This window comes from Kitasatospora sp. NPDC059646 (genome assembly GCF_042734615.1).
Lineage (GTDB): Bacteria > Actinomycetota > Actinomycetes > Streptomycetales > Streptomycetaceae > Kitasatospora.
Genome location: NZ_JBHWDS010000061.1, coordinates 1 through 46,966, shown reverse-complemented (window position 1 = coordinate 46,966; position 46,966 = coordinate 1). Strand labels below are relative to the sequence as shown.

The 46,966-nt window shown below is 75.1% G+C and carries 44 protein-coding genes; 22 read left to right on the top strand and 22 right to left on the bottom strand.

Going from position 1 to position 46,966, the window contains the following annotated elements; genetic code table 11:
* The first annotated feature begins 190 nt into the window (after window positions 1-190).
* From ACFV1L_RS31405 to ACFV1L_RS31385, 5 genes are all read left to right on the top strand, one after another.
* Window positions 191-616, top strand: a complete 426-nt coding sequence (locus ACFV1L_RS31405) for a hypothetical protein (protein ID WP_380372350.1) — start codon at window positions 191-193, stop codon at window positions 614-616.
* Window positions 617-1,108: 492 nt separating this feature from the next.
* On the top strand, window positions 1,109-2,869 hold the full coding sequence (ctaD, locus tag ACFV1L_RS31400; protein ID WP_380372347.1) for a cytochrome c oxidase subunit I: 1,761 nt from the start codon (window positions 1,109-1,111) through the stop codon (window positions 2,867-2,869).
* 123 nt (window positions 2,870-2,992) lie between these two features.
* Entirely contained in the window at window positions 2,993-3,520 is a 528-nt protein-coding gene (locus ACFV1L_RS31395) for a hypothetical protein (RefSeq protein WP_380372345.1), read from the top strand.
* 39 nt (window positions 3,521-3,559) lie between these two features.
* A complete protein-coding gene (locus ACFV1L_RS31390; protein ID WP_380372343.1) occupies window positions 3,560-4,279 on the top strand; it encodes a sigma 54 modulation/S30EA ribosomal C-terminal domain-containing protein in 720 nt (239 codons plus the stop codon).
* Between the two features lie 58 nt (window positions 4,280-4,337).
* Complete coding sequence (locus ACFV1L_RS31385) at window positions 4,338-4,988, top strand: hypothetical protein (protein WP_380372341.1); 651 nt, start codon at window positions 4,338-4,340, stop codon at window positions 4,986-4,988.
* Window positions 4,989-5,153: 165 nt separating this feature from the next.
* Here the strand turns inward: ACFV1L_RS31385 and ACFV1L_RS31380 are convergent, their stop codons facing one another.
* From ACFV1L_RS31380 to ACFV1L_RS31360, 5 genes are all read right to left on the bottom strand, one after another.
* Window positions 5,154-5,462, bottom strand: coding sequence for a hypothetical protein (locus tag ACFV1L_RS31380; protein WP_380372339.1), 309 nt, complete (start codon window positions 5,460-5,462; stop codon window positions 5,154-5,156).
* Window positions 5,463-5,540: 78 nt separating this feature from the next.
* Window positions 5,541-5,840 (bottom strand): hypothetical protein, encoded by a 300-nt coding sequence (locus ACFV1L_RS31375; protein WP_380372336.1) that lies wholly within the window; start codon window positions 5,838-5,840, stop codon window positions 5,541-5,543.
* 245 nt (window positions 5,841-6,085) lie between these two features.
* Window positions 6,086-7,258, bottom strand: a complete 1,173-nt coding sequence (locus tag ACFV1L_RS31370) for a magnesium and cobalt transport protein CorA (protein WP_380372334.1) — start codon at window positions 7,256-7,258, stop codon at window positions 6,086-6,088.
* A 302-nt stretch (window positions 7,259-7,560) separates the two neighbouring features.
* A complete protein-coding gene (locus tag ACFV1L_RS31365; RefSeq protein ID WP_380372331.1) occupies window positions 7,561-7,791 on the bottom strand; it encodes a hypothetical protein in 231 nt (76 codons plus the stop codon).
* The gene (locus ACFV1L_RS31360) at window positions 7,791-8,321 is read right to left on the bottom strand and encodes a hypothetical protein (protein ID WP_380372328.1); all 531 of its coding nucleotides are present in this window, start codon (window positions 8,319-8,321) and stop codon (window positions 7,791-7,793) included. The genes ACFV1L_RS31365 and ACFV1L_RS31360 overlap by 1 nt, the downstream gene beginning before the upstream one ends.
* Before the next feature lie 176 nt (window positions 8,322-8,497).
* On the opposite strand from ACFV1L_RS31360, the gene ACFV1L_RS31355 reads away from it, so the two are divergent.
* The gene (locus tag ACFV1L_RS31355; protein WP_380372326.1) at window positions 8,498-9,409 is read left to right on the top strand and encodes an N-acetyltransferase; all 912 of its coding nucleotides are present in this window, start codon (window positions 8,498-8,500) and stop codon (window positions 9,407-9,409) included.
* 73 nt (window positions 9,410-9,482) lie between these two features.
* Here ACFV1L_RS31355 and ACFV1L_RS31350 read toward each other — a convergent pair whose 3' ends face one another.
* The gene (locus ACFV1L_RS31350; RefSeq protein ID WP_380372323.1) at window positions 9,483-10,895 is read right to left on the bottom strand and encodes an MFS transporter; all 1,413 of its coding nucleotides are present in this window, start codon (window positions 10,893-10,895) and stop codon (window positions 9,483-9,485) included.
* 181 nt (window positions 10,896-11,076) lie between these two features.
* Here ACFV1L_RS31350 and ACFV1L_RS31345 point away from each other — a divergent pair, with 181 nt between their 5' ends.
* The 3 genes from ACFV1L_RS31345 (at window position 11,077) to ACFV1L_RS31335 (ending at window position 20,400) form a co-directional block, all read left to right on the top strand.
* Window positions 11,077-11,928, top strand: coding sequence for a helix-turn-helix domain-containing protein (locus ACFV1L_RS31345; RefSeq protein ID WP_380372320.1), 852 nt, complete (start codon window positions 11,077-11,079; stop codon window positions 11,926-11,928).
* Between the two features lie 106 nt (window positions 11,929-12,034).
* Entirely contained in the window at window positions 12,035-15,574 is a 3,540-nt protein-coding gene (locus ACFV1L_RS31340) for a right-handed parallel beta-helix repeat-containing protein (protein WP_380372318.1), read from the top strand.
* Window positions 15,571-20,400: a CHAT domain-containing protein gene (locus tag ACFV1L_RS31335; protein ID WP_380372315.1), complete on the top strand. Its 4,830-nt coding sequence runs from the start codon at window positions 15,571-15,573 to the stop codon at window positions 20,398-20,400. The genes ACFV1L_RS31340 and ACFV1L_RS31335 overlap by 4 nt, the downstream gene beginning before the upstream one ends.
* A 12-nt stretch (window positions 20,401-20,412) precedes the next feature.
* Here ACFV1L_RS31335 and ACFV1L_RS31330 read toward each other — a convergent pair whose 3' ends face one another.
* The 3 genes from ACFV1L_RS31330 to ACFV1L_RS31320 all read right to left on the bottom strand — a co-directional run bounded on the left by ACFV1L_RS31330 (window position 20,413) and on the right by ACFV1L_RS31320 (window position 22,391).
* Entirely contained in the window at window positions 20,413-20,574 is a 162-nt protein-coding gene (locus tag ACFV1L_RS31330; protein WP_380372312.1) for a hypothetical protein, read from the bottom strand.
* Between the two features lie 10 nt (window positions 20,575-20,584).
* Entirely contained in the window at window positions 20,585-21,292 is a 708-nt protein-coding gene (locus tag ACFV1L_RS31325; RefSeq protein WP_380372310.1) for a DUF6338 family protein, read from the bottom strand.
* A 106-nt stretch (window positions 21,293-21,398) separates the two neighbouring features.
* Window positions 21,399-22,391, bottom strand: coding sequence for a helix-turn-helix transcriptional regulator (locus ACFV1L_RS31320; RefSeq protein WP_380372307.1), 993 nt, complete (start codon window positions 22,389-22,391; stop codon window positions 21,399-21,401).
* 63 nt (window positions 22,392-22,454) lie between these two features.
* Here ACFV1L_RS31320 and ACFV1L_RS31315 point away from each other — a divergent pair, with 63 nt between their 5' ends.
* Window positions 22,455-22,841 (top strand): VOC family protein, encoded by a 387-nt coding sequence (locus ACFV1L_RS31315; RefSeq protein ID WP_380372305.1) that lies wholly within the window; start codon window positions 22,455-22,457, stop codon window positions 22,839-22,841.
* A gap of 111 nt (window positions 22,842-22,952) precedes the next feature.
* Here ACFV1L_RS31315 and ACFV1L_RS31310 read toward each other — a convergent pair whose 3' ends face one another.
* Window positions 22,953-23,273: a hypothetical protein gene (locus tag ACFV1L_RS31310; protein ID WP_380372302.1), complete on the bottom strand. Its 321-nt coding sequence runs from the start codon at window positions 23,271-23,273 to the stop codon at window positions 22,953-22,955.
* A 104-nt stretch (window positions 23,274-23,377) separates the two neighbouring features.
* Window positions 23,378-24,064: an aspartate/glutamate racemase family protein gene (locus ACFV1L_RS31305; protein WP_380372300.1), complete on the bottom strand. Its 687-nt coding sequence runs from the start codon at window positions 24,062-24,064 to the stop codon at window positions 23,378-23,380.
* A 151-nt stretch (window positions 24,065-24,215) separates the two neighbouring features.
* Here ACFV1L_RS31305 and ACFV1L_RS31300 point away from each other — a divergent pair, with 151 nt between their 5' ends.
* Window positions 24,216-25,004 (top strand): beta-glucanase, encoded by a 789-nt coding sequence (locus ACFV1L_RS31300; protein WP_380372298.1) that lies wholly within the window; start codon window positions 24,216-24,218, stop codon window positions 25,002-25,004.
* Between the two features lie 19 nt (window positions 25,005-25,023).
* On the opposite strand, the gene ACFV1L_RS31295 is transcribed toward ACFV1L_RS31300, so the two are convergent.
* The 4 genes from ACFV1L_RS31295 to ACFV1L_RS31280 all read right to left on the bottom strand — a co-directional run bounded on the left by ACFV1L_RS31295 (window position 25,024) and on the right by ACFV1L_RS31280 (window position 31,905).
* The gene (locus ACFV1L_RS31295) at window positions 25,024-25,518 is read right to left on the bottom strand and encodes a hypothetical protein (RefSeq protein ID WP_380372296.1); all 495 of its coding nucleotides are present in this window, start codon (window positions 25,516-25,518) and stop codon (window positions 25,024-25,026) included.
* Between the two features lie 5 nt (window positions 25,519-25,523).
* Entirely contained in the window at window positions 25,524-29,387 is a 3,864-nt protein-coding gene (locus ACFV1L_RS31290; protein ID WP_380372294.1) for an RHS repeat-associated core domain-containing protein, read from the bottom strand.
* The gene (locus tag ACFV1L_RS31285) at window positions 29,384-30,112 is read right to left on the bottom strand and encodes a WXG100 family type VII secretion target (RefSeq protein WP_380372291.1); all 729 of its coding nucleotides are present in this window, start codon (window positions 30,110-30,112) and stop codon (window positions 29,384-29,386) included. Before ACFV1L_RS31285 ends, ACFV1L_RS31290 begins: the two co-directional genes overlap by 4 nt.
* 161 nt (window positions 30,113-30,273) lie before the next feature.
* Window positions 30,274-31,905 carry a phytoene desaturase family protein gene (locus ACFV1L_RS31280; protein WP_380372288.1) on the bottom strand — a complete coding sequence of 544 codons (1,632 nt, stop codon included), beginning with the start codon at window positions 31,903-31,905 and terminating at the stop codon, window positions 30,274-30,276.
* A gap of 160 nt (window positions 31,906-32,065) precedes the next feature.
* On the opposite strand from ACFV1L_RS31280, the gene ACFV1L_RS31275 reads away from it, so the two are divergent.
* Window positions 32,066-32,272 (top strand): DUF6011 domain-containing protein, encoded by a 207-nt coding sequence (locus tag ACFV1L_RS31275; RefSeq protein ID WP_380372286.1) that lies wholly within the window; start codon window positions 32,066-32,068, stop codon window positions 32,270-32,272.
* Window positions 32,273-32,286: 14 nt separating this feature from the next.
* Here ACFV1L_RS31275 and ACFV1L_RS31270 read toward each other — a convergent pair whose 3' ends face one another.
* Window positions 32,287-33,030, bottom strand: a complete 744-nt coding sequence (locus ACFV1L_RS31270; RefSeq protein WP_380372283.1) for an adenosylcobinamide amidohydrolase — start codon at window positions 33,028-33,030, stop codon at window positions 32,287-32,289.
* A gap of 136 nt (window positions 33,031-33,166) precedes the next feature.
* On the opposite strand from ACFV1L_RS31270, the gene ACFV1L_RS31265 reads away from it, so the two are divergent.
* The 3 genes from ACFV1L_RS31265 to ACFV1L_RS31255 all read left to right on the top strand — a co-directional run bounded on the left by ACFV1L_RS31265 (window position 33,167) and on the right by ACFV1L_RS31255 (window position 34,934).
* Window positions 33,167-33,838: a TetR family transcriptional regulator gene (locus ACFV1L_RS31265; protein WP_380372280.1), complete on the top strand. Its 672-nt coding sequence runs from the start codon at window positions 33,167-33,169 to the stop codon at window positions 33,836-33,838.
* Between the two features lie 163 nt (window positions 33,839-34,001).
* Complete coding sequence (locus ACFV1L_RS31260) at window positions 34,002-34,202, top strand: DUF1918 domain-containing protein (protein ID WP_380372277.1); 201 nt, start codon at window positions 34,002-34,004, stop codon at window positions 34,200-34,202.
* 36 nt (window positions 34,203-34,238) lie between these two features.
* Window positions 34,239-34,934 carry a DedA family protein gene (locus ACFV1L_RS31255; protein ID WP_380372274.1) on the top strand — a complete coding sequence of 232 codons (696 nt, stop codon included), beginning with the start codon at window positions 34,239-34,241 and terminating at the stop codon, window positions 34,932-34,934.
* A 55-nt stretch (window positions 34,935-34,989) separates the two neighbouring features.
* Here the strand turns inward: ACFV1L_RS31255 and ACFV1L_RS31250 are convergent, their stop codons facing one another.
* The 6 genes from ACFV1L_RS31250 to ACFV1L_RS31225 form a co-directional block, all read right to left on the bottom strand.
* Window positions 34,990-35,739 carry a PIG-L deacetylase family protein gene (locus ACFV1L_RS31250; protein ID WP_380372271.1) on the bottom strand — a complete coding sequence of 250 codons (750 nt, stop codon included), beginning with the start codon at window positions 35,737-35,739 and terminating at the stop codon, window positions 34,990-34,992.
* Between the two features lie 67 nt (window positions 35,740-35,806).
* A complete protein-coding gene (locus tag ACFV1L_RS31245) occupies window positions 35,807-36,463 on the bottom strand; it encodes an NADPH-dependent F420 reductase (protein WP_380372269.1) in 657 nt (218 codons plus the stop codon).
* A 198-nt stretch (window positions 36,464-36,661) separates the two neighbouring features.
* On the bottom strand, window positions 36,662-37,084 hold the full coding sequence (locus ACFV1L_RS31240) for a hypothetical protein (RefSeq protein WP_380372266.1): 423 nt from the start codon (window positions 37,082-37,084) through the stop codon (window positions 36,662-36,664).
* A gap of 143 nt (window positions 37,085-37,227) precedes the next feature.
* The gene (locus ACFV1L_RS31235; RefSeq protein WP_380372263.1) at window positions 37,228-37,818 is read right to left on the bottom strand and encodes a GNAT family N-acetyltransferase; all 591 of its coding nucleotides are present in this window, start codon (window positions 37,816-37,818) and stop codon (window positions 37,228-37,230) included.
* 123 nt (window positions 37,819-37,941) lie between these two features.
* Window positions 37,942-38,298, bottom strand: a complete 357-nt coding sequence (locus ACFV1L_RS31230) for a zinc ribbon domain-containing protein YjdM (RefSeq protein WP_380372261.1) — start codon at window positions 38,296-38,298, stop codon at window positions 37,942-37,944.
* Between the two features lie 67 nt (window positions 38,299-38,365).
* The gene (locus tag ACFV1L_RS31225) at window positions 38,366-38,701 is read right to left on the bottom strand and encodes an STAS domain-containing protein (RefSeq protein WP_380372355.1); all 336 of its coding nucleotides are present in this window, start codon (window positions 38,699-38,701) and stop codon (window positions 38,366-38,368) included.
* A gap of 1,585 nt (window positions 38,702-40,286) precedes the next feature.
* On the opposite strand from ACFV1L_RS31225, the gene ACFV1L_RS31220 reads away from it, so the two are divergent.
* The 7 genes from ACFV1L_RS31220 to ACFV1L_RS31190 all read left to right on the top strand — a co-directional run bounded on the left by ACFV1L_RS31220 (window position 40,287) and on the right by ACFV1L_RS31190 (window position 46,896).
* Window positions 40,287-40,664 (top strand): ArsR/SmtB family transcription factor, encoded by a 378-nt coding sequence (locus ACFV1L_RS31220; RefSeq protein WP_380372258.1) that lies wholly within the window; start codon window positions 40,287-40,289, stop codon window positions 40,662-40,664.
* 218 nt (window positions 40,665-40,882) lie between these two features.
* Window positions 40,883-41,083 carry a hypothetical protein gene (locus ACFV1L_RS31215; protein ID WP_380372256.1) on the top strand — a complete coding sequence of 67 codons (201 nt, stop codon included), beginning with the start codon at window positions 40,883-40,885 and terminating at the stop codon, window positions 41,081-41,083.
* A complete protein-coding gene (locus ACFV1L_RS31210; protein WP_380372253.1) occupies window positions 41,083-41,430 on the top strand; it encodes an ArsR/SmtB family transcription factor in 348 nt (115 codons plus the stop codon). The genes ACFV1L_RS31215 and ACFV1L_RS31210 overlap by 1 nt, the downstream gene beginning before the upstream one ends.
* A 56-nt stretch (window positions 41,431-41,486) precedes the next feature.
* Window positions 41,487-43,118, top strand: coding sequence for a SulP family inorganic anion transporter (locus tag ACFV1L_RS31205; RefSeq protein ID WP_380372352.1), 1,632 nt, complete (start codon window positions 41,487-41,489; stop codon window positions 43,116-43,118).
* Window positions 43,119-43,131: 13 nt separating this feature from the next.
* Window positions 43,132-43,617: an ATP-binding protein gene (locus tag ACFV1L_RS31200; RefSeq protein WP_380372251.1), complete on the top strand. Its 486-nt coding sequence runs from the start codon at window positions 43,132-43,134 to the stop codon at window positions 43,615-43,617.
* On the top strand, window positions 43,614-43,745 hold the full coding sequence (locus ACFV1L_RS31195) for a DUF6126 family protein (RefSeq protein WP_380372248.1): 132 nt from the start codon (window positions 43,614-43,616) through the stop codon (window positions 43,743-43,745). Before ACFV1L_RS31200 ends, ACFV1L_RS31195 begins: the two co-directional genes overlap by 4 nt.
* 226 nt (window positions 43,746-43,971) lie before the next feature.
* Window positions 43,972-46,896 (top strand): polysaccharide lyase family 8 super-sandwich domain-containing protein, encoded by a 2,925-nt coding sequence (locus ACFV1L_RS31190; RefSeq protein ID WP_380372246.1) that lies wholly within the window; start codon window positions 43,972-43,974, stop codon window positions 46,894-46,896.
* The last annotated feature ends 70 nt before the right edge of the window (window positions 46,897-46,966 follow it).

Sequence of the window (46,966 nt, the reverse complement as noted above, 5' to 3'; positions counted from 1 at the left end):
GCCCGGGCGGCCCGGCCGGCCCGGCAGGCCCGCCGTTCGGGCCCGGGCAACGAGGCCGTTCGGCCCTTCCGCCGCGGTTTCCGGCTTGGGGACAGTGAGCCCAGGTCAACAGGTCAGCTTTTGTCTGTGTGTCCGGCCCGCACGCGGCGGGCCGGTCGGGTTGGGCGTGGGTGCCCGGAGAGGCCGAGCGATGGAATCCGACGAGGTCATGCTTGCTGTCCGGCTCACCACCGCCGACCGGACGCTGCTGCGCCGGCTGGCGCACGGGCACCGGGGCGACGTGTCCGAGGTGGTGGCCGACGCCCTGCTGGACGTGCTGCCCTTCCTGCTCACCGGCGGCACGCCCCAACTCGCCGACGAGCTGCGGCGGTTCGCGCCGTGCGCGGTGACGGTGTGGCTGCCGCCGGAGCTCGCCGAGCTGCTGCCCGCGCTGGCCGACCGGATGGCGGCGCTGGGCGGCGTCCGGCCGGGCTCGCCGTGCGAGGCGCTGGGCACGGCCGTCCGGCTGTGGCTGCGCCAGGACCCGGCCCGGCTGGCGGCCGGCCTGCGCACCCTGCACCACGCGGACGTCCGCACCCACCACCTGCTCCACCGCGCCCAGCCCGTCGCCGCCTGACGCCGCCCCGGCACCGTCCCGAGGCCGTCCCCGGCGGGCGGCGCCGGGACGCCTCCGCCCCCGCCCGTCCTCGCCGCGGGGGCTTCGGCGTTCGCGCCCGCACGCCCCTCCGGGCCGCTCCGACGTCCGCCCGCGCCGATTCCGGGCCGACCCGCACCGCTTCCGGCCCGGATCCGCGCCGATGCGCGCTGCCGCCCGGTGGCCCGTCAGTCCCGGTCGGGACCGGGCCGTTCGGCTCGTGTGGGCCCGCGGACCGGGGACGTCGGGCCGTGCCGCGCGGGACCATCGGCCCTGGGGTGGCGGCCCGTCCGCGAACGAGCATGGAGCGCTGCCGCTCGGCGGGGTGCTCCACTCCCCGGAAGCACCTGCGGGCCGGGCGGTCCGGCATGCGCCACCGTCCGGCCCGGCCGTCGCCGGTCTCCTGTCATGGCAGGTGACGGCCCGTCGGGCGGTGGCGCCACCAGGTTCGGCAAGGACGAAGGAGGGCGGCCGATGGCTGCCATCGAGGCGAGTCGGGGAATGGCTGCGGCCGAGCCCCGGCGGAAACCGGGCAGCGCGCTGGTGCGGCTGCTCACCACCACCGATCACAAGACGATCGGCACGATGTATCTGGTCAGCGCGTTCGGGTTCTTCCTGATCGGCGGCGTGATGGCCCTGGTGATGCGCGCGGAGCTGGCCCGCCCGGGGACGCAGATCCTCTCCAACGAGCAGTTCAACCAGGCGTTCACCATGCACGGTTCGGTGATGCTGCTGCTGTTCGCGATGCCGCTGTTCACCGGCTTCGCCAACTGGATCATGCCGCTGCAGATCGGCGCCCCCGACGTGGCGTTCCCGCGGCTGAACATGCTGTCGTACTGGATGTTCATGTTCGGCTCGCTGATCGCCGCGGCCGGCTTCCTCACCCCGCAGGGCGCGGCGGACTTCGGCTGGTTCGCGTACGCGCCGCTGTCGGACGCGGTGCACTCGCCGGGCATCGGCGCCGACATGTGGATCATGGGCGTGGCGTTCAGCGGCTTCGGCAGCGTGCTCGGTGCGGTCAACTTCATCACCACGATCATCTGCATGCGCGCGCCCGGCATGACGATGTTCCGGATGTCGATCTTCGCCTGGAACGTGCTGCTGACCTCGCTGCTCGTGCTGATGGTCTTCCCGGTGCTGGCGGCGGCGCTGCTCGCCCTGGAGGCCGACCGCAAGTTCGGGGCGCACGTCTTCGACCCGATGAACGGCGGGCCGATGCTGTGGCAGCACCTGTTCTGGTTCTTCGGCCACCCCGAGGTGTACATCCTGGCGCTGCCGTTCTTCGGCATCGTGTCCGAGGTCATCCCGGTGTTCAGCCGCAAGCCGATGTTCGGCTACTCCGGCCTGATCGCCGCGACCATCGCCATCGCCGGCCTGTCGGTGACCGTCTGGGCGCACCACATGTACGTCACCGGCCAAGTGCTGCTGCCGTTCTTCTCGTTCATGACCTTCCTGATCGCCGTGCCGACGGGCGTGAAGTTCTTCAACTGGGTCGGCACCATGTGGAAGGGCTCGCTGTCCTTCGAGACGCCGATGCTGTGGGCGACGGGCTTCCTGGTCACCTTCCTGTTCGGCGGTCTGACGGGCGTTCTGCTGGCCGCGCCGCCGCTGGACTTCCACGTCTCCGACTCGTACTTCGTCGTCGCCCACTTCCACTACACGCTGTTCGGCACCGTGGTGTACGCGATGTTCGCCGGATTCCACTTCTGGTGGCCGAAGTTCACCGGGCGGATGCTCGACGAGCGGCTCGGCAGGATCACCTTCTGGACGCTCACCGTCGGCTTCCACACCACCTTCCTGGTCCAGCACTGGCTCGGCGCCGAGGGCATGCCCCGCCGCTACGCCGACTACCTGGCCGGTGACGGCTTCACCGCCCTCAACACGATCTCCACCATCGGCTCGTTCCTGCTCGGCCTGTCGATCCTGCCGTTCCTGTACAACGTGTGGAAGACCGCCAAGTACGCGCCCAAGGTGGAGACCGACGACCCGTGGGGCTGGGGCCGGTCCCTGGAGTGGGCGACCTCCTGCCCGCCGCCGCGGCACAACTTCGGCAAGCTGCCGAAGATCCGCTCCGAGTCCCCGGCGTTCGACCTGCACCACCCGGAGATCGCCGCCGCGGACTACCTCGACAACCACGGCACCCCGGCGCCGCACCTCGCCGACGTCACCCCGGCCCGGTTCGACCTGCCGGAGCGCGAGCGCCGCCGCCTCGGCTCCGCCGCTTCCGAGGACTGAGCCGGCCCTTCCGTCCGCCGGCCGACGCCGGCCGACGGCCCATCGACCGCCGTCCCCGCCCCGCCGTCTCCCCCGGTCCGGGGCGGGGCGGGGACGGCACCCCTCAGCACTGGAGGACCCGCCATGGCCCACCCCGTCCTGGCCCTCGGCACCGCCGTTCTCACCGCCGCCGGCAGCGCCTGGTACCTGCCCGCGCTGCTCGACCTGCGGGCCGGCGCCGACCGCCCGCGCGCCGTCCGCCTGGCCGCCACCGGCTGCCTGCTGTGGTGGTGCGGACTCGGCGCGGCGGCGCTGCTGCTCGCCACTCCGCTCAGCTGGCAGGTGCCGCTCGGCGCGGCCCTCACCGGCGCCCTGTCCGGTCTGGCGCTGCGCGCCCTCGCCGCCGCCGAACGCCGCGCCGACCTGCGCGAACAGGACCGCATCTGGGGCGGCTCGCCGTACGAACTGCCCGCCGTCCGCGGCGTGCGACCGTCGCCCGCCGCCGTCGGCTGGGTGACCGGCGGCCTGGCCGTGGCCGCCGCGACCGCCGCCGCCACGCTGCTCGCCGGACGGACGGGGCCGGCCGGCTCCGCCGTCGTCACCGTCGCCGGGTCGGTCGGGCTGTGCCTGCTGATCCTGCTGGTCGCCCTGAACCGCACCCGCCCGCACTGACCCGCCCTCTCCCCCTCTCTCCCCGGAGGAAGCACAGTCATGGACGTCGCCGAGTCGATCACCCTGCACCCGGCCGGACTGCCGGGCGAGGCGGCCGCTCTCGCCCGGGCCCGGATCGCCGCCGTCGCGCAGGACGCCTCCGCGCTGGTCGAAGCCGTCCGGATCCGGCTGGCCGCCGCGCCGGGACGGGTGCTCGCCCAGGTCAACGCCGAGGTGGACGGCCGCCGGATCCGGGTCCAACTGGCCGCCCGCGGCGTCGGCGAGGCCGCCGACCGGCTCGCGGACGGACTGCGCCAGCGCATCCGCGCCGTCTCCGCGAGCTGGCGGCCGCGACCGTGGCCCTCCGGCGACCGCGCCGTGGGCGTGCCCGCGACCGGCAGCGAGCGCATCGTGCGCGTCAAGTCGCCTTCGCTGGTGTGGTGTTCGCCCGACGCGGCGGTGCGCACCCTGGACGCGATGGACTACAACGCCCATCTGTTCACCGACCCGGCGACCGAGACCGACGCCGTCGTCCACCGGGTCGGCCCCACCGGCTACCGGCTGGCCCGCACCCTGCCGGCCGCGCCGCCGCAGCGCCCCGCGACACCGCTGACGCTCAGCCCGCACCCGGCACCGCCGCTGACCGACCGTCAGGCCGCGGCCCGCCTCACCGCGGCCGAACTCCCCTACCTCTTCTTCACCGACCCGGCCACCCGCCGCGGCCGCCTCCTCTACCGCCGCCTCGACGGCGACCTCGGACTGGTCGTCCCGGCCGGCTGAGAAATCCTGGTGAGAGGCCCTCCGTCACCCGCTAGAGTCCGGACTCGTGCAGCAGCGGGTGACGGTTCATCATGTCCGTACCGGGCCGACCGAGTACCGGGTGATCCGGGCCGCCGACGGCCCCGGGCGGCTCGTCCTCCTCGACCGCCACCACCTGCTCGACATGTACGCCGACCTCGACGGGCTGACCCGGCTTGCGGCGCTCTGGTCCCTGGCCGCCCGCTCCGCGCGCTCCCTGGTCCACCTGCCGCTGCGCGGCCGGCCCGCCCCGGCCGGCTACCACGACGGCCTCCCGAACGAGATCCCGCCGGTCGCCCTGGACGTCCTCCTGGTCCACCACAGCCTCCAGTTCCGCCCCGCCGACTGGAAGGCCCTCCGCAACCGCCTCGGCCCCGGCCGCCCCCACACCACCGCCACGCCGGACCAGGACTTCCCCGCCGAGTACGGCTCGGTCCGCCGCCGCCCCCACGACCACCTCCGCTTCGACCGCGCCGCCCGCACCCTGGTCGTCACGGGCAGCCCCGCCGCCTTCCGCTTCGAGGGCACCGGCCTCCGCCGCCTCCTCACCGACGCCCCCGCCGCCCACCGCACCTGGCCCGCCACCCACCAGTGCACCGAACTCGACGCCGGCCCCTGGCTCACCTACCCCGTCCACACCCCGGTCCCCCGCCGCATCCACCTCCAGTACTGCCCGGACTGGCAGCTCTGACGGCCGCTCGGCGCGAACGGACCCGGCGGGGCACGCAAGCCGCGCAGGGGGGCACGTGGGAGGGGCAGGGGTCTTTCGCGGCCCGTCCGGGGGTCGTCTCCGGCCCCGTGCGGGCCACCTTCGCCGCCCGCGCGGACCGTCCAACACGCCCAAGGGGACGAGGACTTAACCGGGGTGCCGCCACCAGAGGTTCCAGCTGCCGTTGGCGCCGGACGAGCAGTAGAAGTACTCGTTGGCCTCGCCGGTGAGGTTGCCGTAGGCGATGTTGTTCCAGTACGCGCGGCCGACCTGGCAGTCGTTGTACGAGCTGCCGCCGTTCTGGTATTGGATCCACAGTTCGTTGACGTAGGTGGCAGCGGGTGCCTCCGAGACCGTCGTGCCCGTCGGAGCTGCGACGGCTGCGCCGGCGCCTCCGGCGAGCGCTGCGGCAGACGCCGCGACGGTCAGCGCCACCACGGCCGACGCTCGCTTCATCCTCAAGAACATGGTGCGGTTCCCCACCTTCCGTTGATTGCCCACGAAGAGTTGTGTCCGTCGGGTGTGCCGCCCGGCTCACACGTTGTGCCGCCACCACAGATTCCAGGAACCGTTGGCACCGGGCGCGCAGTAGAAGTACTCGTCGTTCCCGCCGTTGGGGTTGCCGTAGTAGACGTTGTTGAAGTGGACGATTCCGAGCTGGCACTGATTCCAGGCAGTCGCTGCCTGGGTGTACGAGAAGTACAGCTCGTTGATCGTGCTGGCCACGGCGCTCGGAGCCGCCGTCGCGGTGCCGGTGCCCGCGGTGAGGGCCGCGGCGGAGGCGACCAGCGCCACCGCGACGGCCGAGGTTGCTCGCTTCAGTCGGGAATACATGCGCGTGTCCTCACGTGGTGGGTGAGAGCCTGAGCCCTGGTGTGCGGATCCATGGCCGAACCGGTGCTCTCTCAGGCCGGCTGACGGGCCTTCACCGGGTGGCCGGTGCCCATATCCTGGTCCGGATCGACCTGCGGGACATCCGTCAAATGACGGTTGAGGTCGACCGGTACAAGGGTGCGCGACGTAAGAAGCCCCGCGCCGTCCGGTGCGTGGGGCAGGCGGGGGGGGTTCGACGACGGACCCTAGAGCCAGTCGCGCTTCTTGAAGATGAAGTAGAGGCTGGCGCAGACCACGCCCATCAGCGCGATGGCGAAGGGGTAGCCGAAGGCCCAGTGGAGTTCGGGCATGGAGTCGAAGTTCATGCCGTAGACGGTGCCGATGAGGGTGGGGGCGAAGAGGATGGCGGCCCAGGAGGAGATCTTCTTGATCTCGTCGTTCTGGGCGTGGCCGGCCTCGGCGAGTTGCTTCATCTCCTCGTTCTGGCGCTGGGAGACCAGGGTGGCGTTGACGGTGAGGATGTTCTGGAGCATCTGGCGGAAGCCGTCGACGCGTTCGGCGGCGTAGGTGGCGTGGTCGGCGACGTCGCGCAGGTAGCGCTGGAGTTCCTCGTCGGTGCCGTACTTCTGGAAGCCGGCTTCGAGGGCGCGCATGATCTCCAGCAGGGGGCCGGTGGCGCGCTGGAGTTCGATGACTTCGCGGGAGAGTTCGTAGATGCGGCGGGAGACCCGGGGGTCGCCGCCGAAGACCTCGGTCTCGATCTCGTCGATGTCGTGCTGGAGGCCGGCGATGACGGGGGCGTAGCCGTCGACGACGGCGTCCAGGACGGCGTAGAGGACGGCTTCGGGGCCGAGGGCGAGGAGTTCGGGGTCGGCTTCGAGGCGGCCGCGGATCATCGACAGGTCGGGCGACTGGGAGTGGCGGACCGTCAGGACGAAGTCGGGGCCGACGAAGAGGTGGATCTCGCCGAAGTCGACCTCTTCGACGTCGTCGAGGTAGCGGGCGGCGCGCAGGACGACGAACAGGGTGTCGCCGTAGCGTTCCAGCTTGGGGCGCTGGTGGGCGACGATGGCGTCCTCGACGGCGAGTTCGTGCAGGTCGAACTTCTCGGCGGCTTCGACGAGTTGGGCTTCGGCGGGCCGGTAGAGGCCGATCCAGGCCATGGTGCCGGGCTTGCCCGGGAGTTCGCGGTAGATCTCGGCGAGGCTGGCCGGCGCCTCTATCCGCCGGCCGTCGCGGTACACGGCGGCGTCGACGACGGAACGCTCCAGCGTGACGGGCTGGTCGTCGTCCTGGTTCTGGTCGGAGCGCGGGTCCATGGAGTGCTCGGGGGCCGGCGAGCGGTCGGCGGCGGGCCGGGTGGTGCGGCTGAACGGTCGCTTGCTCGCGCGCACGGCGCGCACTCGCCAGTCGGACATGGCGGGTACCTCCACGGGTCTGGGTCCGTCGCGCCCGCACGGCGGGGTGGGACGGCCGGCCCCGAAGGTCGTCCGCGCGCACGCAGGCGGACCGGGGGAACGCGAGGCGGCGTTCAGCGGGCGGTGCGCGGGCGGGGGTTACGGGGGCCGGGAGCGGTTGAGAACTGCCCGGAGCGGGGCCGACTTCGGCCCGGACTACTGCACTCCACTGCTCTCACCTCCGTACCTTCCGGACGCACCGGGCGTCACGACCGTCGCCCAGTGTAGCCCCGCCCTCCCCCGCCTCCCGGCCACGGGGCCGGTCACGCGGCGTCGCGCCGTGCCGCGGCGGTCCCGGCCGTGGCGGCCCGGATGCGCACCTGGTCCGCCGGGTCGCGGATCCGCCGCACCGCCCGGCCGACGGCGAGCACGCCGCGCGCGGGCGGCGCGACGTCGCCGATGACGGGGTTCTCGGTGAGCCGGGCCGGCCGGCCGAGGTCGTGGCCGTCGAGGGTGGCGAGGGAGTCGGTGACCCGGCACGTCCGCTGCGGCATCAGCGCCCGTGGTGCCCGCTGGGCTTCGGACCGGCCGTCCGCAGCCGGCCGAGGCCGGGCCCGCGGGCCGGCACCTCGCGCCTCCGCACCAGCGGCGCGGGCCGCCGACCGGACGGCGGCAGAACGGAACTGACGGCGTCGAGGGCACGGGGCACGGGCCCGTCGGCGGCGGAGACGGTCGAGCCGGGCGCGGGGCGGTCCATGGTGGCGAGCAGGGTGTCGGGGCCGGTCCGGGTCGGCCCGATCCGGGCGGTGCCGGTGTGCGCGCAGGCCGCGCCGTGGTGGCGCGGGCAGGCGGACTCGACGCGCGGCCCGTCGACGTGGATCGACCACTCGCCGTCCGGGGTGCGGTGCCGCACGCTGCGGTACGGGCCGGAGCCGCTCTGCGGGAGGCCCCGCAGCGCGAGGACGCGCCCGGTGTCGAAGGGCAGCCCGAGGACGGCCCGGCCCCGCGCGTGCTGGTATCCGTCCCACGGGCTGCCGCCCTGCCCGGTCGGCGGGTGGGACAGGTGCGACGCCGGGTCGACCATGGCGACCACCTCCCTCCCGACGGGTGCTGTCGCTCCCCCGGCCTCCCACCGGGCCGCGCGGCCCGGACGCCGCAGCGGTCCGCTCGCCGACACCTCACTCGGGAGACACGGCCGTGGTCCGCCGCCCGGCGAAAATCGGTGTCGGGCGGAGGGCAGGTGATGGCAGGCTCCGAACCATGATCGATCCGACCGCCGCCACCGCCCCGGCCGACACTCCCGCCGACGACCCGGCCCCCGCCGGCGCCCCGACCGCCGACGACCCGGCCCCCGCCGGCGCCCCGACCGCCGACGACCCGGCCCCCGCCGGCGCCCCGACCGCCGACGACCCGGGCGCCGGCACCGAGCCGGGCGACATCGTGATCAGCACGCTCGCCGAGCGCCCGACGCTGATCCCGCGCCTCTACGAGTTCACCGACGCCTGGCCGGCGTTCGTCGAGCACGATCCGGTGGCGGACGCCTTCATGGGCCACGTGGCGACGGCGTTCCCGGAGCACTGCGTGGTGGCGACCGACGGCGACCGGGTGGTGGCGCGGGGAATGAGCGCGCCGTTCGACGGCCGGCTCCCCGGGCGGGACGAACTGCCGGACCGGGGCTGGGACCAGGTGCTGGCGTGGGCGTTCTACGACCGGCGCCGGGAGCGGGCCGCGACGGTGGTCAGCGCGCTGGAGATCACGGTCGACACCGGGTACCTGGGCCGCGGCCTGTCGTACCGGCTGCTGCACGCGCTGCGCGCAGCCGCCGCCGCGCAGGGTCACCGCGAGCTGCTGGCGCCCGTCCGGCCGACGGCGAAGCACCTCGAACCGCACGTCCCGATGTCGGAGTACGTGGGCCGCCGCCGCGCGGACGGCCTGCCCGAGGACCCGTGGCTGCGGGTGCACGTCCGGGCGGGCGGCGAGATCGTGCGGGTCGCGCCGGCGTCGATGACGGTCAGCGGTTCGCTGGCGCAGTGGCGCGACTGGACGGGGCTCCCGTTCGACCGGGACGGTGCCGTCGAGGTGCCGGGCGCGCTCGCCCCGGTGCACTGCGACCTCGCCCAGGACCACGCGGTGTACGTGGAGCCCAACGTGTGGGTCCGCCACCGCACCTGAGCGCCCGGATTCCGCCGCGCGGTGGCCATCGGGCCGGTCCCCCGCACCGGGCGACCGGCCGGATGACGTGGCGTCAACTCCTCGGCCTCAGCCGGGTGGAGGCCAGGACGGCGACCAGCACGAGGGCGGTGTTCGCGAGGACGGCCAGCACGATGCCGGTCAGGATGCCGTGCGCGGGGGCGGCGGCGGTGACGATCGCGCTCATCACGGGGGTGCCCAGGGTGATGCCGATCTGCTGGGTCATGGTGGCGAGTCCGGCGGCGGTGCCCTGTTCGCGGTCGGGCAGGCCGGCGGTCGCGGTGACCATGAAGCCGACGATGACCAGCATGTTGCCGACGCCGCCGACGAAGGTGGCGGGCAGCAGCAGCCACAGCCACCCCGCGCCGGGGCCGAGCAGCAGCAGGGCGCCGGTCGCCGCGGCCTGCGCGAGGCCGCCGGCCAGCAGGGCGCCGCGGGTGCCGAGGCGGGCGATGGCCCGGGCGGCGAGGGTGCCGCCGAGGACGGTGCCGAGGCCGAGGACGCCGAAGGAGAGCCCGGCGGCGAGGGCGGAGAAGTCCAGCACCTCCTGCAGGTAGAGGGTGAGCAGGAAGACCAGCGAGGTCTCGGTGAGGAAGGCCAGCAGGCCGATCAGGTTGCCGAGCCGGACGGTCGGGCGGCGCAGCACGGCGGGCGGGACGAGCGGTGCGGCGGCGCGGCGTTCGACGGCGGGGAAGACGCCGAGCAGGGCGGCGCCGAGCAGCAGGACGGGCAGGGCGGTGGGGTGGGTCCAGCCGTGCCGGCCGGCCTGGGTGAGGCCGAGGACGGCGGCGAGCAGGCCGAGGGTGACGGTGATCGCGCCGGGCAGGTCGAGGCGTTGGCGGGCGTCGGCGTCGGGGCGGCTCTCGGCGAGGACGCGGGGAGCGGTCAGCAGGACGGCGAGCGCGACCGGGACGTTGATCAGGAACGCCCAACGCCAGGACAGCAGGTCGGTGAGGACGCCGCCGAGGACCGCGCCGGCCGTGAAGCCGGCCGACATCAGGGCCCCGTTGAGGCCCAACGCCCGTTCGCGGAGCGGGCCTTCGGGGAACGCGGTGGTGAGCAGGGCGAGTCCGGCGGGGGTGACGGCGGCGGTGGCGAGGCCCTGGGCGACGCGGGCGGCGATCAGCACGGCCGGGTCGGTGGCGAGGCCGCCGGCGAGCGAGGCCGCGGCCAGCAGGGCGAGTCCGAGCAGGAACAGCCGTCGGCGGCCGTACAGGTCGGCGGCCCGGCCGAACAGCAGGGTGAATCCGGCGGCGGGCAGCGCGAACGCGGTGGCGATCCATTGGAGGCGGCCGATCGGCAGGCCCGTGCCGGTGCCGATCGCGGGCAGTGCCACGTTGAGGATGGAGAAGTCCACGGCCAGCATGAACTGGGCCACCAGCAGCACGACCAGGACCACCAGGGTCCGTCCGGCCGGGCGTGGCGCCGTCTGCGGCGCGGCCGGACCGGCCAGGCGAGTTGTCGACATGTCAATCAACCTTCCGACGGGAACGAGCACGTCGTGTGCTCCGGGAACCTCGGGAAGGAGCCTGCGCCGTCCCGGCGGACCGAGGCAGCCCCCGGCCGAAGCCACCCTCCGGGAAGGTGGCACTGGCAGGGTCACCCTCCGGCGCAGACGGGCCCGACCTGCGGCGGGCACACTGGTGCGCATGCACACTTCGACCGATCTCGGGGAGTTCCTGCGCAGCCGTCGGGCCCGACTCCGGCCGCAGGACGTGGGGCTGAACGCGACGGACAGCCGCCGCCGGGTGCCGGGCCTGCGCCGGGAGGAGCTCGCGCTGCTGGCCGGCGTGAGCGTCACCTACTACACCCGGCTCGAACAGGGGCAGAGCGTCAACGCCTCGGACGGCGTGCTGGACGCGGTGGGCCGCGCGCTGCGCCTGGACCGCGACGAGCAGGCCCATCTGCGCGACCTGGCCCGTCCCCGGAAGGCCGCGAGCCGGGGGGCGGCGGCGAAGCCGGACCGGGTGCGGGCCGCAACCCGGCAGTTGATCGCGGCGATGGACCGCGTCCCGGCCGTGGTGCTGGACCGCCGCAACAACGTGCTGGCGTGGAATCCGCTCGGGCACGCCCTGCTGGCGGGGCACCTGGACCGGGACAGTCCGGACCGTCCGGCCGAGCGGCCGAACCTGACCAGGCTGCTGTTCCTGGACCCGCACACCCGGGAGCTGTACGCCCACTGGGAGAGCGAGACCAGGGTGGCCCTGGCCGCGTTGCGGCTGACCGTCGGCCGCCACCCGGAGGACCGGCAGCTGGCCGAACTGGTGGGTCATCTGGCCATCCACAGCCCGGAGTTCGCCGCGCTGTGGGCCCGGCACCCGGTGCGCGAGTGCACGGTCGGCAGCAAGTCGTTCCACCATCCGCTGGTCGGCGAGCTGGAGCTGGCCTTCGAGAGCCTGACCACCTCGGACGGCAGCGGCCACCGGGTGCTGCTGTACAGCGCCGAGCCCGGCTCGCCGTCCGCCGCGGCGCTCGGCCTGCTGGCCGGCACCCTGCACTGACGGCCGGCCCGGCCCCGGGCCCGGCGGGATCCGGAATTCGGCGACCGTCGGCCGGAGTTCGCTGATTTGATGTCCGCAGGACGATCGGCGGCTCGCGGGGGGCGCGATGGCTCAGGCTGGTGACCGGCAGGGCGGGGGCGGGCAGCCGCGGCTGCGGCCGCCGGGGCGGTACCGCCGGTGGCGGGCGGCGGGCGCGGTGTTCGCGGCCGGCGCGCTGGCGGTGTGCGCGTCGGCGGAGTTCGTCGGGGTGTCGGCGCCCGTGGCGGCGGTGCTGAAGGCGCTGGCGATCGTGGTGTGGGCGGCGGTGCTGGTCAGGATGGCCGTGCGGGCGCTGTCGCCCGTCACGGTGGTGGTCCACCCGCGGTTCCTCGAACTGAGCGGCGGGATGCGGAGGGTGCGGCTGCCGTGGGAGGCGGTCGAGGGCCTGTGCCTGCTGCCGGTCCGCGGCTTCGCCGCGTCGTACGGATCGCCGCAGTGGCGCGGCTCGTTGCTGGTGCGCACCGCGGAGGGCAGCCCGGCGGCGCTGACCGGGCGCGGCCCGCTGCGCTGGTCGGCGCCGTGGCAGGGCATCGTGGTCGACCTGGCCCCGCTGGCGGTGCCGAAGGAGCGGCTCGACGAGCTGTTCACGCCGTTGGCGTCGGACAAGTGGTGCGGAACGACCCGGCTTCCGGACGGGCCCGGCGGGGCGTCGGTGTTCGCGGCCGGCGCGCTGCTGTCCTGGCCGGGCCGGGTGCTGCTGCGGATGCGCCGGTCGGTGGTGGTGCTGGGCACGGTCGCCTCGTTCGTGGCGCTGCGAGCGTCGGAGCCGCAGGCGTCGTTCGCGCCGGCGCTGCCGGTCGCGATCGCGATGTTCGTGCTGCTCTTCTCGGGGACCGGGTGGCTGCTGCTGCGGTGGTCGCACCACTGCGAGCTGCGGGTGGAGCCCCGGGGCGTGGTGGTGGCCGTCGCGGGGCGGGAGCGGACCGTGCCGTGGACCGAGATCACCTCGCTGGAGGCGGTGCAGCGTGCCGGGTCGCCCGGCGGGCCGCGCCACGGGACGACGTGGGTGGTGGCCCGGCTCGGCCCGGAGGCGAACCTCCCCGCGCCGCTGCCGCACTGGCGGTGCCGGGCGGACGGTCGGGCCGTGGAGCTGCTGCCGGTGCACTCGCCGGTGCACGGTCACCTGCACGGACTGACCGTCTTCCCCGCGCAGTTGACGGACGCGCTGACGCCGTACGGCTCGAACCTGCTGTCCGCCGGCACCCAGCGGGCCGAATCGGCCACCGGGGAGGCCGTCACCGTCAGGGTCGGGCACAGCCGCCGGTCGGCCCACCGGACCCTGGCGTCGGCGCTGCGCGCCGCGCCGCCGGACCGGCCGCTGCGGCTGCTGATCGAGCCGGGCCGGTACCGGGAGGCGGGGCCGCTGGTGCTGTCCGGCACCGTCGAACTGTTCCGGGCGGAGGGCGAGGGCCAGGTGGTGATCGAGGCCCCGGAGCAGTCCGCCGTGGAGTGCGAGGGCCATGTCACGTTCGACTCGGTGACGGTGGAGGGCCGCGGTGCGGCCGCGCTGGTCGTCACCGGCCGACTCGAACTGCGCGACTGCCGGATCGACGCGCCGGGCGAGTACGCGCTGCGCGCCGCCCAGGGCGCCGAGGTGGTGCTGCGGGACTGCGAGATCTTCGCGGGCCGGACCGAACTCGTGGGCGCGACCGGCAGGTTGACGCGTACCCGGTTCGTCGCGTCCCGGGACCACGCGCTGGTGGTGAAGGAGCGTTCGCAGGTCGAGCTGGTCGACTGCGCGGTGACGGACAGTCGGGGCCGCGGCGTCGACGTGACGCGTTCCACGGCGGAGATCCGCGGCTGCGAGTTCCGCGGCACGGGGGACACCGCCGTCGCCGTGGGCGACCACGCGGAGGTGCAGATCGTGGGGTGCCGGATCGACGAGGTCCACGCGGCCGGCCTCGCCTTCGACCAGCAGGCGCGCGGCACCGTCCAGGACACCACCGTCAACGGCGCCGGCACCGGCCTGTACGTGGCGCGCGGCGCCGACCCGAGGGTCCGGGACTGCCAGTTCGCGCACTGCCGGACCAGCGGCGTGGTCGTCGAGGACCAGGGGCGCGGGCGGCTGGAGAAGTGCCGGGTGGAGAACGCCGGCCAGAGCGGCATCAGCGTCGCCTCCAGCGGCATCCCCGCGGTCCACGACTGCGTGGTGGCGTTCGGCGTCACCGGTGTGACCGTGCACAAGGCGCGCGGCGACTTCACCCGGCTGCGGGTGCACGACCAGTCCGGAACCGCCGTCGTGGTCCAGGAGGGCTCGGTGGTGGAGCTGACCGAGCTGCGCCTGGAGCGCTGCAAGGACGGCGTGTTCGGGCACGGCACCGGAGTGACGGTCCGGCTGGTCGGCGCGGTCGTCACGAACGTTGCCGCCTCGGGACTGGCGCTGCAGGACGCCGCCCGCGCCACCGTCGAGCACCTCACGGTCGAGGGGGCCGGCCTGTTCGGCCTCAACTGCCGTGACAACAGCCGTCTGACGGCCCGGGACTGCACGGTGACCGAGCCGGGCGAGGCCGGCCTGCTGGTGCTCAGCAACAGCACGGTGGACATCGCCGGCCTGGAGGTGTCCGGCGGCCGGCAGCACGGCATCTGGGCGCGCGACAGCGGTCAGTTGGTCCTCACCCGGGTCCGGGTGCACGGCGCCGGCGGCGACGGCATCCGCCTGGAGGACGGCGTGTACGGCAAGCTGACGGACTGTGAGGTGACGGGCTGCACCGGCGAGGCGGTGGTCCCGAACGATCGGATGGTGCTGGAGGACATCCGCACCGGCGCCACCGCGGACGACCTCCTGCGACCCGAGGCCGGGCCGATCGCCGAACTGGAGAGCATGATCGGGCTCGCCGAGGCGAAGCGGCAGGTCGAGGTGCAGATCGACCTGCTCCGGCTGGCCCGCTGGCGCACGGACGCCGACCTCCCGCCGCCGCCGCGGGCGCACCACCTGGTGTTCTCCGGCCCGCCCGGCACCGGGAAGACCACCGTGGCCCGGCTGTACGGGCAGATCCTGGCCGCGCTGGGCGCCCTGAAGAAGGGCCACCTGGTGGAGGTGGCGCGCGGCGACCTGGTCGGCGAGTACCTCGGGCACACCGCCCAGAAGACCCGCCAGGCGTTCGACCGGGCCTCCGGCGGCGTGCTGTTCATCGACGAGGCGTACAGCCTGGCCCGGCGGTTCGGCTCGAACAGCGACTTCGGACAGGAGGCGATCGACGTCCTCACCAAGCTGATGGAGGACCACCGGGACGACGTGGTGGTGATCGCGGCGGGCTACACCGAGGAGATGCGGGCCTTCCTCGACTCCAACCCCGGCCTGCGCTCCCGGTTCTCCCGCATCCTGGAGTTCGACCCGTACGACCCGGCCGAGCTCACCGAGATCGTGGCCCTGGAGGCCGGACGGCACGCGTACCGCCTCGCCCCGGGCGTCGCGGAGCGGCTCACCGAGCGGTTCGGCCGGCGGGAGCTGCGCGGCGACCCGGCCAACGCCCGTGACGCGCGGACGCTGCTGGAGGAGATGGTCGAACGCCAGGCGTCCCGGCTGGCGGGCGGGGACACGCCGAGCCGGGAGGACCTGACGGTGCTGCTGGTGGAGGACATTCCCGAGGAGGACAGCTGGCTGTGAACCGCGACGAGGCGCTCGACCTGCTCGCCGCCCGCCTCGCCGCGGTGGAGGCCGACGAGGCGGCCGCGGCCTGGTTCGCCACCGCCGAGGCGTTCGCCGCGACGGCCGTCCTCCGGGCCGGTGGCGTGCCGCCCGCCGCGGACCCTCCGTTCGAGGTCGCCCTGGTGCTGGGCTGGAGCGACCTGTACGGATACGCGGCCGGCGACGGAGACCCGTCGCTGCTCGGCGAAGCGCTGCTCTGCCTGCTCGTGGTCCGGCTGCACGAACCGGAGCGGGTCCCGCCCGACTTCGCCCCCGCCCTCGCCGCGGCCGCCGGTGAGCCGGTGGGCGCGGACGGGCCGGGCGTCGAACAGGCGAACGGCGTCGCGGCTGCCGTGCTGGCCGCGCACCTGCGCTGGCAGCACCCCGGCGCGCCCGCCCTCGCCGCCGCGCTGCTGCGCCGGGCCGCCGACGACTGCCCGGCGGACGACCCGATGCGCGGCACCGTGCTGTCCGACCTCGGCCTGGCGCTGGTCCACGACTGGTTCGACCGCGGCGCGCTCCCGTCGCTCGCCGAGGCCGTGCGGGCCGGCCGCGCCGCCGTGGCCGCCGCCCCGGACGCACCGGGCGAACAGGCCCGCCGGCACGGCAACCTGGCCACGGCGCTGCGCATCCGCTCCACCGCCGACCCCGGCGCAGGGCTCGTCGCCGAGGCCGTCGCCGAGGCCCGCACCGCGATCGACCTGTGCCCGCCCGACGACCCCCGACTGGCGACCTACCGGGCCGAACTCGGCACCTGCCTGGCCCTTACCGGCGTGCTCGACGACCGTGCCGCACTGCCGGAGGCGGCCGCCGTGCTCCGCGAAACGGTCCGCACCGACGGCCCCGGCGCCCCCGGACTCACCGACCGGCTCTCCTACCTGGGCATGGTGCTGATCGGCCGGGCCGCCGTCGAGTCCGACCCCGGCCTCCGGGCCGAAGGGATCGCGTACTGCCGGCAGGCCGTCGCCGCGGCCGACAGCGCGGCCGCGCGACTCCAGTACCTGCACAACCTGGGCCTCGCCCTGATCGAGTTCGGCACCGGCGACGACGCCGAAGCCCTCGCCGCGGCCCTGGAGGCGGCCGAACTCGCCCCCGCCGGCAGCCCGGCACTCGCCGCCGCGGCCCTGACGCTGGCCCGCATCGCCCTGACCAGGCGTCACCTGGCCGGCGGGCGACCGGAGGACCTGGCGGCAGCCGTGGCCCGCGGCACCGAGGCGCTCGACGCCACCCCGCCGGAACTCACGGCGCTCCGCCTGGAGCGGGGCTCGACACTCGCCGACCTGCTGCTGGCGCAGGCGCAGTCCGCAGGGGCCGACGACCCGTCGGCCGAACCGATCGCGCTGCTGCACCGCCTCGTCGGGGAACTGCCGGGGCCGTCGGGCCACCGCGCGACGGCGCTGCGCCACCTCGCCGACCACCTGCTCGAGTCCGCCGCGCAGCACGGCCGGAACGACCGGGCGGCCGAGGCCGCGGACCACTACCGGGAGTGCCTCGCGCTGCCCTCCCCCGGCGTGCACTTCGAGGCCGACGTGCGCTTCTCGCTGGCCACGGCCCTGCTGCTGCCGGCCGCCCCGGACGACGAAGCCGCCTGGCAGCAGGGGCTCGCGGCGATGGAACGGGCGATCGCCCTGCTGCCCGAGGGCGACCCGCTGCGGCTCGACCTGCACTACCGGCTCGGCTGCTGCCGGGTCGGGCACGCCGTCGACACCCGGGACCCGGCCGGCTACCGGGAGGGGCTGGCCGTGCTGGGCGCCGTGGTGGCCGCCGACGAAGCCTGCGGCGCGTCCGAGCGGGCCGACCACCGCGCCCAACTCGGCTTCGCTCTCATGGAGTTCGCCACGCGGGGCGGCGGCGAGGAGCACGCCGACCGGGCCGTCGACCTCCTCGAGCAGGCCCTGGCGATGACCCCCGCCGGGGACGGGCGACGGCTGAGCACCGTCCGCCGGCTCGCCGACGCCCTCGGCTCGTTCGCCTCGCTGCGGTCCGACACCACCGCACTCGACCGGGCCTTCGAGCTGCTGACCCGGGCCCTCGCCGAACCGGGCGGGAGCCCCGAGGGCCGGATCGACTGCCTGGTCGTGCTCGGCACCAACCTGCGCCTGCGCTACCACTTCACCGGTGACCCGGCCCACCTGGAGCGGTCCGTCGCCCGGTTCCGCGAAGCGATCGCCCTGGCCGCGCCGGCCCCGCACTCCCGGGCGCTGGTCAAACTCTCCTCCGCCCTGAGCGACCTGTACGACTTCCGGCGCGACAAGGCACTGCGCGCCGAGGCCGTGGACAGCGGCCGGGCCGCGCTGGCCCTGCTGCCGGAGCACGACCCGGACACCGCCGCCGTCCGGACCACGCTCGGCCACCTCGAATGGTCGCTGGCCCTGGAGGCCGGCTCCGAGGACCTGATGGACGCCGCGCTCGACACCCTCGGGGCCGCCCTCGACGCCGCGCCGGACGGCCATGCCGACCGGCCCACGGCGCTCACCAACCTCGGCACCGCCTACCTGCACCGGGCGATCCGGACGGGCGACCGCAGTTGGGAGCTCCAGGCCGTGACCGCGTTCCGGGCCGCACTGGAGAGCTGCGGCCCGACGGCGGCCCACCGCCCGCTGCTGCTCAGCAACCTCGGCATGGCCCTGTTCCTGCTGGCCGGGACCACCGGCGAGGGCGCGCTGGAGGAGGAGGCGACCGGCCTGCTGAGCGAGGCGGCCGCGCTGCCCGGCGGCATGGCGCCGGCCCGGGAACGGGCCGCGCTCAACCTGGCGGTGCTGCAGTTCCAGCAGGCCCGCGCGGCCGAGGACGTCCCGGCCTCGGTCGAGGCCTGCCGGCGGTTCGAGGACCTGGTGCTGGAGTACGGCTCCCCGCACCCGCTGCGGACGACCGCGTTGATCCGCCTCGCCATCGCCGGCCTGGCCACCGCCGACCTGCTGCCCGAGCGCGCCGCCCGGACGGCGCTGCGCCGGGCCGTCGCGGCCGCCCGGGAGGCGCTGGCCGACGACCCGCAGAACGCGGACCAGGTGCATCCGTCGGCCCGCCGGGTGCTGGCGGTGGCCCAGTTGCGCCGGGCCCGGCTCGGCGAGCAGGTCGACCTGGCGGAGGCGCTCCGGCTGGTCAGGCACAACGCCGAGGACCCGGCTCTTCCGCCGCACACCCGCCTGGAAGCGGCCCGGCTGTGGGGCGGCATCGCCGCGCAGGCCGGCTGGGACTCGGAGGCGCTGAACGGCTTCGCGCACGCGGTCGGCCTGCTGCCCCGGGTGGCGCCCCGTCACCTGCTCCGACTCGACCAGGAGGAGCGGCTCTTCTCCGGCCGCGACGTGGCGACGTCGGCGGCGGCGTTCGCGATCCGGGCCGGCGACCCGGAGCGGGCCCTCGCACTGCTGGAGCAGGGGCGGGGCGTGCTGCTGGCGCAGGGCCTGGAGAACCACGGCGACCTGTCCCGGTTGCGCGCCCTCGACCCGGCGCGTGCCGCGGAGTTCGAGCGGATCCGGGACCGGCTGAGCCGCGAACACCCGCTCGCACGGCAGTTCGTGGGCACGGAGATGCCCGACGCGTTCTTCGTCCACGGGTGGGGCGACCCGTCCGGAGCGGCGGCGGCGCTGCACGAGACCGAGGAGCGCCGTTCCCTGTCCCGCCGCTGGGACCGGCTGCTGGAGGAGATCCGCGCGCTGCCCGACCTGGAGGACTTCCTGCGCCCGCCGTCCACCCGGCGGCTGCTGTCGGCGGCGGAGCGCGGCCCGGTGGTGGTGGTCAACGTCAGCGACTACGGCTCGCACGCCCTGATCCTGGCCGCCCCGCCCGGCGGCGAGCCGCGCATCGACGTGCTGCCGCTGCCCGGCCTCACTCCGTACGGACTCGCCGTCGCCGTCACGGCGTTCGGCGAGCACGGGATCGACCTGGCGTACGGCGACCAGGGGGTGGCGCAGGCCCGGGAGATGATGCGCGCGCTCGGCGGGGTCCTGGAGTGGCTGTGGGACAGCGTGACCGGGCCGGTGCTGGAGCGGCTGCGGCTGCGCACCACGCCGCTCGACGGGGAGGACTGGCCGCGGCTGTGGTGGTGTCCGACCGGCCGGCTGGCGTTCCTGCCGCTGCACGCGGCGGGCAAGGGGCAGGACGTTCCCGGGACGTGGGTGATGGACCGGGTGGTGTCCTCGTACACGCCGACCGTGCGGTCCCTGCTGCGGGCGCGCCGCCGCGCCTCGGCCGCCCCCGCGGCGCGCCGGCGCCCGGCGCCGCTGGTGGTCTCGCTCGCCCGGACGCCGGGCGGCCCGCCGCTGCCCGGGGCCGGGCCGGAGGCCGAGCTGGTGGCGGAGCTGTTCCCCGGCGGTCTGCGGCTGGACGGCGAGCAGGCCCGGGTGGCGGAGGTCCGCCGGGAGCTGGACCGGCACTCCTGGGTGCACTTCAGCTGTCACGGCGTCAGCGACCCGGCCAGCCCGTCGAACAGCGGGCTGATCCTGCACGACGGCCGGCTCAGCGCCTTCGACCTCTCGGCGCGCCGCCCGGTGGACGCCGAACTCGCCTTCCTGTCGGCCTGTTCGACCTCGCAGGGCGGCGTCCACCTGCCGGACGAGGCGGTGCACCTGGCGCCGTCGTTCCAGCTCGCCGGGTTCACCCACGTCATCGGCACGCTGTGGACCGTGTCCGACCGGATCGCCCGCCGGCTCACCGAGGGCTTCTACGCCGCGCTCCGCGAGGACGCCGACGGGGGCCGCCCGTTCGATCCGGCGCTGGCCCTGCACCGCCCCGTCCGGGAGCTGCGCGAGGAGCTGCTGCCCGCACCGCACCTGTGGGCGGCGCACGTCCACATCGGTCCGTGAGCCGGCGGCCCGTCAGGACGTGCGGGCCGCACCGCCGTCCTCGGGCGGGGCGGTCGGCTCGGGCTCGGTCTGCGACGTGCCCGAGGCGCCCTCGGGCCCCTGGTCGGGCTCGGCGGTCGTGCCGGAGATCCGGAAGATCCGCCGGTCGCGGTTCTCCTCGACCAGTCTCTCCACCGACTGGCCGTCACGCCTGCGCCTGCGCGGTTCCTTCTTCCCGTCCGATGCTGCCATCGCCCTGCTCCCTCCGTGCGTCCGGTACCGGTGCCCGCGCCGCCTCCGGTGGTGCGAGCAGTTCCAGCACCTCGATCTCGCTGCCCTTGACGTACACCCCGGCGGTGCCCGGGACGCGGCCGAGGAACGTGCCGTCGGCGCTCAGCCGCCACTGCGACTCCAGGAAGACGTCCTGCGGCTGCGGGAACGCCGACACCGCGGACCGCGCGCCGAGCCAACCGCCCACCCAGCGGCCGCCCTTGAGCCGGATCCGCACGAAGCAGGGGTCGCGGTCGGCGAACAGGAAGTCCCAGGCCGTCGGCGTCGGTTCGTAGTGCGCCCGCTCGCGGCGCCGGTGCACCGCCGAGGCGGCCCAGGCGGCGGCCGACGGCACCAGCACGACCAGCAGCAGCACCGTGAGTCCGGCCTGCCGGGGGTGCCGCAGCACCCCGGCGAGGGGGCCGCCGTCGCCGGCCAGCAGCCGGGCCAGCCAGGGGCCGGCGGCGACCGCGTACAGGGCGTCGAGCAGGCCGCTGATGGCGACGGACCGCAGGAACCGGTTCTGCGGCTCCTGTTCGGAGGCGCGCGGCCCGCGCAGCCGGTCGGCGACGGCCTGGTAGAAGATCCCGGGCAGCACCAGGGCCACCAGGACGGCCAGTTGCTGGACCGTGCTCGGAAGCACCGCGCCATCCCTCCCCGGGCCCCGGCCCGGCCGCGTCCCTCGCGGCCCCGGAGCGCAGCCCCACCCTAATCGAGCCGTCCGCCCGGCCGGGACCGTTCCGCCGAGATCACGCCGGAGTTGACGGCCCGTCGGGTTCGACCGGCCCGTCGCCCCCGTTGTCGGCGAGCAGCTGCCGGGTGCGGCGCACCAGCGCCTGCCGCACCTCGTCCGGCGCCAGGACGGTCAGCGGGGTCGCCAGGCCGAGCAGGTAGCCGGCCAGGCCGTCCGCGTCCGGGCCGCCGACCTCGGCGACGGTGGCGTCCGGGCCGTCCGGGCGGACGGTGCCGACGGCCGGCGGGACCAGCCGCAGCGCCCGGTCCAGCGGCAGCGGGAGCCGGAACGTCACGTGCAGCGGGTAGTCGGCGCGGGCCAGTGAGTGGGAGACCAGCAGCGCCGGGTCGGGCGGGTCGGCCAGGTCGACGGGCCGGCCGGTCGGCCGGATCCGGGCGACCCGGTCCGCCCGGAAGGTCCGCCACTGGCCGCGGGCGACGTCCCGGGCGACGAAGTACCAGCGGCGTCCGGTGCCGACCAGCCGGTACGGGTCGACGTCCCGGACGGTGGCCCGGCCCGCCCGGTCCCGGTAGGACAGGCGGCAGCGCTCGCCCCGGCGGCAGGCGGCGGCCAGGTCGAGCAGCAGGCCGGGGGCGAGCTGCGGCTCCGCCGCCCTGGGGGTGTGGGCCAGCGCGGCGTCCAGCTCGCCCATCCGCCGCGCGATCCGCGGCGGCAGCACCTGACGCAGTTTCAGCAGCGCCGACAGCGCGGCCTGGTCGTCGCCGAGGACACCGCTGAGCGCGGTCTCGCGCAGGCCGACGGCCACCGCGAGGGCCTCCTCGTCGTCCAGCACCAGCGGCGGGACGCGCGATCCGGCGCGCAGCCGGTACCCGCCCCAGGGGCCGGGGTCCGACTCGACGCCGTAGCCGAGTTCGCGGAGCTTGGCGACGTCCCGCCGCACGGTGCGCTCGGTGACGGCCAGCCGCTCGGCCAGTTCGCCGCACGTCCAGGACGGCCGGGTGGACAGCAGGGAGACCAGGCGCAGCAGGCGGGCGGAGGTGCTGATCACGTCCGGAAGTCTGCCGCACGACCAGGACAGTGGTTGTCCTGGTCGGGTCGTAGCGTCGGCCGCATGACTTCCGGAACCGCTTCCGTGCCCGCCCTCCGCTACTCGGCCGTCACCTTCGACTGCCCCGACCCGGCCGAGCTGGGCCGCTTCTACGGCGACGCCCTCGGCCTGCCCGTCCTGTACTCCTCGGAGGACTTCGTCCTGATCGGCCACCAGGGGGCGCCCGCGCTGGGGTTCAACCGGGTGGCCGACCACCGGCCGCCGAGCTGGCCGGACCGGTCCGGGGCGAAGCAGGCCCATCTGGACTTCGCCGTCGACGACCTGGACGCCGCCCAGGCGCGGCTGGTCGAACTGGGCGCCGTCCTGCCGGAGTTCCAGCCCGACCCCGACCGCTGGCGGGTCCTGGTCGACCCGGCCGGGCACCCGTTCTGCGTCTCGACCCTGGCCTGAACCCGCCGCCCCGGCGGCGGCGCGGCGATCGACCGGGCGTCAACGACCTTGCCGCGCCCGGGCGGTGCGCGGCGGCGCTGCCCCGCGGCCGCGGGGCTGCCTCGGCGGAGGTCACCCTCCGCCGAGGCTCTCCAGCCCCGCCCGGGCCCGCTCCCGGTCCTCGTCCCGGAGCGTCTCCCAGAACGGGTGCGCCGACACGACGTGCGAGGCCTGCTGCTCGGCCTCCAGCAGCCGCCGGTTCTCGGTCTTCTGCTCCTCGCTCCACCCCTCCCCGCCCGGTACCGCGCCGTCCTTCAGCACCATCTCCGGCTGGGGTTCGGTCCACTCGGGGACGGCCGCGAGGAACGCCGCCCGCGCGGCCCGGACGGCGTCCAGGGCGCGCTGCGCCGCGACGAGGTCGTCGGGGAACTCGAAGGTCTCCTGTGTGCTCACGGATCCGGATGGTAGGCCCTGCCGCCGCCCACCCGGCCGCGGCCCGCCGCCGGGCCCCTCCTTTCCGGCGAACGCACCGCCGGGGCGCCCCGCCGCCGCGGGGTTCAGAGCGCGGCCGCGACCGCCGCCGCCGCGTGGATCCGCGTGGTGGGGAAGACCGGCACCGGGCTGTCCGCCGCGCCGATCAGCAGTTCGATCTCCGTGCAGCCCAGGATCACGCCCTGCGCGCCGGCCGCCACCAGGTCCGCGATGACCTCCCGGTAGGCGGCGCGGGACTCCTCGCGGACCACGCCCAGGCACAGTTCCCGGTAGATCACCCGGTGCACCAGCTCCCGCCCGTCCGCGTCGGGGACCAGCACCTCCAGGCCGTGGCCCGCCAGCCGCTCGCGGTAGAAGTCCTGCTCCATCGTGAAAGCGGTGCCGAGCAGTCCGACCCGCCGGACGCCGGCCGCGAGCACGGCCTCCGCCGTCGCGTCGGCCAGGTGCAGCAGCGGGATCCCGACCGCGCCGGCGACCTGGTCGGCGACCTTGTGCATGGTGTTGGTGCAGATCAGCAGCAGGTCCGCGCCGGCCGCTTCGACCGACCGGGCGGCGTCCGCGAGCAGGTCGCCCGCTGCCTCCCAGCGGCCGGTCGCCTGGATCTGCTCGACCTCGGCGAAGTCCACGGAGTGCAGCACGCACTTGGCGGAGTGCAGGCCGCCGAGCCGTTCCCGGGTGAGCTCGTTGAGCAGCCGGTAGTACTCCGCCGTGGATTCCCAACTCATGCCGCCGAGCAGGCCGATCGTCTTCATCGCGCCACTGTGCCACAGCCGGCCCGCGCGCCCGTGCACGCCCCTTCGCCGGAGGGCGCACCTCCGTGCGCCGGTGCGGCGGGCGGTCGCGGACGGTTTTTGCCGGGAATGCCCCCTGATGAACCAATCGCACGACCCGGGAGAGTGTCCGGTGACCGAAGTGATCCCCCCGAACGACAGCCCCCACGGCGGCTCCACCGCCTCGGGCACCCCCGCCCCGGGCGCGGCCCCCGCCCCCTCCGGCCAGGTCGTCGTCTTCGACGCGCCGTTCTCCGACACCTCCCAGTGGGCGGCCGGCGTCTCGTCGGCGTACCCGCCCAGCGGCCGCAACTCCGGTGACAACAAGCTGGACCACCTGGTGCGCGGCTACGGCCCGGAGGGCGACGTGTTCGCCGCGGTCCGCGAGGACCCGTTCAGCTGGCGGACGCCGCTGGTGACCACCGAGAACACCCGCGGCGGCTTCGAACTCCGGCCGGAGGACGTGCTGGAGGCGCAGTGCCTGCTGACGGCCACTCAGGGGACGTGGCCGGCGATCTGGACGTGGGGGCGGGACACCTCCGCGGGCCGGCCCCAGCCCGGCCACGGCGAGGTGGACGTGTTCGAGTACCACGCCGACCATCCGCGGATGCTGGAGCTCAGCAACCACGTCAACCCGGGCAACCCGGCCTACCTGGACGGGCTGGTCACCCCGGGCACCTGGTTCACCATCGCCTGCCGCTTCGGCGCCGACTCGGTGCGCTGGTCGGTCGACGGCCGCGAGGTGCACGCGGACGGCCGCGGCGTCGGCGCCGCGTGGCGGGCCTGGATCATCGTCAACCTGTCGGTGACGGCCGGGCAGTGGGGCCACCTGCGGCCCCGCCCGGAGGTGCGCCGGATCTCCTGGCAGTGCCGGGGCCTGCGCGTCCTGCGCGCCGACCCGACCGCCCCCGCCGTCGTCTGACGCGCCGCCGGGCGGCGGCCTACCGCAGGTAGTCGTAGTACCCGGCGCCCGCCACCAGCACCGCCTGGAAGTACAGCGGTTCGCCGTCGCCGTCCAACGGCACCTCGTGCCCGGCGGTGCGGGTGAAGCCGAGCGGCAGGTCGGGCACGTACGCGTACTGGGTCTTGTCGATGACGGTGTGCCCGTCGGCGCGCAGCCGGTCGAGGACCTGCCGGGCGGGGGTGGCGAAGACGTCGAGTCCGCCGTGGCGGACGGTGATCGCGTCCTGGCCGGGGCGGGGCGTCCACACTTCGGCGGCGGTCAGCGTCCGGCCGTCCTCCAGGTGGAGGACGATCTCGAACTGCGGGTGCAGGGCGGTGACCTTCATGTAGGCGAACTCGCCCGCCAGGCCGTCGTCCTGCACCGTGACCCGGCCCAGGGCGGCGGCCGCCGCCCTCACCTCCTCGGCGGGCATGCCGAGGGGGAAGCCGGTGATGCCCCGGGGCGGGTCGAGGGTGAGCTCCATGGACGCCATGGGCGTCATTTTAGGAGGCAGGTGCGGATGCTCCAGCCGTTGCCGGACAGGAACTTCTGGAATTTCTTGTTGTCGGGCAGCGAGTCGACCATCTCCTTGATCGCGGCGTCGTACTTGGTGCCGTGCACCCGCCGGATCTCGTCGATGTCCATCTTCATCGCCTCGTCGAACTTGCCGGCCTGGATCAGGCTGGTCTGCTTGGCGCGCCAGCGGTCACTCGCGGCGGAGGAGCCGGTGGAGATGAAGGTGCGGTGGTCGTCGTACTCCATCCGGATCGACGGGCCGCTGGACTCCTTCAGGTCGGGGGTGCCCAGGCCCAGGTAGGTCGCCTTCGCGGGGATGTGGTTGATCTCGTAGGAGGTGTTGTCGCTGCCGTCGGTCCAGTTGGCCGGCTTCAGCTTGTTGTACCAGCCGCCCCGGCCGGAGGGCTGTTTGGCCAGGCCCAGCGGGTCGGTCCAGTACAGCGGGTTGGGGACGTAGCCGTGCGGGTTGACTCCGGCTTCCTGGCCGAGCGGGTCGGTGCTGAGGTAGCGCCCGGTGGCGGGGTCGTAGTAGCGGAAGTAGTTGTACTCGAGGCCGGACTCCTCGTCGTGGTACTGGCCGGGCCGGCCGAGCGGGCAGTCGGGGCCGCCGTCGGCGCGCCGCAGCCGGCGTCCCCACAGGGTGGTGTCGGCGCTCCAGGTGATCCGCCCGTCGGGGCTGACGAGTTCGCTGGGGGCGTCGACCAGGTCGGTGACGATGGCGTGGAAGCGCTGCTCGACCAGGGTGCCGTCGGCGGCGGCGAGGCGTTCGCTCTGCGCGACGGCCCGCCAACTGCCGGGCTCCCAGTCCCAGCTGACGGTGCGTTCCGCGCCGCCGGGCAGCCGGGTGCGCTGCTCGGCGAGCTGGGTGCCGTCCCAGCTGAACCAGGTCTGCTCGGTGTCGGTGCGGGGCTGCCCGTCGTCGGCGAGGCGGTGCTTGGAGGTCCGGCGGCCGAGCACGTCGTAGCCGTACGCCCAGCGGCCCTCGGGGGATTCCAGGCGCACCAGCCGGTCCTGGCCGTCCCACTGGTAGTGCCATTCGCGGCGCTGCCCGGACAGCGTGCGCACGGTGCGGCGGGTGAGCCGGCCGTGGTCGTCGTAGTCGTAGCCGGTGCGGCCGGCGGTGCGCAGCAGCGAGCCGGTGTAGGCGCGTTCGCCAGCGGTGGCGTCCTGCGGGCGGCGGCTGTCGTGGGCGTGGGTGATGTTGCCGAGGGTGTCGTAGGTGTAGCGCTCGCGCCAGTTCTCGGCGCGGACCTCGGTGACCCGGCCGGCGGGGGTGAGGGTCAGGGTGCGGGTGCCGCGCAGCGAGTCGGTGATGGTCTCGGGCATGCCGTCGGCCCGGTAGCGGTAGGTGCGTTCGCGCAGGCCGGTGTAGCCGCCGGTGTCGCTGCGGGCCCAGATGGACTGGCCGACGAGGCGGTCGGCGCCGTCCCAGCTCTGGGTGAGGGCCGCGCCGGCGCCGATGTGGCTGGTGGTCTCGCGGCCGGCCGGGTCGTGACTGAACGTCAGGGCCTGGAGGGTGCCGGCGAGTCGGGCGGGCTGGTTGCCGGCGTCCCAGGTCCAGGTGGAGACCAGGCCGGTGGGCGTGGTGCGGCTGGTGCGGCGGCCGAGCAGGTCGTAGGTGTAGCGGGTGATGCGGCCGTCGACGTCCTCGGTCAGGACGCGTCCGGCGGCGTCGTGGGTCCAGCGGACGGTGGAGCGGCCGTCGGTCATCGCGGTGAGGTGGCCGTCCCGGTCGTAGCTCAGGGCGGTGGTGGTGCCGTCGTGGTCGCGGCGTTCGGTGAGGCGGCCGAGCGGGTCGTAGGCGAAGGCGGTGGTGCGGCCGGCCCGGTCGGTGGTGGCGAGCAGCTGGTCGGCGCCGTCCTTGCGGTAGGCGAGGGTGCGGCCGTTGAAGTCGCGCTCGCCGACCAGGTGGCCCGCCCGGTCGTAGCGGTACTGCCAGACGGCGTCCCCGGTGGCGACCGAGGTGAGCCGCAGCTCGGTGTCGTAGCCGAAGACCTGCACTTCGCCGTCGGCCAGCACTTGGCGGCGGATCCGCCCGAACGGGCCGGTCTCGAAGCGCAGGACGGCGCCGGACGCGTCGCGCTGCTCGGTGGCGTTGCCCTCGGCGTCGAAGGTCCAGGTCTCCACGGTGCCGTCGGGGCGGCGGCGTTCGGTGATCTGGCCCTCGACGCGGCGGGTGTAGCGGGTGGTGCCGCCGAGCGGGTCGGTCGTGGCGATCACCCGGCCGAACGCGTCGTACTCGACGGTCGCGGTCTGCCCGAGCGCGTCGGTGACCTTGGTGATCAGCCCGGCGGGGTCGGTCTCGATCAGGTGGGTCTGCCCGAGCGGGTCGGTGACGGAGCGCAGCCGTCCCTGCCCGTCGTGGGTGCGGACGGTGACGGCCCCGGCGGCGTCGGTGCGGCGCAGCAGGTTGCCCGCCGGGGCGTACCCGAACTCGGCGATCACCCGGCCGTTGCTCACGATCGCGGCGATCTGCCGCAGCTCGGTGTGGCGCAGCGTCAGTTCGCTGCCGTCGGGGGCGGTCAGCCGGGTCGGGTCGCCGTTCCGGTCGAGCTGGAAGCGGGTGGTGCGGCCGAGTTCGTCGGTGCGGGCGAGGACGCGTCCGTGCGGGTCGTACTCGGTGCTGGTGGTGTGGCCGAGCGGGTCGACGACGCGGGTGACGCGGTGCTGTTCGTCGTAGTGGTGGGCGGTGGTGTGGCCGAGGCTGTCGGTGCTGAGCGTGACCCGGGCCGCCGGATCGTACTGGAAGGTGGCGGCGAGCAGGCCGTCCGTGCCGGTGCCGGAGACGACCCGGCCCTCCTCGTCGTAGGCGTACTCGTAGGAGTGGCCGTTGCGGTCGATCCAGGCGGTCATCCGCCCGGCCTCGTCGTACTCGTACACGTAGGGCAGGCCGGAGGAGTTGACGACGCCGGCCAGGCTGCCGTCCGGGTAGTACTGGTAGCCGGTGACGGTGGTGCCGCGGCCCTGCCGGGCGCCGTCGAGCAGCCGGATCTCCTCGATCCGGGGGCCGTCGGCGGAGGGGGCGGTGTCGACGGCGACGCGGTAGCCGCAGCTGTGGGTGACTTCCCGGGGTGCGCCCTGCTCGTCGTACGAGAAGCTGATGCGGTGTCCGTTGCGGTCGGTGATCGCGGCGAGCGGGCGGGTCTCGCCGATCCGGTACGCGGTGCCCGGGTTGCCGGCGGGCGGGGGGAAGTGCCGGGTGAGTCCGGTGTCCGGGTCCTCGATCCGGAAGGCGCCGTCGGCGTCCCAGTGCAGCGGCCAGGCCGCGCCGGCGTCGGGGCGGACGGTGGCGCCGAGGCTGGGCGGCAGCGGGTAGTGCAGGATCTGGGCGTCGTCGCCGGCGAAGTGCACGCCGCTCGCGTCGATCTCCACCCGCTGGTCGAGCGTCGAGGACCAGCCCTGCCCGAACAGCCGCCCGCCGACGTACCCCGACGCGTAGGAGCGGCGCAGCACCACCGGCAGCAGCCCCGCCAGCGTCAGGTCCACCTCGGCGGTGATCACCTGACCGGACACCACGTCCACCGGGTCGCCCGCCGTGCGGCACCCGATGTTGCCGTCCACGGCCTGTCCGCGCCGGCCGCCGCGCCCCAGCGGGCCGCCCTTGCCGCTGCGCCCGCCGCCGCCCGAACGGGGGTGCGGGAGACCGCCCTTGCCCTCGCCCTTGAGGATCTTCTCCAGATCCTTGACGTGCTTCTCCTCGATCTCGCGGACGTTCTTCGCGACCTTCCTCAGGTTGTCGCCCGCGTGCCGGTAGAGGTTCTTGAGCGCCTTCCCGGCGTCCTCCGCGAGGGTCTTCCCGAGCTTCTCCGCGCCGTGCTCCAGCGCCTTGACGATCTGGTTGCTCACTCGAAGCTCACCCCCGCGATCTTCGACCCGAACGCCTGCGCGTGCCCCGCCACCGCGTCCGCCTGCTCGTGCATCATCCGCGCGTGCTCGTCCAACGCGTCCGGGTCGATCCGGAACCCGGAGCCTCCCCCACCGCCGCCGCCGGACACCCCGAGCGCCGCCTCCGCGGCCTGGAACACCATCCCCTGCACGGCGTTGGCCACCGTGTCCACCAGCGGACCGATCGCCGCCTCCACCACCTGCGCGATGATGTACTGCTCGAGCTGCTGTTCCAGGTAGTTGATCAGGCGCTTCGCGGTCTCCTCGATCAGGACCACCGCCGCCTCCGCCGCACCCAGCGTGGCCACCGCCGCCGCCTGGTCCGCCACGAACGCCGCCGCCAGCGCGACCAGTTCACCGATCGTCTCGACCTTCATCGCCACGATCACGCCCGCCGCGACGTCCAACGCGTCCGCCACCACGTGGCAGGCCTGCACCAGCTCGTTGAAGTGGCTGTCCGACAGCGACGCCCACTTCGCCAGCAGCGCCTCGTACGACGCACCCTCGTACGCCTGCCCCAACTGCTGGACCGTCGACGTCGACTGCTGGTGCACCGACTCCACGTTCTGCGCGAACTCGCGGACGTGGGAGGCGAACTCGCGCACCTTGTCCTCGTTCACCGTCGGCCAGTTGATCCCGATGAACGACAGGAACTCCACTACTTCACTGGGCAGTTCAATGGCCACGGCTCGTCCTCCCGGCGCGGGAAACCTGCGTGCCGCAACCTAACGCGCCCCGCCGCCCCGGGGGAGAGGGCTTGGGACAACCGTGACAAACCCCGGACCGGCCTCACCCCCGCCCGGCAGCGCGCACCACGCCGGCGCCGCGCTCCGGCCCCGGGGCCCCGTCACCACCGGGCGGGCGGCCGCACGCCGGCGCGCAGCAGGCCCGCCCACAGGCGGGCGCGGCCGGCGCGGTCCAGGGCTTCGTGGGCGGCGAGCAGCCCGCCGGTGACGGCGCCGAGGAACCCGCCGGCCAGGCAGTCCTGGCCCGACAGGTACAGGCCGTCGATGCCGGTCCGCGGCCGCAGCCAGTCGGCCAGGCCGGGGCTGCGGCCGTCGCCGAACGCCGCCACGTCCTTGGCGAGCCCGTAGAGGCTGCCGCCCGGCCAGCCGGCGAAATGCTCCGCGGTGAGCGGGGTGCCGAGCTCGTGGTACGCCACCCGGCCCCGGGTCGAAGGGAGTTGGCGGTACAGCAGGTCGAGCAGCTGGGCGGTCAGTTCGTCCTTCAGCGCGAGGTACCCGGGCTCGCGGTGGCGCCACCGGGAGCCGCGGAACGGCTCGAACAGCTCCGGCCGGACGTAGGCGAGGATCTCGCCGGTCGACCGGCCCGGGTACCGGGCCCGCCAGGTCGGATCCTTGACGGAGGAGAAGGAGAGGAAGCACCCGCTGGTGCGGCCGCCCGTGCCGTCGAAGAAGGCGTCGCAGTCGCCGTCGGTGACCATCAGGTTGTGCCGGGGGAGGCCGAGTTCCTCCGGATCGCCGTCGAGGCCCAGGAACAGCACCACGAACGGGAATCCGCGCCGCATGCCGTCCAACCGGTCCGCACCGGCGGCGGCGGGGTCCGCCAGCAGGGTGCGCCACGTGTGCTGCGCCCCGGCCGCGCTGACCACCACGGGGGCCCGGACGCGGGTGCCGTCCGCCAGCGTCACGCCCGTCGCCCGCGCCCCGTCGAGCTCGATCCGGGCGACCGGCGCCCGCACGAACACCTCGCCGCCGGAGGTCCGGATCGGGTCGAGCATCGCGCGGGCGATCGCCGCGCTGCCGCCCACCGGGTACCAGGCGCCGGTGCGGAAGTGCTCGAACATCACGGCGAGGAGGAAGAACGGCAGCCGGGCGGTGGAGTCGGCGAGCAGCAGCGCGCTGCGGGTCAGCAGCGCCTGCCGGAGCCGCTCGTCCCGGACCAGTTCCTCGACCACCTGCCGGGCCGGCCGCATCGCCACGTCCGGCACCGCGGCCGCCCGCAGCAGGCGGGCCAACTGCCGTGCCACCGGCCCGGACAGCCGCCCCGACGCCAGCGCGGGCAGCACCGCGCGGCACCGCCCGACCAGGTCGAACAGCTTCTCGATGCCGACCCGTTCCGCCGGGAAGCGCGCGATCAGCTCGGCCCGGTGGGCGGCGAAACCGACCGGTGCCCGGTGCACCTCGCCCGCCAGCCGGTACTCGTCGCTCACCTCCCCGACCGGCGCCCACCGCAGCGCCCCGCCGGTCAGGTAGTCCGACAGCACCCGGACCGGCTCCCGCCGCCCCACCTGCCCGACGTAGTGGATCCCGACGTCCCACTCCCACCCGCGCCTGCGGTAGGCGTGGGTGTAGCCGCCCGCCGTGTAGTGCTGTTCGAACACCGCCACCCGCCGCCCCTGCCGGGCCAGGCACACCGCGGTCGTCAGCCCGCCCGCCCCGGACCCGACCACCACCGCGTCGTACTCCCCCGCCACTCCGTCCGCCGCCGGCCTGCCCACCAGCACCCGTCGCGTCACGTCCACCGCCTCCGCCGAGCCGACCGCTCACCACCTGCGACTCAACCACGCACCCCGTCTTCCGCCCGCCCGGCGCGCCGTCGTCCGCCCGTGACGCGGCCTCAGCCGCGCGGCGGGCCCCCGCCGCGGGTCCGCGAGGACGAAATGATGAACTGGAGGGATGAGCACCGACCCGACCCACACCGAACCGCCGCTGCCCGGGACGGCCGTCGAGCGCCGTCCCGCCCCGGTCGTCCGGTGCCGGCGGTGCCACCGGCCGTTGCACGCGCCCGAGTCGAGGTGGGAGAAGCTCGGCCGGCACTGCGCCGACGCACCCGAGCGGACCCGCGTCTACGTCATCGACCAGGACGAGCTGCCGGGCGTCTGAGGCCCGACGCCCGGTCAGGACGCCAGCGCGTCGGCCAGCTCGCAGCCCGGGACCGTCGCCGGGTGCAGCGGCGGGCCGTCGTACTCGGCGCGGCGCTCTCCGTCCAGCACCGCGCCCTCGAACACCGCCGCGCGCACCGCCCGGGCGAGCCGCGCGCCCCAGAGCGAGCGCGGACCGCCGAACGGATCGACCGACTCGCCCGGCGCCGGCGTCCGGACGGCCACGCAGACCGCGTCCGACGGGGTGCCGGAGCAGTCGCGGCCGGCCTCCAGCAGGGCCTGCACCTTCGCCTCGGTGGCCGTCGCCAGCAGGTTCACCAGCCCGGCGTCCGCCACCGCCGCCGGCACCACCGCCAGCACGTTGATCGTCCCCGGAACGTACCCGGCAGTTGACGGCGCGTCGGGTGCGGGCGCGGCGGCCCAGGTCGGCACGCCGATCCCGGTGGTGACCACGGCCGTCACGCCGCCGTCCTCGGCCCAGGTGCAGGCGTCCACCTCGGCCGCCGTCATCAGGCCGACGCCGGGGCCCACCAGGCCCTGGGCGGCGGCGAGTTCGGCCAGGTGCGCGTCCGGGTCCAGCCGCCCGTAGCCGGCCCGGACCTGCGCGTTGAGGACCCACTCGCGCTCGCCCAGGCCGCCGCCGAGCACCCCGGAGCTGACCATCCGCCAGCCCGGCCCGGCCCGCCACACCAGCAGGTGCCGGCAGGCGCCGTCCTCGATCCGCCCGGCCCGCTGCACCGTCACCGGCCGCCCGTCCACGCCCGCCACCTCCGCACCTGCCCCGGGCCCGTCCGCGCGGGCCCGTCCGTCGTCGAACGGCCACCCAATCACACCGCCCGGACGGCCCGGCACGGGGATTCGCCGCGACCGGACCGGATGCGGCAGAGTGTCCGCCATGACCGCGCAGCCCCCCGCCCCCGCCCCCGCCTCCCGCGCCCCGGCGGCCGGCGCCCGCCGCCGCCCGGTGCAGCAGCGCAGCCAGGAGCGGTACGAGCGGCTGCTGGACGCCTGCGCGGGCCTGCTCGACGAGGTCGGCACGGCCGGGCTGACCACCAAGGAGGTCGCGTTCCGCGCCGAGGTGCCGATCGGCACCCTGTACCAGTTCTTCTCCGGCAAGGAGGGCCTGCTGGCCGCCCTCGCCGAACGCAACCTGGCGTCCTTCCTGGACGCCCTGGCCCGCCGGGTGGACGCCGCCGCGGACCGGCCCGGCGTCGCCGAGTTCACCGACCTCGCGGTCGAGGAGTTCGTGGCGATGAAGCGCACCCTGCCCGGCTTCGGCCACCTCGACTTCGGCCTGGTCGACACCGTCCCCGCCGAGATCGACGACCGGCACCTGCTGGACGCCGAACTCGACAACAACGCGGCCGTCGCACTGCGGCTGCGCGCCATCGGCGGCGACCTGTTCGCCGCCCCCGGCTACGCGCTCGCGCTGCGGGTCGCCATGGAGTGCGCGGACGCCGTCCTCAAGCTCGCCTTCCGCGCCGACCCGAACGGCGACCCGCAGCTGATCGCCGAGTGCAAGCGCCTGGTCCGCAGCTACCTCGCCGCCCCGCCCGCCGGCGACTGAACCGGCGCACCGGCCCGCCCGCACGGCCCGGCAGGCCCGCGCCGGGTGGCGCTGACCGGTTCCGCCATTGCACCGCCCGGAGCACCGCCGCACAGTGGAGACAGGGGTGCGCCCCCGCCCCACCGGTCCCGCCCACCGGTCCCGCCCAACCGCAGGAGCAGCGATGCAAGCCACAGTGGGAGACCACGTCCACATGTACAGCAGGTCGGTCGGCATGACCGACCGCAAGGGAGAGATCGTCGAGGTCCGCGGCACCGACGGCGCGCCGCCGTACCTGGTCCGCTTCGAGGACGGCCACAACGGCCTCGTGTACCCCGGCCCCGACTGCGTCGTCGAGCACCGGCTCGGCGAGGAACAGCGCTGATCCCGGGCCACGGCCCGGTGGGAGGAGCGGTCCGCCTTGCCCCCACCCCTGCCGGGCCCGCTGGCCCATCTCGCCCCGCTGCTGGACGACTACGGCTGTCCGGCGGTCGGGGTTCTCGTCTTCCTCGACAACTGCCTGGTCCCCGTGCCCGGCCAGACCATCCTGGTGCTGGCCGCCGTGTACGCGGGCGCGGGCCGGCTGTCGCTGCCCGCCGTGCTGGCCGTCGCCGTCCTCGCCGCGTTCGCCGGTGACACGCTCGCCTACCTGCTCGGCCGCACCGGCGGCCTCGCGTTCGTCCACCGCTGGGGCCGCTGCCTGCGCCTCACCCCGGAGCGGACGGCCCGCGCCGAAGCGTTCTTCCGCCGCCGCGGCACCCTGGTGGTCACCGGCGCCCGCTTCGTGGACGGCCTGCGGCAGACCAACGGCCTGGTCGCCGGCACCACCGGGATGCCGTGGCGGCGCTTCCTCGCCGCCAACGCGGCCGGCGCCGCACTGTGGGCGGGCGTCTGGACGGCGGTCGGCTACTTCGCGGGCAGCAACATCACGGCGCTGTACCGCCGGGCCGTCCACTACCAGGTGCTGCTGTTCGTCGCCGTCGCCGCCGCCCTCGCCCTGTTCGCCGTCCGCGCCTGGCTCCGGCGCCGCCACCGCCCGACGCACGACGCCGTCGGCCGGATCCCGCACCAGGACAACGGCGGCGACGTCCCCGCCGACGGCCGCGACCACCGCTGACCCGCCGTCAACGGCCCGGTTCGCACCCGCCGGAGATGCGCCCGACGACTCCGGCTCAGCGGAGCTTGATCACCTCGAACGGGGCGGCGAACAGCGTGCCGAGGCGGGTGCCGGCCGCGCGGCCCGCGGACTCCAGGAACTCGGCGGCATTGGCCATCTCGCCGCCGAGGCCGTCCAGGTAGGCCCGGTGGGCCTCCAGCGAGGCGACGCCGGCGGCGAAGGTGTCCGTGGTGTCGACGGCGTGCAGGCCGTCCGGCGAGGCCGCCGCCCAGACCTCCCGGACGCCGTTCCACGGCTCGTGGCCCTCGGCGGTGAGCTCCCGGAACACCCAGCGGTTCCCGGCGTCCCGCACCGCGTCCAGGGCGGCCTGGCCGACGGCGATGTGGTCCGCCTGGTTGGGGAACACCCCGCCGTACGTGTCGCGGAAGTTGGTGGTGATCACGATGTCCGGCCGGTGCCGGCGGATCGCCCGCGCCAGGTCGCGGCGCAGCGGCAGGCCGTACTCCACGACGCCGTCCGGGTAGCCCAGGAACTCGACGGTGTCGACGCCGACCAGCGCGGCCGACTCGACCTGCTCGCGCTCGCGTATCGGCCGGCACTGGGCCGGCTCCATGCCGTCGATGCCGGCCTCGCCGCTGGTCACCATCAGGTAGCTGATCCGCTTGCCCTGCCCGGTCCAGCGGGCGACCGCGGCGGCCGCCCCGTACTCCATGTCGTCCGGGTGCGCGACGATCGCCAGCGCGCTCTCCCACTCCTCGTCCAGCGGGAGGTACGGGGGCGGGGCCTGCTCGGTGGGGTTGCTCATGGTCGTTCCTTGTCGTCCTGGTCGAAGTCGGGGCGTGCTGCGGCCCCGCCCGGGGCGCGGGCGGGGCTCAGTTCGCGGTGCGGATCGAGTAGTTGAAGTCCGCGTGGCCGAAGTGCCGCATCAGCCGCATCCAGAACGGCATCATCATCTCCAGCCCGCGCGCGGCGTCGATCCCGCCGAGGTCGAGCACCCGCTCCGCCGGCCACCCGAACTCGCCGAGCAGGGCGGTGACCTGCACCTTGGCCTCCGCGTCCTCGCCGGCCATGAACAGCTGGTGCTCGCCCGGGACGCGGTCGGGGTCGACCATCACGGCGACGTTCACGGTGTTCAGCGCCTTCACCACGCGGGTCTCCGGCAGGGCGCGCTGCAACTGCTCGCCGACGCTGTCGTCGTTCACCGGGTCCAGGGTCAGCTCCCCGGTCGGCGAGAACACCAGCGGGTTGCAGACGTCCAGCAGGACCTTCCCGGCGAGGTTCTCCGGTCCGGCCAGCTCCACGGCGGCGAGCGCGACGGTGCCGCCGGTCGCATTGACGACCAGCTCGCCGAAGGCCGCGGCCTCCGCGAACGTCCCCGCCTGCCCGCGCGGGCCGCTGCGGTCGGCCCAGTCGGCGGCGGCCGCGTTGCCCTTGCTGCGCGATCCGAGCACGACGTCGTGACCGAGCGCCACCAGCTTGCTGCCGAGCGTCTGCCCCACCGTGCCCGTACCGAGAATCCCGATCCGCATCACTACCGCTCCGTCCCCGTCCGTTCCACCGGCCCGCCCGGACGGGCGGCGCCGGAAAGGCCGAACGCACCCTACCCGACGATCCCCTGACGGGCAGTCAGTCTCCGGAGCCCTCGCCGCGCACCTCGCGCCTCCCCCACCCACCATGCGACCCCGCCCGGCCCGCCGCCACCCGCGCGGGCCACCGGGCCGGGGCGGTCACGCGGAGCGCGGGTGGAACCGGCTCAGGGCCCAGACGACGAGCAGGTCGATGGTCATCACGGCGATCGACCACACCGGGTAGTACGGGATGAACATGAATTGGGTGATCAGACTGATCGCGGCCGCGGTCAGCCCCGCCCACCGGCCCCAACTGCGGGCCGCCAGCACGCCGATGCCCGCGACGGACAGCCAGACGCCGATCACCAGGTGGATCCAGCCCCAGGAGGTCAGGTCGAACTGGTAGGCGTAGCCGCCGGACGCCGAGAACAGGCTGTCCTGCGCGATGCCGGCCGCGCCCATCAGGATGCTCAGGGTTCCGCTGACCGACAGTCCGATCCCGGCGAACATCGAGGCGCCGCCCACGGCCGCGCCGCCGGTGCCGCCCGCCTGCCCGCGCCGTTCGTGGGAGCCCTGCGCCATGACCGCCGCCCTTCTGTCCGGCGCGACCACCCACGGGACGCGCCCCATGGCAGTCTCGCCCGGGGTCGCGGGGCGGCGCGGCCGCGACACGCGGTCCGTTCCGGTGGTCGCCGGTTCGGCCCTGCGCCGCGGCTGACGGGGCGTCAGCGGTCGTCCGCCACCAGGGAGTGCAGGTGCTGGTCGTGCCAACCGTCGGCGTGCAGGAGGGCGCTGCGCATCGTGCCCTCCAGGGTGTACCCGGCCCTGTCCGCGACCCGGCAGGAGGCGGGATTCGCCACCGAGTGGCACAGCGTGAGGCGGTGCAGGCCCAGTTCCTCGAACGCCCACCGGCCGGCGGCACGGGCGGCCTCGACCGCGACGCCCCGGCCGCGGGCGGCGGGCAGCAGCCAGTAGACGATCTCGGCGCCGCCCTCCTCCAGGTCGAGATGGCCCCAGCCGACCAGGCCCTGCGCCTCGCCGCCGCCCGCGGGCGCGACGGCCCAGATCGCGGCCTGCTCCGCCTGCCAGCGCTCGTGCATCCGCCGGATCCGGTCCCGCGCGTCCTGCGGGGAGGCGACGGCGAAGCGGTTCCACTGCCGGATGTCCGGGTCCTGCCCGGCGGCGGCGAGCGCGTCGGCGTCCTCCGGCCGCCACGGGCGCAGCTCCAGCCCCGAGGGGAGGGCCAGCACGGGCTGTTCGAGGGCGGCCATCCGTCCGGCGGGGACGACGACGGGTACCGGGTCGTTGTTGATCACTGCCGCATGGTGGCACAGGCGTCGGAGACGCTCACGTTCTTTTCCCGTGCGGGCCGGGGCCGGCCGGGGTACGGCGCCCGGGACGGCGGCACGGCCCCGGGCGGGAGGGTCTCGTGCTTCCGGTCAGGCCTTCTTGACCACGCTGGACTTGAGCTGCATGGCGCCGAAGCCGTCGATCCGGCAGTCGATGTCGTGGCCGTCGACGCCGTCGATCAGGCGGATGTTGCGGACCTTGGTGCCGGCCTTGATGCCCGACGGGCTGCCCTTGACCTTGAGCGCCTTGACCACGGTGACGGTGTCGCCGTCGGCCAGTACGTTGCCCACCGCGTCCTTGACGACCCGTTCACCCGCCGGCTCGCCGGCCTGGCCCGCCTCGGCGGGCACCCACTCGTGGCCGCATTCGGGGCACACCATCAGCGCGTCCATCTCGTACGTGAACTCACTGGAACATTTCGGGCAGGAGGGAAGATTTTCACTCATTTCGCCACCCTATCGGACGCCGCAGGCCCGAAAGTCCGGCCCCGCCCGGCCGGTCGCCCCAGTCCGCTCACGCCGATCCGTCGGCACCGGCCAGGGCCGTCGCCAGGTCCGGGTGGACGGACAGCGCCCGGCAGGTGCGCAGCCCCTCGGCCACCCCGGCGGTGATGCCGCAGAGCACGAGCGGCCCCCGTTCGGCGGGGAGGCGTCCGGCCGCCTCGGCGAGAGCGGCCTCGCCGTCCCGGGACCATCCGGCCAGGGCCGACATCTCGATCACCACCGGGCCGGTGCACCGCGCCACCGCCCAGTCGAACGCGCCCCGGAAACGCTGGGCGGACCTCTCGCCGAGGAACCCGGACAGGCGCAGCACGCCGGCCTCGCCGTGCCGTTCGAACTCCCACTGCATGCTCACCGCCGCCCTTCGGGACCGCGCCGCAGGGCGGCGGTGAGTGCGGGGACACCGCACCGGTCTCGCCCGGTGCGGCGGAGACGGGGACGCCCGGGCCCGGCGCGGCGGCACCGCGGCCCAACTGCCGGGGCACACAACCCCCCTGGCAGCCGGTCCGATGTCCGCGCCACTGCCGCGCGACGGTCCGGTGAGATACGCATCCCTGCCTCCTGTCCCTCGCAATTGCCGATATTAGCAACTGCGCAGGTTGCCATGCGACGTGCGTCTCACCGGTCGACCCACGCGTCGGGGTCGGCCGCGTTCACCGACTCGACCCCGACGTCCACGATGGCGAGCAGCACCCCTCAGCGGCCGAAGACGGGCGACGGGTCGTCCCCCAGCGAACAGCGACGAAGTCCCGGCCCCCGGCCCGACACCAGCGCCCACCCCTGGGGACCCTCCGGCCACCCACGGCCACGGACCGGGTCGTCGAACCTCCCCACCTTCGGACGGCTTACGGGCCTGTGGCAGCGCGAGCCGGGTAAGCCTTCGCCGGGCCGGTGCCCGAAGCCCAGCGGCACGCGAGCACCCGCTGCGCCCGACCACCCTCGCCCACGAACGGCAGCCGACCGAGACCGCCGACCGCCTCCCCCGCCACCGACCGGGGGGAACACGCGAGGCCCACCTTCCCGGCAGACTCCTCCGTCGCACCATCCCGCCGTCGCACCCACGTCGCCGCCGGACGTCGCGCCGCGATCTGAGCGCCAGCCCGACCCACAACCCCGGCGAAGGCCCACCGGACCACCCGCCACCCGCCCGCCCGCCACCGCCCGGACCGCAAACCGCCACTCCCCCACACGCCACGCCACCGCCGAGGCATCCCCTGCGCCCGGCCACCCCCGCCCACGAACGGCAGCCGACCGAGACCGCCAACCGCCCCCCCATCACCGGCGAGCTGTCACGTGGGGTCCTCGACGGCACCCCCGACCACCGAACCCAGGAGAAGACGCGGGGCCTGCCTCCCGGCCACCCGTCGCCGCCGGACGTCGCGCCGCGATCTGAGCGCCAGCCCGACCCACAGCCCCGGCGAAGGTTCATCGGGCGACCCCCGCCACGCACCCGCCACCGCCCGGACCGCGACACCGCGTTCTCCGTCGCCGGCGGGGTGTTTCGGGCGGCCGCCCCGGCGTCGGTTCCGGGGCGGCCGCCCGGCTGGGCCGGCTTCCGGCGGGCCGCAACATGATGACCTTAGCAGTTGCTAATGTTGGCAATTACGTGACGGTCCGGAGGCGGGATGCATGTCTCACCGGCCCGCTCGCGGCGCCGCCCCTCCGTACGCGGCCCGCGGCGCCCCTGCGCACCCGGGCCGGGGGCGGCGCCGACGGCGGGACGGGGTGCGCCCCGCACCCGGGTCATCCCTGTGTGGTCGCGGGGTCGTCGCGTGTCCGCCGCCGCCCCGTACCACCCGGGCGCGGGCGGCGGCGGGCACCCACGCGCGGCACGGCCGTCCGCCGCAGGATCCGCCCGCCCGCGCCGGCCGCACACGGTTGCTAAGGTCGTGGCGAGGCAGGGCCCGGACATGCGACGAGATGGGGTGAGAGGCATGGGCGTCGACACCCCGCGTCCGTCTTCCGTGGCCAGCGCGCCGCTGTACCAGGTGAAGGCCGAGTTCTTCAAAACGCTGGGGCACCCGGTCCGCATCCGGGTGCTGGAGCTCCTGAGCGAGCGCGAGTACGCGGTCGCCGAGCTGCTGCCGGAGATCGGCGTCGAGGCCGCACACCTCTCCCAGCAGCTCGCGGTGCTGCGCCGCGCCAACCTGGTGGTCTCCCGCCGGGAGGGCAGCACCGTCCACTACAGCCTGACCAGTCCGCAGGTCGCGGAGCTCCTGACGGTGGCCCGCGAGATCCTCGGCGGCGTCATCACCGGCCAGGCGGAACTGCTGGACAGCCTGCGCAACCCGGCCGGCCCGACCCGGAGCTGACGCCCTTCCCGCCTCCAGGGCCGGCACCGCCCCCCACCCGCGGGCCATCGCACATCCAAACCCCCGCCGCACCCCCACCTCCCCGCGCTCACCACCTGCAAACTTCATGACATGCAGAAACATCGAGTTGCGAAATTCTTCAAGTCCATACATGATTCCTGCTGGTGGATCGGCAGCCGCCAGGTCCCCTCACACCACGACCGCCCCGGGGGACGACTGTGACCGAGATCTTCGACCAGGAGCTGCGCGACCAGCTCGTGCGGGCCCGTCGCGCCGAGCAGCAGGCCCGCGCCGCCGGCGACGACGACGGCGTCCAGGCGTTCGCCGGCCGCGTCGCCGAGCTGCTGCGGATCGCCGACCGGCACGGCGTCGACGTCTCCGCGGACACCACCGCCGAACACCCCGACCAGGACCGGTGATGGCCGTCCCGCTGTACCAGGCCAAGGCGGACTTCTTCCGCACCCTCGGCCACCCGGTCCGCATCCGGGTCCTCGAACTGCTCCGGGACGGCCCACTGCCCGTCCGCGAGCTGCTCGCCCTGCTCGACATCGAAGCGTCCAGCCTGTCCCAGCAGCTCGCCGTCCTGCGCCGCACCGGCCTGGTGAGCGCCACCCGCGAGGGGAACACCGTGGTCTACACCCTCTCCACCCCGGACGTCGCGGAACTGCTGGCCTCCGCCCGGCAGATCATCCACCTGGTGATCAGCGGGCAGGGGCGACTGCTGGACGAGCTCCGCCCCGCCGTCACCGAAGGAAACCGGTCGTGAACGCCGTCCTGGACCGAATCACAGCCGTCCTGCCCAACCGGCAGACCCTGGCCACCATGGGGCGCTCCCCCCGGAAGGACCTGGTCGCCGGCCTCACCGTCGCGATCGTCGCCCTGCCCCTGGCCCTCGGCTTCGGGATCTCCTCCGGCGCCGGCGCGGAGGCCGGGCTGGCCACCGCGGTCGTCGCCGGCGCGATCGCCGCGGTGTTCGGCGGGTCGAACCTCCAGGTCTCCGGGCCGACCGGCGCGATGACGGTGGTCCTCGTCCCGATCGTCGACCGCTACGGCACCGGCGGCGTGCTGACCGTCGGGCTGCTGGCGGGGGCGGTCCTGGTGGCCCTCGCGCTGGCCCGGGCGGGCCGGTTCATGGCCTACGTGCCGGTCCCGGTGGTGGAGGGCTTCACCGTCGGCATCGCCGCGGTGATCGGCCTCCAGCAGGTCCCGGGCGCGCTCGGCGTCGCCAAGCCCGACGGCGACAACCCGGCCGTGGTCGCCGTGAAGGCGCTCGGCGCGTTCGCCTCCGAGCCGCACTGGGCGGCGGTCGGCGTCGCGCTCGGAGTGGCCGCCGTGATGCTGATCGGGGTGCGCCTGCGACCCGCCGTCCCGTTCTCGCTGATCGCCGTGGCCGCGGCGACGCTGCTGGCCAAGGCGACCGACCTGCCGGTGGCGACCATCGGGCACCTGCCCTCCGGCCTGCCGGCACCCTCGCTCGGCTTCCTCGACGCCTCCGCCGTCCCGCACCTGCTGCCCTCAGCGCTCGCGGTGGCCGCGCTCGCCGCCCTGGAGTCGCTGATGTCGGCGACCGCCGCCGACGCGATGAGCGTCTCGGAGCGGCACGACAGCGACCGGGAACTGTTCGGCCAGGGCCTGGCCAACCTCGCCGCACCGCTGTTCGGCGGCGTCGCCGCGACCGGCGCGATCGCCCGCACCGCGGTCAACGTCCGCTCCGGCGCCGCGTCCCGGCTCGCCGCACTGATACACGCCGGCGTCCTCGCCGTGATCGTGTTCGCCGCCGCCCCGCTGGTCGCCGGAATCCCGCTCGCCGCACTGGCCGGCGTCCTGATCGCCACCGCCGTGCGGATGGTCGAGGTCGGCTCGCTGCGGGCGCTCGCCCGCACCGGCCGCGGCGAGGCCGCCGTCCTGCTGCTCACCGCGGCCGCCACGCTGGCCTTCGACCTGGTCACCGCCGTCGTCGTCGGCCTGCTGGTCTCCGGGGTGCTCGCCCTCGCGACGGTCGCCCGCGCCGCCCGGGTCGAACAGGTCCCGCTGCACGACGAGCTGCCCCCGGCGGACCACCACTCCGAGGAGCAGGCCCTGCTCGCCGAGCACATCGTCGCCTACCGGATCGACGGCCCCCTGCTGTTCGCCGCCGCCCACCGCTTCCTCCTCGAACTCACCGAGTCCGCGCAGGTGAAGGTCGCGATCCTGCGGATGTCCCGGGTCAGCGCGATCGACGCCAGCGGCGCGGTCGTCCTCGGCGACGCGATCGACCGGCTCGAACGCCGCGGCACCCTGGTCCTCGTCTCCGGCCTGCGCGCCGAGCACCGCCGCCCCCTCGACGCGCTCGGCGTCCTCGACCGCCTCCGCCAGGAGGGCCGGGTGTTCACCAGCACTCCCGCCGCCATCGACTACGCCCGCCACCACCTCGACCGCGCCGCCGGCCTGGCCCCGGCGGCCGTGCAGACCTGATCCGCACCCCCGGATGACCGGCCACCAGCGCCACCGGCGCCGCCCGCACACCCCGCCGTCGCCCGGACCCGCCCGCGCCGTCAGGACCTACCGCGCGAGCCTGGAGTGCCGGCCCGCCAGCATCGGCCCGGCCCGGCGCCTGGCGGTCACCGTGCTGACCGCGTGGGGCGTGCGCCCCCGCACGACCGTGCACGACGCCGCCGTCCTCGCCGTCACCGAACTGGCCGTCAACGCCGTCCGGCACGCCGCGACGCGCTCCGCCTGCTTCGCCCTCGTCCTCTCCGCCGACGCCGAGCACCTGGACGTCTCCGTCCACGACGGCCACCCCGGGCTCCTCGCCGTGCCCGCTCCCGGCACGGCGGGGGGCCTGGCCGTCCTCGCCGACCTGGCCCGCAGCCTCGGCGGCGAGCTGACCGTCCACCCCGCCGGCGGCGGCGGGAAGGAAGTCCGGGCCCGCCTGCCACTCGCCCCCACCGCCCCCGAAACGGAGTCCCCGTGAGCAACGCCGTCCGCGACGAGAAGACCAAGCGCAAGGCCATGCTGGTCCGCGCCCTCATCTACATCGCCGGCACCCACCTCTTCGCGGGCTTCGTCCTCCTGCTCTTCGCCCTCGGCGGCCGCCACTGACGCCTCCCGGCAGGAGGAGGCCCCCCGGGGACCGCCCCCCGGGGACCGCCACCCGGGGACCGCCACCCGGGGACCGCCGCCTGGCGCGGAAGGTGCACGCCGACGGGCTGGAAAGCGCTTACCGAATGCCTCGGCGAACCGTTGACGCCCTGACCGGAAAGCGCTTACCGTCGGGGCCCGGAAAGCGCTTTCCCCGGACCTCCCCCACTCCCCTCCCGGAGGCGTCGTGTCCCTTCCCGCTCCCCCCGCCCTGTCCCGCCGCACCCTGCTCCAGGCCGGCGCCGCCGGCGCCCTCGCCCTGGCCGTGGCCGGTCCCGGCGCGGCCGGCCCGGCCGTCGCGGCCACCGCCGACGCGTACGAGACGCTCCGGCTGCGCTGGGTCGCGCTGCTGACCGGGACGGGGTTCGACCCGGGCGCCGAGCCGTTCGCCTCCGCGCTGCGGGCGCTCGGCGACCGGGCGCGGACGCAGCAGCAGGCGATGACCCCGACGGCGGCGTCGCTCTGGCCGGACCTGCCGCTGGGAACGGTGTCCGCGAACATCACCGGCAGCTTCGTGCGCCTGCGCACGATGGCGCTGGCGTGGGCGCAGCCCGGCACCGGCCTGACCGGCGACGCGGCTCTCGCGGCGGCGATCACGGCGGGCCTGGACCGGCTCTGCGCCTCCGCGTACACCGCGACGGCCACCATGTACGACAACTGGTGGGACTGGCAGATCGGTTCGCCGCAGGCACTGCTGGACACCTGCGCGCTGCTCGGGCCTCGGCTGACCTCCGGTCAGATCGCCGCCTACGGCGCGGCCGTGGACCATGCCGTGCCCGACTCCCGCGTCTCGGCGTACTCGGGCACCAGCACCGGCGCGAACCGCGTCGACCTGTGCCGGGTCCTCGCGCTGCGCGGCGTCGTCGGCCGGAGCGGGGCCAAGCTGGCGACGGCGTCGGCGGCGCTGTCGCCGGTGTTCCCGTACGTGCTGACGGGCGACGGCCTGTACCCGGACGGGTCGTTCGTGCAGCACACCTGGGTGCCGTACACCGGGTCGTACGGCGAGGTGCTGCTGGGCGGGTTGAGCCGGCTGTTCGCGCTGCTGGCGGGGTCGGCGTGGGAGGTGACGGATCCGCAGCGGCAGAACGTGTTCGACGCCGTCGACTCGGCGTACGCGCCGTTCCTGTTCAACGGCCTGGTGATGGACGCGGTGGTGGGTCGGGCGAGCAGCCGGGGTCTGCAGGCCTCGGACCTGCTGCACCTTCAGCAGGACGACCACGGTCGCGGCCACACGATCATGGGGCACATCCTGCGGCTGGCGGACTCGGGTGCGGCGCCGGCGGCGCAGTCGGCGCGGTGGCGGGCGGCGGTGAAGGGCTGGATCGCGCGCGACTACTACCGCCCGTACCTGTCGGACGCGGCGGTGGACGTTCCCGAACTGGCCCGGGCGCAGGCACTGGTGGCGGACGGCGCGACGGCGGCGTCGGAGGAGCCGGTGGGGGCGCGGGTGTTCGCGATGGACCGGGCGGTGGTGCGCCGTCCGGGCTGGGCGGTGTCGCTGTCGATGTGCTCGGCGCGCACCACGTTCTACGAGACCGGCAACGGCGAGAACGTGCGCGGCTGGCACACCAACAACGGCCTGCTGGCGTGGTGGAACGCGACGACGGGCAACGGGCAGTACGCGGACGCGTTCTGGCCGACCGTCGACCCGTACCGGCTGCCGGGGACGACGGTGTCGACGAAGCGGCTCGCGGACGCGGCGGGCGGCGCGTGGGGCGCGGCCCGCCCGGACAGCGTGTGGGCGGGCGGGGCGAGCGACGGCACGTACGCGGCGGTCGGGCAGGCGGTGCGCGGGCTGTCGTCGACGCTGTCGGGGTGGAAGTCCTGGTTCCTGCTGGACGATTCGGTGGTCTGCCTGGGCGCGGGGATCGGCTGCGCGGACGGCGTGCCGGTGGAGACGGTGGTGGAGAACCGCAACCTCGGCGCGTCGGGCACGCACGCGTTCACGGTGGACGGGGTGGCGCAGCCGGTGACGCTCGGCTGGTCGCAGCAGTTCACGGGCGCGCGGTCGATGGCGATCGCCGGCTTCGGCGGCTACGTGTTCCCGGGCGGCGCGACGGTTCAGGCCAAGCGCGAGGCGCGGACCGGCAGTTGGCACGACGTCAACTCCGGCGGCACGACCGAGGCGTTGACCCGCCGCTATCTGACGCTCTGGTTCGACCACGGCACCGACCCGTCGGACGCGGGCTACGCGTACCTGCTGCTGCCGGGTGCGGACGCGGCGGCCACGGCGGCCCGGGCGGCCGCCCCCACGGTGACGATCCTCGCCAACTCCGCTTCCGTGCAGGCGATTTCGGACACGGCGTCGGGGGTGACGGCGGCGAACTTCTATGCGGCGGGCAGTGCCGGTCCGATCACCGTGTCGGCGCCGTGCTCGGTGCTGGTGCGGGAGTCCGGCGGCACGCTGAGCGTCTCGGTGGCGGACCCGTCCCGTACCACGGCCACGGTGCAGGTGACGGTGGCCCGGGCGGGCTACCTGTCGGCGGATCCGGCGGCGGGGGTGACGGTGCTGGCGGCGGGCCCGTCGGTGCGGCTGCTGGCCGAGCTCGGCGGCAGCCAGGGCGCGAGCCGGACGGTGACGCTGCGCACCGCGGGGCCGGCGGCGTCGGCGAACGCCGTGCTGCTCGCCCCGGTGCGGGACACGTACGTGCGGGACGGCTCGTACGCCGACACCAACTACGGGACGGCGAACGTGCTGACGGTGAAGAACACCGAGTCCACGGGTTCGGGTTTCTCCCGGCGCGCGCTGCTGGCCTTCGACACCTCGCAGCTGACCGGGCCGGTGCGGCGGGCGGTGCTCTGGGTGCGCGGCGCGGTGGCGGACTCGGGCGGCACCGAGACGGACCTGCAGGCGTTCGCGACCGCGCCGGGCGCCTGGCAGGAGACGGCCGCCACCTGGAACCGCTGCCCGGCGCCGGCGGCCGCGCTCGGCACCGGCCGGATCTCCACGGCCGCGGACTGGGTCGGCCTCGACGTCACCGCGGCGGTCGTCGCGGACCCGGCGCTGACCCTGACGGTCGGTCAGCCGGCGGGCCGGGTGGGCCTGGCGGTGAATCTCAACAGCCGGGAGAACGCCGCCTTCCCGCCGGTCCTCCAGGTGGTCACCGGCTGACCGCGCCCCCGCCCGCGGGGCCCCCCCTCGGCGGGCCCCGGCCGCCGCGGGGGGACGGGGCGGGGGTGGT

Bases quoted from the DNA above. Each gene is read 5' to 3' on its own strand.
- ACFV1L_RS31230 (WP_380372261.1), bottom strand. From the start codon at position 38,298: ATGAGTGAAAATCTTCCCTCCTGCCCGAAATGTTCCAGTGAGTTCACG.
- ACFV1L_RS31245 (WP_380372269.1), bottom strand. From the start codon at position 36,463: ATGCGGATCGGGATTCTCGGTACGGGCACGGTGGGGCAGACGCTCGGC.
- ACFV1L_RS31250 (WP_380372271.1), bottom strand. From the start codon at position 35,739: ATGAGCAACCCCACCGAGCAGGCCCCGCCCCCGTACCTCCCGCTGGAC.
- ACFV1L_RS31390 (WP_380372343.1), top strand. From the start codon at position 3,560: ATGGACGTCGCCGAGTCGATCACCCTGCACCCGGCCGGACTGCCGGGC.
- ACFV1L_RS31225 (WP_380372355.1), bottom strand. From the start codon at position 38,701: ATGCAGTGGGAGTTCGAACGGCACGGCGAGGCCGGCGTGCTGCGCCTG.
- ACFV1L_RS31340 (WP_380372318.1), top strand. From the start codon at position 12,035: ATGGCTCAGGCTGGTGACCGGCAGGGCGGGGGCGGGCAGCCGCGGCTG.
- ACFV1L_RS31205 (WP_380372352.1), top strand. From the start codon at position 41,487: ATGGGGCGCTCCCCCCGGAAGGACCTGGTCGCCGGCCTCACCGTCGCG.
- ACFV1L_RS31395 (WP_380372345.1), top strand. From the start codon at position 2,993: ATGGCCCACCCCGTCCTGGCCCTCGGCACCGCCGTTCTCACCGCCGCC.
- ACFV1L_RS31210 (WP_380372253.1), top strand. From the start codon at position 41,083: ATGGCCGTCCCGCTGTACCAGGCCAAGGCGGACTTCTTCCGCACCCTC.
- ACFV1L_RS31260 (WP_380372277.1), top strand. From the start codon at position 34,002: ATGCAAGCCACAGTGGGAGACCACGTCCACATGTACAGCAGGTCGGTC.
- ACFV1L_RS31405 (WP_380372350.1), top strand. From the start codon at position 191: ATGGAATCCGACGAGGTCATGCTTGCTGTCCGGCTCACCACCGCCGAC.
- ACFV1L_RS31365 (WP_380372331.1), bottom strand. From the start codon at position 7,791: ATGCCGCAGCGGACGTGCCGGGTCACCGACTCCCTCGCCACCCTCGAC.
- ACFV1L_RS31200 (WP_380372251.1), top strand. From the start codon at position 43,132: ATGACCGGCCACCAGCGCCACCGGCGCCGCCCGCACACCCCGCCGTCG.
- ACFV1L_RS31275 (WP_380372286.1), top strand. From the start codon at position 32,066: ATGAGCACCGACCCGACCCACACCGAACCGCCGCTGCCCGGGACGGCC.
- ACFV1L_RS31355 (WP_380372326.1), top strand. From the start codon at position 8,498: ATGATCGATCCGACCGCCGCCACCGCCCCGGCCGACACTCCCGCCGAC.
- ACFV1L_RS31360 (WP_380372328.1), bottom strand. From the start codon at position 8,321: ATGGTCGACCCGGCGTCGCACCTGTCCCACCCGCCGACCGGGCAGGGC.
- ACFV1L_RS31315 (WP_380372305.1), top strand. From the start codon at position 22,455: ATGACTTCCGGAACCGCTTCCGTGCCCGCCCTCCGCTACTCGGCCGTC.
- ACFV1L_RS31240 (WP_380372266.1), bottom strand. From the start codon at position 37,084: ATGGCGCAGGGCTCCCACGAACGGCGCGGGCAGGCGGGCGGCACCGGC.
- ACFV1L_RS31380 (WP_380372339.1), bottom strand. From the start codon at position 5,462: ATGAAGCGAGCGTCGGCCGTGGTGGCGCTGACCGTCGCGGCGTCTGCC.
- ACFV1L_RS31370 (WP_380372334.1), bottom strand. From the start codon at position 7,258: ATGTCCGACTGGCGAGTGCGCGCCGTGCGCGCGAGCAAGCGACCGTTC.
- ACFV1L_RS31375 (WP_380372336.1), bottom strand. From the start codon at position 5,840: ATGTATTCCCGACTGAAGCGAGCAACCTCGGCCGTCGCGGTGGCGCTG.
- ACFV1L_RS31350 (WP_380372323.1), bottom strand. From the start codon at position 10,895: ATGTCGACAACTCGCCTGGCCGGTCCGGCCGCGCCGCAGACGGCGCCA.
- ctaD (WP_380372347.1), top strand. From the start codon at position 1,109: ATGGCTGCCATCGAGGCGAGTCGGGGAATGGCTGCGGCCGAGCCCCGG.
- ACFV1L_RS31345 (WP_380372320.1), top strand. From the start codon at position 11,077: ATGCACACTTCGACCGATCTCGGGGAGTTCCTGCGCAGCCGTCGGGCC.
- ACFV1L_RS31305 (WP_380372300.1), bottom strand. From the start codon at position 24,064: ATGAAGACGATCGGCCTGCTCGGCGGCATGAGTTGGGAATCCACGGCG.
- ACFV1L_RS31265 (WP_380372280.1), top strand. From the start codon at position 33,167: ATGACCGCGCAGCCCCCCGCCCCCGCCCCCGCCTCCCGCGCCCCGGCG.
- ACFV1L_RS31220 (WP_380372258.1), top strand. From the start codon at position 40,287: ATGGGCGTCGACACCCCGCGTCCGTCTTCCGTGGCCAGCGCGCCGCTG.
- ACFV1L_RS31295 (WP_380372296.1), bottom strand. From the start codon at position 25,518: ATGGCGTCCATGGAGCTCACCCTCGACCCGCCCCGGGGCATCACCGGC.